The sequence below is a fragment of the Streptomyces wedmorensis genome, assembly GCF_000716445.1.
In the GTDB taxonomy this organism is placed as follows: Bacteria; Actinomycetota; Actinomycetes; order Streptomycetales; family Streptomycetaceae; genus Streptomyces; species Streptomyces wedmorensis.
Window position 1 is genome coordinate 113,079 of record NZ_JNWK01000003.1, and the last position, 54,740, is coordinate 167,818.

At 72.4% G+C, this 54,740-nt stretch carries 56 protein-coding genes (2 of these 56 cut by a window edge); 20 read left to right on the forward strand and 36 right to left on the reverse strand.

What is annotated here, in order from left to right:
- Positions 1 to 839, reverse strand: the 5' portion of a protein-coding gene (locus OO54_RS02890) for a DUF3152 domain-containing protein (protein WP_033201281.1). Its footprint begins 613 nt before the window's first position; 839 of the gene's 1,452 nt are visible here — the first part of the coding sequence; it begins with the start codon at positions 837 to 839; the stop codon falls past the left edge of the window.
- A 9-nt stretch (positions 840 to 848) separates the two neighbouring features.
- Complete coding sequence (locus OO54_RS02895) at positions 849 to 1,814, reverse strand: alpha/beta fold hydrolase (protein ID WP_033201282.1); 966 nt, start codon at positions 1,812 to 1,814, stop codon at positions 849 to 851.
- A 140-nt stretch (positions 1,815 to 1,954) separates the two neighbouring features.
- Here OO54_RS02895 and OO54_RS02900 point away from each other — a divergent pair, with 140 nt between their 5' ends.
- The 4 genes from OO54_RS02900 to OO54_RS02915 all read left to right on the forward strand — a co-directional run bounded on the left by OO54_RS02900 (position 1,955) and on the right by OO54_RS02915 (position 3,856).
- Positions 1,955 to 2,170: a hypothetical protein gene (locus tag OO54_RS02900; protein ID WP_033201283.1), complete on the forward strand. Its 216-nt coding sequence runs from the start codon at positions 1,955 to 1,957 to the stop codon at positions 2,168 to 2,170.
- A 146-nt stretch (positions 2,171 to 2,316) separates the two neighbouring features.
- On the forward strand, positions 2,317 to 2,976 hold the full coding sequence (locus OO54_RS02905) for a TetR/AcrR family transcriptional regulator (protein ID WP_017239958.1): 660 nt from the start codon (positions 2,317 to 2,319) through the stop codon (positions 2,974 to 2,976).
- A 128-nt stretch (positions 2,977 to 3,104) separates the two neighbouring features.
- The gene (locus OO54_RS02910; protein WP_033201284.1) at positions 3,105 to 3,332 is read left to right on the forward strand and encodes a DUF3107 domain-containing protein; all 228 of its coding nucleotides are present in this window, start codon (positions 3,105 to 3,107) and stop codon (positions 3,330 to 3,332) included.
- Between the two features lie 254 nt (positions 3,333 to 3,586).
- Positions 3,587 to 3,856, forward strand: a complete 270-nt coding sequence (locus OO54_RS02915) for a hypothetical protein (protein ID WP_017239956.1) — start codon at positions 3,587 to 3,589, stop codon at positions 3,854 to 3,856.
- 127 nt (positions 3,857 to 3,983) lie between these two features.
- Here the strand turns inward: OO54_RS02915 and OO54_RS02920 are convergent, their stop codons facing one another.
- Complete coding sequence (locus OO54_RS02920) at positions 3,984 to 4,706, reverse strand: ferritin-like fold-containing protein (RefSeq protein WP_033201285.1); 723 nt, start codon at positions 4,704 to 4,706, stop codon at positions 3,984 to 3,986.
- Between the two features lie 486 nt (positions 4,707 to 5,192).
- Between OO54_RS02920 and OO54_RS02925 the strand changes: the two genes are divergently transcribed.
- Together OO54_RS02925 and OO54_RS02930 are read left to right on the forward strand one after the other, a co-directional pair.
- Positions 5,193 to 8,045, forward strand: coding sequence for a DEAD/DEAH box helicase (locus OO54_RS02925; protein WP_033201286.1), 2,853 nt, complete (start codon positions 5,193 to 5,195; stop codon positions 8,043 to 8,045).
- 254 nt (positions 8,046 to 8,299) lie between these two features.
- Positions 8,300 to 9,205 (forward strand): alpha/beta fold hydrolase, encoded by a 906-nt coding sequence (locus tag OO54_RS02930; protein WP_051034158.1) that lies wholly within the window; start codon positions 8,300 to 8,302, stop codon positions 9,203 to 9,205.
- Here OO54_RS02930 and OO54_RS02935 read toward each other — a convergent pair.
- Entirely contained in the window at positions 9,189 to 10,118 is a 930-nt protein-coding gene (locus OO54_RS02935) for an NYN domain-containing protein (RefSeq protein ID WP_078905019.1), read from the reverse strand. The genes OO54_RS02930 and OO54_RS02935 overlap by 17 nt on opposite strands.
- A gap of 174 nt (positions 10,119 to 10,292) precedes the next feature.
- Here OO54_RS02935 and OO54_RS44855 point away from each other — a divergent pair, with 174 nt between their 5' ends.
- Complete coding sequence (locus OO54_RS44855) at positions 10,293 to 10,445, forward strand: hypothetical protein (RefSeq protein ID WP_017239951.1); 153 nt, start codon at positions 10,293 to 10,295, stop codon at positions 10,443 to 10,445.
- Between the two features lie 101 nt (positions 10,446 to 10,546).
- On the opposite strand, the gene OO54_RS02940 is transcribed toward OO54_RS44855, so the two are convergent.
- From OO54_RS02940 to OO54_RS02955, 4 genes are all read right to left on the reverse strand, one after another.
- Positions 10,547 to 11,152: a MarC family protein gene (locus OO54_RS02940; protein ID WP_033201287.1), complete on the reverse strand. Its 606-nt coding sequence runs from the start codon at positions 11,150 to 11,152 to the stop codon at positions 10,547 to 10,549.
- A gap of 238 nt (positions 11,153 to 11,390) precedes the next feature.
- Positions 11,391 to 12,251 carry a PHP domain-containing protein gene (locus tag OO54_RS02945; protein WP_017239949.1) on the reverse strand — a complete coding sequence of 287 codons (861 nt, stop codon included), beginning with the start codon at positions 12,249 to 12,251 and terminating at the stop codon, positions 11,391 to 11,393.
- A 115-nt stretch (positions 12,252 to 12,366) separates the two neighbouring features.
- Positions 12,367 to 13,005, reverse strand: coding sequence for a DUF6758 family protein (locus tag OO54_RS02950; protein WP_033201288.1), 639 nt, complete (start codon positions 13,003 to 13,005; stop codon positions 12,367 to 12,369).
- A 141-nt stretch (positions 13,006 to 13,146) separates the two neighbouring features.
- A complete protein-coding gene (locus tag OO54_RS02955; RefSeq protein ID WP_033201289.1) occupies positions 13,147 to 13,731 on the reverse strand; it encodes a suppressor of fused domain protein in 585 nt (194 codons plus the stop codon).
- A 418-nt stretch (positions 13,732 to 14,149) separates the two neighbouring features.
- Here OO54_RS02955 and OO54_RS02960 point away from each other — a divergent pair, with 418 nt between their 5' ends.
- On the forward strand, positions 14,150 to 15,277 hold the full coding sequence (locus OO54_RS02960) for a magnesium and cobalt transport protein CorA (protein WP_033201290.1): 1,128 nt from the start codon (positions 14,150 to 14,152) through the stop codon (positions 15,275 to 15,277).
- Between the two features lie 14 nt (positions 15,278 to 15,291).
- Positions 15,292 to 15,801, forward strand: a complete 510-nt coding sequence (locus tag OO54_RS02965) for a hypothetical protein (RefSeq protein WP_033201291.1) — start codon at positions 15,292 to 15,294, stop codon at positions 15,799 to 15,801.
- Positions 15,802 to 15,804: 3 nt separating this feature from the next.
- On the opposite strand, the gene OO54_RS02970 is transcribed toward OO54_RS02965, so the two are convergent.
- Complete coding sequence (locus OO54_RS02970; protein ID WP_033201292.1) at positions 15,805 to 16,563, reverse strand: hypothetical protein; 759 nt, start codon at positions 16,561 to 16,563, stop codon at positions 15,805 to 15,807.
- A 290-nt stretch (positions 16,564 to 16,853) separates the two neighbouring features.
- Here OO54_RS02970 and OO54_RS02975 point away from each other — a divergent pair, with 290 nt between their 5' ends.
- Genes OO54_RS02975 through OO54_RS02985 form a run of 3 tightly spaced genes read left to right on the forward strand, consistent with a single transcriptional unit; the run spans position 16,854 to position 19,880 of the window.
- A complete protein-coding gene (locus OO54_RS02975; RefSeq protein ID WP_033201293.1) occupies positions 16,854 to 18,137 on the forward strand; it encodes a magnesium transporter MgtE N-terminal domain-containing protein in 1,284 nt (427 codons plus the stop codon).
- Positions 18,127 to 18,702, forward strand: a complete 576-nt coding sequence (locus tag OO54_RS02980; RefSeq protein WP_033201294.1) for a DUF1003 domain-containing protein — start codon at positions 18,127 to 18,129, stop codon at positions 18,700 to 18,702. The genes OO54_RS02975 and OO54_RS02980 overlap by 11 nt, the downstream gene beginning before the upstream one ends.
- A gap of 44 nt (positions 18,703 to 18,746) precedes the next feature.
- Entirely contained in the window at positions 18,747 to 19,880 is a 1,134-nt protein-coding gene (locus OO54_RS02985; RefSeq protein ID WP_033201295.1) for an Mrp/NBP35 family ATP-binding protein, read from the forward strand.
- 55 nt (positions 19,881 to 19,935) lie between these two features.
- Here OO54_RS02985 and OO54_RS02990 read toward each other — a convergent pair whose 3' ends face one another.
- From OO54_RS02990 to sigE, 5 genes are all read right to left on the reverse strand, one after another.
- Positions 19,936 to 20,562: a hypothetical protein gene (locus tag OO54_RS02990; RefSeq protein ID WP_017239940.1), complete on the reverse strand. Its 627-nt coding sequence runs from the start codon at positions 20,560 to 20,562 to the stop codon at positions 19,936 to 19,938.
- 74 nt (positions 20,563 to 20,636) lie between these two features.
- Positions 20,637 to 21,080 carry a sec-independent translocase gene (locus tag OO54_RS02995; protein WP_017239939.1) on the reverse strand — a complete coding sequence of 148 codons (444 nt, stop codon included), beginning with the start codon at positions 21,078 to 21,080 and terminating at the stop codon, positions 20,637 to 20,639.
- Between the two features lie 91 nt (positions 21,081 to 21,171).
- Positions 21,172 to 22,932, reverse strand: a complete 1,761-nt coding sequence (locus tag OO54_RS03000; protein WP_051786670.1) for a S1C family serine protease — start codon at positions 22,930 to 22,932, stop codon at positions 21,172 to 21,174.
- A 78-nt stretch (positions 22,933 to 23,010) separates the two neighbouring features.
- Positions 23,011 to 23,928: an anti-sigma factor family protein gene (locus OO54_RS03005; protein ID WP_033201296.1), complete on the reverse strand. Its 918-nt coding sequence runs from the start codon at positions 23,926 to 23,928 to the stop codon at positions 23,011 to 23,013.
- Positions 23,925 to 24,683: an RNA polymerase sigma factor SigE gene (sigE, locus tag OO54_RS03010; RefSeq protein WP_078905021.1), complete on the reverse strand. Its 759-nt coding sequence runs from the start codon at positions 24,681 to 24,683 to the stop codon at positions 23,925 to 23,927. Before sigE ends, OO54_RS03005 begins: the two co-directional genes overlap by 4 nt.
- Positions 24,684 to 24,825: 142 nt before the next feature.
- On the opposite strand from sigE, the gene OO54_RS03015 reads away from it, so the two are divergent.
- Positions 24,826 to 25,491 carry an O-methyltransferase gene (locus OO54_RS03015; protein WP_017239935.1) on the forward strand — a complete coding sequence of 222 codons (666 nt, stop codon included), beginning with the start codon at positions 24,826 to 24,828 and terminating at the stop codon, positions 25,489 to 25,491.
- 243 nt (positions 25,492 to 25,734) lie between these two features.
- On the opposite strand, the gene OO54_RS43190 is transcribed toward OO54_RS03015, so the two are convergent.
- Positions 25,735 to 25,902: a DUF3117 domain-containing protein gene (locus OO54_RS43190; RefSeq protein ID WP_017239934.1), complete on the reverse strand. Its 168-nt coding sequence runs from the start codon at positions 25,900 to 25,902 to the stop codon at positions 25,735 to 25,737.
- A gap of 312 nt (positions 25,903 to 26,214) precedes the next feature.
- On the opposite strand from OO54_RS43190, the gene chcB reads away from it, so the two are divergent.
- Positions 26,215 to 27,018: a 2-cyclohexenylcarbonyl CoA isomerase gene (gene chcB, locus OO54_RS03020; RefSeq protein WP_033201298.1), complete on the forward strand. Its 804-nt coding sequence runs from the start codon at positions 26,215 to 26,217 to the stop codon at positions 27,016 to 27,018.
- A gap of 26 nt (positions 27,019 to 27,044) precedes the next feature.
- Here chcB and OO54_RS03025 read toward each other — a convergent pair whose 3' ends face one another.
- Positions 27,045 to 27,629 (reverse strand): DNA-3-methyladenine glycosylase I, encoded by a 585-nt coding sequence (locus tag OO54_RS03025; protein ID WP_017239932.1) that lies wholly within the window; start codon positions 27,627 to 27,629, stop codon positions 27,045 to 27,047.
- Entirely contained in the window at positions 27,626 to 27,952 is a 327-nt protein-coding gene (locus OO54_RS03030; protein ID WP_033201299.1) for a hypothetical protein, read from the reverse strand. The genes OO54_RS03025 and OO54_RS03030 overlap by 4 nt, the downstream gene beginning before the upstream one ends.
- 103 nt (positions 27,953 to 28,055) lie before the next feature.
- Here OO54_RS03030 and folP point away from each other — a divergent pair, with 103 nt between their 5' ends.
- Positions 28,056 to 28,916 (forward strand): dihydropteroate synthase, encoded by an 861-nt coding sequence (gene folP / locus OO54_RS03035; protein WP_033201300.1) that lies wholly within the window; start codon positions 28,056 to 28,058, stop codon positions 28,914 to 28,916.
- 79 nt (positions 28,917 to 28,995) lie between these two features.
- Here the strand turns inward: folP and OO54_RS03040 are convergent, their stop codons facing one another.
- The gene (locus OO54_RS03040; RefSeq protein WP_017239929.1) at positions 28,996 to 29,745 is read right to left on the reverse strand and encodes an LOG family protein; all 750 of its coding nucleotides are present in this window, start codon (positions 29,743 to 29,745) and stop codon (positions 28,996 to 28,998) included.
- A 109-nt stretch (positions 29,746 to 29,854) separates the two neighbouring features.
- Complete coding sequence (gene dapE / locus OO54_RS03045; protein WP_033201301.1) at positions 29,855 to 30,949, reverse strand: succinyl-diaminopimelate desuccinylase; 1,095 nt, start codon at positions 30,947 to 30,949, stop codon at positions 29,855 to 29,857.
- 37 nt (positions 30,950 to 30,986) lie between these two features.
- On the opposite strand from dapE, the gene OO54_RS03050 reads away from it, so the two are divergent.
- Together OO54_RS03050 and OO54_RS03055 are read left to right on the forward strand one after the other, a co-directional pair.
- Positions 30,987 to 31,946: a VldE C-terminal domain-containing protein gene (locus tag OO54_RS03050; RefSeq protein WP_033201302.1), complete on the forward strand. Its 960-nt coding sequence runs from the start codon at positions 30,987 to 30,989 to the stop codon at positions 31,944 to 31,946.
- Positions 31,947 to 32,248: 302 nt separating this feature from the next.
- The gene (locus tag OO54_RS03055; RefSeq protein ID WP_033201303.1) at positions 32,249 to 32,722 is read left to right on the forward strand and encodes a hypothetical protein; all 474 of its coding nucleotides are present in this window, start codon (positions 32,249 to 32,251) and stop codon (positions 32,720 to 32,722) included.
- 67 nt (positions 32,723 to 32,789) lie between these two features.
- Here OO54_RS03055 and OO54_RS03060 read toward each other — a convergent pair whose 3' ends face one another.
- Entirely contained in the window at positions 32,790 to 33,884 is a 1,095-nt protein-coding gene (locus OO54_RS03060; protein WP_033201304.1) for a bifunctional succinyldiaminopimelate transaminase/glutamate-prephenate aminotransferase, read from the reverse strand.
- Positions 33,885 to 33,969: 85 nt separating this feature from the next.
- Positions 33,970 to 34,290 (reverse strand): ferredoxin, encoded by a 321-nt coding sequence (fdxA, locus tag OO54_RS03065; RefSeq protein WP_015035968.1) that lies wholly within the window; start codon positions 34,288 to 34,290, stop codon positions 33,970 to 33,972.
- Between the two features lie 112 nt (positions 34,291 to 34,402).
- Between fdxA and OO54_RS03070 the strand changes: the two genes are divergently transcribed.
- Both OO54_RS03070 and OO54_RS03075 read left to right on the forward strand, forming a co-directional pair.
- Entirely contained in the window at positions 34,403 to 35,404 is a 1,002-nt protein-coding gene (locus tag OO54_RS03070) for a GNAT family N-acetyltransferase (RefSeq protein ID WP_033201305.1), read from the forward strand.
- Entirely contained in the window at positions 35,389 to 36,246 is an 858-nt protein-coding gene (locus tag OO54_RS03075; RefSeq protein ID WP_033201306.1) for a transglutaminase family protein, read from the forward strand. The genes OO54_RS03070 and OO54_RS03075 overlap by 16 nt, the downstream gene beginning before the upstream one ends.
- 102 nt (positions 36,247 to 36,348) lie before the next feature.
- On the opposite strand, the gene OO54_RS44865 is transcribed toward OO54_RS03075, so the two are convergent.
- The 6 genes from OO54_RS44865 to OO54_RS03105 all read right to left on the reverse strand — a co-directional run bounded on the left by OO54_RS44865 (position 36,349) and on the right by OO54_RS03105 (position 42,230).
- The gene (locus tag OO54_RS44865; RefSeq protein ID WP_033201307.1) at positions 36,349 to 36,873 is read right to left on the reverse strand and encodes an RICIN domain-containing protein; all 525 of its coding nucleotides are present in this window, start codon (positions 36,871 to 36,873) and stop codon (positions 36,349 to 36,351) included.
- Positions 36,874 to 36,932: 59 nt separating this feature from the next.
- A complete protein-coding gene (locus tag OO54_RS44870; RefSeq protein WP_033201308.1) occupies positions 36,933 to 37,289 on the reverse strand; it encodes a hypothetical protein in 357 nt (118 codons plus the stop codon).
- Positions 37,290 to 38,299: 1,010 nt separating this feature from the next.
- A complete protein-coding gene (locus OO54_RS03090) occupies positions 38,300 to 40,534 on the reverse strand; it encodes a peptidoglycan binding domain-containing protein (RefSeq protein WP_033201309.1) in 2,235 nt (744 codons plus the stop codon).
- 175 nt (positions 40,535 to 40,709) lie between these two features.
- Complete coding sequence (locus OO54_RS03095; RefSeq protein WP_033201310.1) at positions 40,710 to 41,063, reverse strand: DUF6113 family protein; 354 nt, start codon at positions 41,061 to 41,063, stop codon at positions 40,710 to 40,712.
- A gap of 8 nt (positions 41,064 to 41,071) precedes the next feature.
- The gene (gene mshB, locus OO54_RS03100) at positions 41,072 to 41,962 is read right to left on the reverse strand and encodes an N-acetyl-1-D-myo-inositol-2-amino-2-deoxy-alpha-D-glucopyranoside deacetylase (protein WP_033201311.1); all 891 of its coding nucleotides are present in this window, start codon (positions 41,960 to 41,962) and stop codon (positions 41,072 to 41,074) included.
- A gap of 73 nt (positions 41,963 to 42,035) precedes the next feature.
- Positions 42,036 to 42,230 (reverse strand): hypothetical protein, encoded by a 195-nt coding sequence (locus tag OO54_RS03105; protein WP_033201312.1) that lies wholly within the window; start codon positions 42,228 to 42,230, stop codon positions 42,036 to 42,038.
- Positions 42,231 to 42,399: 169 nt separating this feature from the next.
- Here OO54_RS03105 and OO54_RS03110 point away from each other — a divergent pair, with 169 nt between their 5' ends.
- Positions 42,400 to 44,562: a S9 family peptidase gene (locus OO54_RS03110; RefSeq protein WP_033201313.1), complete on the forward strand. Its 2,163-nt coding sequence runs from the start codon at positions 42,400 to 42,402 to the stop codon at positions 44,560 to 44,562.
- Positions 44,563 to 44,593: 31 nt separating this feature from the next.
- Here the strand turns inward: OO54_RS03110 and OO54_RS03115 are convergent, their stop codons facing one another.
- The 9 genes from OO54_RS03115 to OO54_RS03155 form a co-directional block, all read right to left on the reverse strand.
- Positions 44,594 to 45,595, reverse strand: a complete 1,002-nt coding sequence (locus tag OO54_RS03115) for a hypothetical protein (RefSeq protein WP_033201314.1) — start codon at positions 45,593 to 45,595, stop codon at positions 44,594 to 44,596.
- 230 nt (positions 45,596 to 45,825) lie between these two features.
- Complete coding sequence (locus tag OO54_RS03120) at positions 45,826 to 46,881, reverse strand: ABC transporter ATP-binding protein (RefSeq protein ID WP_033201315.1); 1,056 nt, start codon at positions 46,879 to 46,881, stop codon at positions 45,826 to 45,828.
- Positions 46,874 to 47,857 carry an ABC transporter ATP-binding protein gene (locus OO54_RS03125; protein WP_033201316.1) on the reverse strand — a complete coding sequence of 328 codons (984 nt, stop codon included), beginning with the start codon at positions 47,855 to 47,857 and terminating at the stop codon, positions 46,874 to 46,876. Before OO54_RS03125 ends, OO54_RS03120 begins: the two co-directional genes overlap by 8 nt.
- A gap of 6 nt (positions 47,858 to 47,863) precedes the next feature.
- On the reverse strand, positions 47,864 to 48,868 hold the full coding sequence (locus tag OO54_RS03130; RefSeq protein WP_033201317.1) for an ABC transporter permease: 1,005 nt from the start codon (positions 48,866 to 48,868) through the stop codon (positions 47,864 to 47,866).
- Positions 48,861 to 49,784, reverse strand: coding sequence for an ABC transporter permease (locus tag OO54_RS03135; protein WP_033201318.1), 924 nt, complete (start codon positions 49,782 to 49,784; stop codon positions 48,861 to 48,863). The genes OO54_RS03130 and OO54_RS03135 overlap by 8 nt, the downstream gene beginning before the upstream one ends.
- A gap of 114 nt (positions 49,785 to 49,898) precedes the next feature.
- Positions 49,899 to 51,527 (reverse strand): peptide ABC transporter substrate-binding protein, encoded by a 1,629-nt coding sequence (locus tag OO54_RS03140; protein ID WP_033201319.1) that lies wholly within the window; start codon positions 51,525 to 51,527, stop codon positions 49,899 to 49,901.
- Between the two features lie 172 nt (positions 51,528 to 51,699).
- Complete coding sequence (locus OO54_RS03145; protein WP_033201320.1) at positions 51,700 to 52,782, reverse strand: ABC transporter ATP-binding protein; 1,083 nt, start codon at positions 52,780 to 52,782, stop codon at positions 51,700 to 51,702.
- Entirely contained in the window at positions 52,775 to 53,830 is a 1,056-nt protein-coding gene (locus OO54_RS03150; protein ID WP_033201321.1) for an ABC transporter ATP-binding protein, read from the reverse strand. The genes OO54_RS03145 and OO54_RS03150 overlap by 8 nt, the downstream gene beginning before the upstream one ends.
- 14 nt (positions 53,831 to 53,844) lie before the next feature.
- Positions 53,845 to 54,740, reverse strand: partial view of an ABC transporter permease gene (locus OO54_RS03155; RefSeq protein ID WP_017239907.1) — the 3' portion only. Its footprint extends 55 nt past the window's final position; 896 of the gene's 951 nt are visible here — the last part of the coding sequence; its start codon lies beyond the right edge, outside the window; it ends in the stop codon at positions 53,845 to 53,847.

Below are 54,740 nucleotides of genomic sequence, written 5' to 3' on the forward strand. Positions count from 1 at the left end.
GCGGGAGCCGGGACCGTCGGGACGACCCGGTCGTCGGAGCGGGAGGCGGAGGTGTCGTCCGTGGGCCGCTCGGCCGGGCCGTCGGCCGCGTGTGTGACGGGCGGGTTCGTCTCCCGCTCGGCGACCTGGCCCGCGACGACGACGGCGAGGACGGTCGCGACACCGGCCGCGGCGACGCCGGTGAGGGTTCGGCCGAGGCCGCCCCGGCCCGCCGGGCCCTCCGCGTCCGGGGCGTCGACGACGACCTCGCGGCGGGGCGTGGGGATGAACGGCGCCTGGGCGTCGGCCCGTTCGGCGGCCCGGCCCCGGTGTGCCCCGCGCCGGCCCGGGTGCGTGCCGGGCGGCGGGGCCGAGCTCTCGTCGTGCTCCGGGTGGCCGCCCCGCACCGGGGTCCGGTAGGCGGGGATGCCGTGCGCCGGCGTGCCGGGCGTCCCGTGCGCCGGGGTGTCGTAGGCCCCGCCGGTGTAGGTGCCGCTGCCGTAGGTGACGCCGCCGCCACCGCTCGTGCCGCCCGCACCCGGCCCGTACGCGCCACTGCCGTACGCGCCGCTCCCGCCTGCGCCGCCCCCGCCCGGGCCGCCTCCGCGGGGAGCGCCGGAGTACGAGCCGTAGCCGAACGTCGGGGTGCCGTGGGCCGGTGTGCCGTACGCGGGGGTGCCGTGGGCCGGCGTGCCGGCGGCTTCCTGGGTGCTGCCCGGGGCCTTGCGCCGGCGGCCCGTGCCCGGTGCCTGGGCCGGCGCCTGGGCCTGCGCCTGGGCCTGTGCCTGCACCTGCGCGGCCGCCGGAGGGGCGGGGGGTGCGGCGGGCGGCGGGCTGCCCTTGCGGCTGTGTCGTCCCACGGTCCCGGATCAGCTCCCGCCGTGGTCGGCGATCAGTTCCCGCGCGGCCTGGGCGACCGTCTCGGGATACTCCATCATCGCCACGTGCCCCGCTTCGGGAAGGGTCAGCAGGCGCGAGCCGCGGAAGGCGGCGGCCGCCCTGCGGGCCATCCGGTACGAGACGAGCCGGTCGCGGCCGCCGTAGACGAGGAGGGTCGGGGCGAGGACCCGTTCGGCCTGCCGCCACAGCCCGTGCTGCCCGCCGAGCGTGTACGCGTCGACGATGCCGCGCGAGGAGCGGGCCATGGCGTCCCAGAAGTACGGAAGCTCCAGGCGCCGCTCCATCTCCTCGACGGCGTGCAGGAAGCCCTCGTCGGTGACCCGGCCGGGGTCCCCGTAACAGAGCGCGAGGACGCCGCGGACACGCTGCTCGGGCGTCCAGTCCCGGGAGAGCTTCGCGAAGAGCGGGGCGACGCCCGGCACCGCGAGCAGCACGGTGGGCCAGGCGGTGCGCTGGGCCCGCAGCTCGGGCAGGGCCGGGGAGATCAGGCTCAGGGTCCGGACCAGGTCGGGCCGGGCCGCGGCGACGCGGGTGGCGACCGCGCCGCCCAGCGAGTTGCCGAAGAGGTGGACGGGCCCGCGGCCGCCGGCGTCCAGGAACCGGATGACCGCCCGGGCGTGTGCCGTGACCGAGTAGTTGCCGTCGTCGGGCGGCGGGGAGTCGCCGAAGCCCGGCAGGTCGACCGCCTCGCCGTCCACCTGGTCCGCGAGCAGCGGCATCAGGGCGGACCAGTTCTGCGAGGAGCCGCCGAGGCCGTGCACGTACAGCGCGGGCGGCAGGCCGGGCCGGTCGCCCGGCCGGGAGCGCACACTGAGGGTGAGGCCGGGCAGTTCGACGGAGCGGAGCTCCTCGCCGTCGGCGACCCGTACGGCGCGGGTCCGCGACGCGGGTGGTGCGGCGGCGGTCCGTTTTTCCGGCAGCTCGGTCGAGGACATGCGCGCAATATTACGAGACGATCACGCGGCTCCGTGTGTGGGCGCGGTCACAGGTGCGTGTGCGGCGGGGCGCGTGTGCTCCTACGCTCGAAGAGAGGGCCATCGGAGAGGACCGCGACCCGCATGCCGGAAGGAACCGCATGACTGTCGATCCGACCGAGCCGGACACATTCACCGAGGAAGAGGTCGTCTTGCTGGAGCAGGAAATCCCGGAGGCCGACGCCGCCGAGCAGCACACCGAAGTGCAGCAGCGCGAGGACGAACACCCCACCCATATCGAGCACGAGTCCGCGAACGAGGCCGACGCGTCCGAACAGGCGCGTGTGGTCGCCCTCGACGAAGACGACTACCGCTGATTTGTTCGGTTTAATCTTGAATCGACTGTCGACCCGGACGTCCGGTCCGTGAAATTCTGCGTTCGCACCGCGCACAGCCGGGTTACCCAAAAGTACGATGGCGGCGCGGCGCGACAGCGCGCATGGATCGATTCTTGGGAGGCCGCGTGAGCGCCATCGAGCAGACAGAGGCAGCACGCCCTCGGGGCACGCGCCTGCCGCGACGTGCCCGACGGAACCAGCTGCTCGGCGCGGCCCAGGAGGTCTTCGTCGCCCAGGGGTACCACTCCGCCGCCATGGACGACATCGCCGAGCGGGCCGGTGTCAGCAAGCCGGTGCTCTACCAGCACTTCCCCGGGAAGCTCGAGCTGTACCTGGCCCTGCTCGACCAGCACTGCGAGTCCCTGCTCCTCGCGGTGCGCACCGCCCTCGCCTCCACCACGGACAACAAGCTCCGCGTCGCGGCGACGATGGACGCGTACTTCGCCTACGTCGAGGACGAGGGCGGCGCCTTCCGTCTGGTCTTCGAGTCCGACCTGACCAACGAGCCCGCCGTGCGCGAGCGCGTGGACCGGGTGAGCCTGCAGTGCGCCGAGGCGATCTCCGACGTCATCGCCGAGGACACCGGCCTGTCCAAGGACGAGTCGATGCTGCTCGCCGTGGGTCTCGGCGGAGTCTCGCAGGTCGTCGCCCGCTACTGGCTGTCGAGCGAGTCCAAGATCCCCCGCGACAAGGCGGTCGCCCTGCTCACCTCGCTCGCCTGGCGCGGCATCGCCGGCTTCCCGCTGCACCCGGTGGACGGCCTGCTGAGCGCCGAGGGCCACTGACGCATTCCCGCGCGCTGTTCGCTCCTGGCGTGCTGCGGCTGCGCCGTGCGCGTCCCCTCACCGGGCTAATGTGTGCAGCGTACGGCGCAAACAATCGCGCAACGCTGACCGTTCGGAGGGACATAGCCGTGGAGGTCAAGATCGGCGTGCAGCACGCACCCCGGGAGATCGTTCTGGAGAGCGGGCAGTCCGCCGAGGAGGTGGAGCGCGCGGTGGCCGACGCACTGGCCGGCACGTCGCAGCTGCTCAGCCTCTCGGACGAAAAGGGTCGCAAGGTCCTCGTTCCCGCCGAGAAGATCGCGTACGTGGAGCTCGGCGAGCCCGCCGTCCGCCGCGTGGGTTTCGGCGCGCTCTGAGCCCAGGATCGAGCGAAAGGCCCGGTGGACCGTCTCGGTCCACCGGGCCTTTCGCATGTCCCGCCGTGCGTCCCGGCGCTCGTCCCGCCCTTCGGCTGGTGCCCCTCCGGGCCTCCCGCCGTACGTCGCGCCGGGCCGCTCGCGTGCCCGTATGGCCACGTCAGGGGGTACGGAAGGATTGCGTTCCGGCCCTCGGGGGTAGGAGGACCCCGACCGCACCACCCGCCCCGCAGCACCCCGCGAGGTGATCCGCCGTGTTCCTGGAAGCCCTCGGTTCCGCCCTGCTCGGTTTCGCCCTGGCCTGGGTCGCCGTGCAGCGGCTCACCGACCGCCTCCCCGCCCGGGGGAGGGTCCTCGCCACCGGCACGCTCGGCGGGGTGTTCGGCGCGCTCGTCACCCACGGGGCCCTGGGCCCCGGCCACTTCCTCGCCACGCTGATCGGCGCGGTGGCCGTGGCGGCGGTACTGCTCTCGCTGCTCGTCCGGCCGGCCACGCGCCGGCTGCGCCGATCAGCGGCTGCGTGAGGAGCGCGGCCGACCCGCCGACACCCGGCCTCGGGCGCCCGGCCCGCCCGCGGACGGACGTCCGGAGCGGGGGCCTCGGGCGCCCGGTTCCTCGGCGCCCGAGAGCGGCGCGTACCGCCCGGCGTGGTTACGCGGCGAGGCCGAGGGCGGCCATGCGCTTGGTGTGGGCCTCGGTGATGCGGGAGAACATGCGGCCGACCTCCGCGAGGTCGAAGCCGTCCGCCACGCCGCCGACCAGCATCGTCGAGAGCGCGTCGCGCTCCGCGACCACGCGCTGCGCCTGCGAGAGCGCCTCGCCCATGAGCCGGCGCGCCCAGAGCGCGAGGCGGCCGCCGACGCGGGGGTCGGCGTCGATGGCGGCGCGGACCTTCTCCACGGCGAAGTTGCCGTGGCCGGTGTCGTCGAGCACGGAGAGGACGAGCCCGCGCGTGTCGGAGTCGAGCCGGGCCGCGACCTCCCGGTAGAAGTCGCTGGCGATGGAGTCGCCCACGTAAGCCTTGACCAGGCCCTCCAGCCAGTCCGACGGCGCCGTCAGGCGGTGGAAGTCGTCGAGCGCCTTGGCGAAGGGCTCCATGGCGGTGGCCGGGTCGGCGTCGACGGCCGCGAGGCGGTCCCGGAGCTGCTCGAAGTGGTGGAACTCGGCCGAGGCCATCTTCGCCAGCTCCGCCTTGTCCGTGAGGGTGGGCGCCAGCTTGGCGTCCTCGGCGAGCCGCTCGAAGGCCGCCAGCTCTCCGTAGGCGAGGGCGCCGAGGAGGTCGATCACGGCGGCGCGGTACTGCGGCTCGGCGGAAGCGGTGGCCCAGTCCTCGGCGGCGATCCCGGTGGGTGTGGCGTTGTCAGGCGTCTCCATGGAGCGCACAATAGCCCGCTCGCGGTCCCCGGGAAGGCCCTGGTCAGTCAGTGTGACCGTGCCCTCATCACGTTTTCTCCCAACACACATGCGCGAATCCGGGGTACAGTGATAAAGCGCCTGCTGAGTATGCGGACCTGCTTTCGCACGTTCGGACGTACCCCGTGGGCCGACTCATGAATGAGGATGCCCGGTCGGTGGCCCGATCGGCTCCGGCCCGACAGCCCTTCCGGCGGACCCGCGGAAGGGTCACCCTCAGCGGTACGACGCTCGAGCGACGGCAGTGGTCCCGTGCCACCCGGCAGCGATCTCAACGATCCGGCCGGAAGGATTCCGGCACGGTACGACCCCCTTCGTTCGCCTCACGCCGCGTCTCACAGAAGAGGCAGCACCCTGACTACGACTTTCCGAGAGCTCGGAATCCTCCCTGAGACGGCCGAGGCCCTTGAGGCCGTCGGCATCGTCAACCCCTTCCCCATCCAGGAGATGACCCTTCCGGTCGCCCTCACCGGCACCGACGTCATCGGCCAGGCCAAGACCGGCACGGGCAAGACCCTCGGTTTCGGTCTGCCGATCCTGGAGCGCGTCACCGTCCCCATGGACGTCGAGGTCGGCCGGGCGAAGCCCGAGCAGCTGACCGACGCCCCGCAGGCGCTCGTCGTCGTCCCGACCCGCGAGCTGTGCCAGCAGGTCACCAACGACCTCCTCACCGCCGGCAAGGTGCGCAACGTCCGCGTGCTCGCCATCTACGGCGGCCGGGCGTACGAGCCCCAGGTCGAGGCGCTGAACAAGGGCGTCGACGTCGTCGTCGGCACCCCCGGCCGTCTGCTCGACCTGGCCGGCCAGCGCAAGCTCGACCTGTCGCACGTGAAGGTCCTCGTCCTCGACGAGGCCGACGAGATGCTCGACCTGGGCTTCCTGCCCGACGTCGAGAAGATCATGAACATGCTTCCGGCGAAGCGCCAGACGATGCTGTTCTCGGCCACCATGCCGGGCGCGGTCATCGGTCTGGCCCGCCGCTACATGTCGCAGCCGACGCACATCCGCGCCACCTCGCCCGACGGCGAGGGCGTCACCGTCGCCAACATCAAGCAGCACGTCTACCGCGCGCACTCGATGGACAAGCCGGAGATGGTCTCCCGCATCCTGCAGGCCAACGGCCGCGGACTCGCGATGATCTTCTGCCGCACCAAGCGCACGGCGGCCGACATCGCCGAGCAGCTGGAGCGGCGCGGCTTCGCCTCCGGCGCCGTCCACGGCGACCTCGGCCAGGGCGCCCGCGAGCAGGCGCTGCGCGCCTTCCGCAACGGCAAGGTCGACGTGCTCGTCTGCACCGACGTCGCCGCCCGCGGCATCGACGTCGAGGGCGTCACCCACGTCATCAACTACCAGTCGCCGGAGGACGAGAAGACGTTCCTCCACCGCGTCGGCCGCACCGGCCGCGCCGGTGCCAAGGGCACCGCCGTGACGCTGGTCGACTGGGACGACATCCCGCGCTGGCAGCTCATCAACAAGGCGCTCGGCCTGGACTTCCACGAGCCGGTCGAGACGTACTCCAGCTCCCCGCACCTCTTCGAGGAGCTGGACATCCCGGCGGGCACCAAGGGCATCCTGCCCCGCGCCGAGCGGACCCGCGCGGGTCTGGGCGCGGAGGAGCTCGAGGACCTGGGCGAGCCCGGCGGACGCCGTGGGCGCGGCCCCAAGGCCGCCGAGCGGACCGAGGAGCGCCCGGAGCGCACGCGGACCCCGCGTCAGCGCCGGCGCACCCGCGGCGGCGCCGAGGGCGAGGCCCCGGTGTCGGCGGCCCCGGCCGTCGAGACCGACGCTCCCGCGGCCCCCGCGGCGGAGGAGACCCGGACCGAGTCCGGCCCCCGCACCCCGCGCCGTCGCCGTCGCACCCGCGTCGGCGCCCCGGGCTCCGCGCCGGTGACCCACGCCGCTCCGGCGGCTCCGGCCGCCGAGGCCGCTCCGGTCAAGGCCGCGTCGACCCGGGTCGCCGAGGCCGCTCCGGTGAAGGCCGTGTCGGCGCCGGTCGCCCAGGCCGCTCCCGTCGAGGCCCCGTCGGCCCCCGCCGCCGCTCCGGCGGAGGAGCCGAAGGCCCCCCGTCGCCGTAGCCGTACTCCCCGCCAGGAGCCCGTGACGGCCGCGCCGGCCGCCCAGGCCCCGGTGGCCCAGGAGCCGGCTCCGGCCCCGCGCCGCCGCCGTCCGCGGGTGATCCGCCCGGTCGAGGACACCGGTTCCTTCCAGACCGTCGAGACCGCCGCGGCCGCCCTGCGCGCCGCCGCTCCCGCCGTCGTCGAGGCGCCCGTCGTCGAGAAGCCTGCCGTGGAGGAGCCGCGGAAGGCTCCGCGCCGCCGCGCGACGCGGAAAGCCACCGGGTCCCCGGTGACCGAGCAGGTCGTCCAGCAGGCCGCCGCCCCGGCCGTCGAGGCCCCGGCGGCCGCGACCTCCGAGGTCACGGCCGAGGTCCCGGCTCCGCGCCGCCGCCGCGCGGTCCGCGCCGCGACCAACGCGCCGGTGGCCGAGGCCCCCGTGGCCGAGGCCCCCGTCGCGGAGCCCGTCGCCGCGCCGGTCGTCGAGGAGGCCCCCAAGGCTCCCCGCGCCCGCCGCACCGCCCGCCGGCCCGCCGGCCCCCCGGTGACCACCGAGGCGCCCGCCGCCGAGGTCCCCGCCGCCGAGCCGGTCGCCGAGCCCGTCGTCGAGGAGGCCCCCAAGGCTCCGCGCGGTCGTCGCACCGCCCGCCGGCCCGCCGGCTCCCCGGTGACCACCGAGGCGCCCGCGGTCGAGGCTCCGGTCGCCGTCGAGGTGCCCGCTGTCGAGGCGCCGGTCGTCGAGGAAGCCCCCAAGGCCCCTCGCGCCCGCCGCACCGCCCGCAAGGCCACCGGCTCCCCGGCCACCACCGAGGCACCGGCCGCCGAGCCCGTCGCCGCGACGGTCGTCGAAGAGGCCCCCAAGGCCCCTCGCGCCCGCCGCACCGCCCGCAAGGCCACCGGCTCCCCGGCCACCACCGAGGCGCCCGCCGCCAAGGAACCGGCCGCCGAGCCCGTCGCGGAGGAGGCCCCCAAGGCCGCCCCGCGTCGCCGTACGGCCAAGAAGGCGGCCGTCGCGGAGGCCGTCGCCGAGGCGCCGGTGACCGAGGAAGCCCCGAAGGCTCCCCGTCGCCGCGTGACGAAGAAGGCGGTCGTCGCCGAGGCTCCCGACGCCTCCGAGCCGAAGACGCCGACCCGTCGTCGTACGACGAAGAAGGCCGCGGCGGCCGAGGCACTCGCGGCCGAGGAGGCCCCCAAGGCTCCTCGCCGTCGCACCACCAAGAAGGCGGCGGCCCAGCCCGAGGGCTGATCCCGCCCCACCCCGCTCCACCCGTGCGGCCCGGCCCCCCGAAGGGGCCGGGCCGCACGGCCTTTCCGGGCTCCGTCACCGCACACGGGCCTCACCGGCGTACGACGCGGCCGGACCGGCACCCGCACGATCGCCCCGGAAACCGTGCGGTCGCCCCGAGGGACCGGCCCCATGGACCCGGCCGACCGGGCGGGCGGTCCAGGCCCGCGCCGGCCCGGTCGGCCCCCCGACGCCCGCGCCGTTACAGTCCAGATATGAGCAAGCCGCTTTCACTCGTCCTGCCGCCCCGTACCCGCGCACGGCGGTTGGTGACCGCGCGGGGCGAGTTCGCCGTGCTGGACGCGGCGCCCGTGGGCGAGCGCCGGGGGACGGTGCTGCTGCTGCCGGGGTACACGGGCAGCAAGGAGGACTTCCTGGCGCTGCTCGAGCCGCTGGGCGAGGCCGGGTACCGGGCCGTGGCCGTGGACGGGCGGGGGCAGCACGAGACGCCGGGGCCGCGGGGCCGGAGGGCGTACCGGCGCAGGGCGCTCGCGCTGGACGCGGTGGCACAGGCGGCGGCGCTCGGCGACGGGCCCGTCCATCTGGTCGGCCACTCCTTCGGAGGGCTCGTGGCACGGGCCGCGGCGGCGCTGGCCCCTGACGCGTTCCGCTCCCTGACGCTGCTGTCCTCGGGTCCGGGCCCGGTCGCCAGGCCGCAGCGGATCCGGGTGCGGGTGCTGCGCGGCGCGCTGGCGCTGCTCCCGAAGGAGCGCGTGTGGCAGGCGATGTGCCGGTTGGACAGCCGTGGCGAGGAGCCGGGCGTGGCGGACGCGCCGGAGGTCACGGAGTTCCTGCGGCGCCGCTGGACGGGCACCCGGATCGCCCAACTCGCGGGAGCGGGGCGGCTTCTGGTGAACCGTCAGGACGGCACGGAGGAACTGGCCGGACTCCGGATGCCGCTGCACATCGCGTACGGGGCGGACGAGGGCGTCTGGTCCCCGGCGGACCTGTCGGCGACGGCGGCCCGCACCGGCGCGCACCACACGGTGGTGGCGGGCGCCGGCCACTCCCCCAACGTGTCGCACCCGCGGGAGCTGACCGACCGCCTCGCCGCCTTCTGGGAGCGGGCGGACGCTCCCGCCGGCGACGGCGCCGCCGCCGAGGTCAGTACTGCGCCTTGAGGTGCTGCCAGAAGCCGTCCCGCAGGGCGCGCCGGAGCGAGGCGTGTCCGCGCAGGGAGCGGCTGAGCAGGCGTTCCGCCTCGACGAGCAGGTCCTGGTCGACGGGTCCCGGCAGGTAGGGCGCGCTGGGCAGGAGTTCGGCGAGCCGGTCGCGGCCGCGCTCGGCGAGCCAGGTCGCGGCGATCTGGGCGCCGACGAACCGGACCTCCTCGCGGGAGGGCGGCGGCTCGCCCTCGTTCTCGTACGTGGTGACGGGGCGGCGGGTGACGTACGGGCGGCAGAAGTCCAGCTCGAAGGTGCGCTGGCTGTCGACCTCCCAGAGGAGGGCCTCGGCCTGGTTGCGCCCCTCGGCGGCCTCGATGCCCCAGAGGTGGACGCGGGCGCCGTAGCCCTGGGCGGCCTCGACGGCCGAGACGAGGTCCTCGTCGCCGCCGACCAGGGCGGCGTCGCTGATGGCGCGGTGGCGGGCGAGGGACTCCAGGTCCGTGCGGATGAGGGAGTCGACGCCCTTCTGCTGGTTGTTGGCGTTGAGGTTGCCGAGCCGGACCTTGACGTCGGGGAGTTCGGCGATGGCCTGCTGCTCGGGCGTGTGGATGCGGCGTCTGGCCCCGTCGTACCAGTAGACGCGGAGCAGCCGGCTGTCCGCGAAGATCGTGCGGGCCTTGTCGATGAAGGCCTCGATGAGGCCCTCCGCGTCGAGGTCGAAGGAGCGTCGGTCCTCGGTGCCCGCCACAAGCAACCCGGCCGCAGCATGGACGTAACCCGCGTCGACGAAGATGGCGTGTGTGGAGGGGGTCTTGGCCACCTCGGCCAGCATCCGCTGAAGCAGCTCGTTGGTGCGCTCCAGGCGTGCGTCGAGGTCGCGCATGCGGGCGTCGGTCTCGGTGACCTGAGTGGTCTGTGCGTCGTTCATACGGGGCTCATTGTCCGCCGGTCGGGGCGTCGCCGCCACACCCCCTACCCATCAGTAGTTAGCAATCCGAAAATTTTCCTTAGCGTAAGGAATGTTTGCAGAGCGCACCACGTTGGACCCCTGTGTAACGCAGTTCTCCATCAGGAGGATCAACTCAGACGAAGGGAGAAGCCCATGCGCTTCGAAATCCTGCGACTCGACGACATCGACGGCACGCCCGTCGACCGGACCGTCGTGGACGCCTCCTCCGTCAACCGGATCGTGCAGCAGGCCGCCGCGATCGGCCAGCGCATCTGGATCCGCCCCGCCGAGACCTCGGCCTCGTAACAGGTCGGGTCCACCCCACGCACCGCGCCCCCGCATGGACTCCGCGACAGCGGAATCCGTACGGGGGCGCAGTGGCGTCCGGGGGCAGTGCCCCGTGGGACTCAGGCGTTCTGGATCACCTGGGTGACGCCGTTGATGATCTGCTGCACCGCGATGGCGGACAGCATCATGCCCGCGAGCCGCGTCACCAGGACGACGCCGCCGTCCTTGATGACCCGGATGATCACCAGCGAGTAGCGCATGGTCAGCCACAGCACGACGTGCATGGCGGCGATCGCGGTCCAGACGGAGACCTGGGAGGCCACGCTGTCGGCGTGCTGCACGGCCAGGATGACCGAGACGATGGCACCGGGGCCGGCGAGCAGCGGCATGCCGAGCGGCACCAGGGCGACGTTCACGTCCTTGGTCTGCTTCGGCTCGTCGGTCTTGCCGGTGAGCAGGTCGAGCGCGATGAGCAGCAGCAGGAGACCGCCCGCGATCATCAGCGCGGGGACGGAGACGTGCAGGTAGTCCAGGATCTGCTGCCCCAGCAGGCCGAAGACGGTGATGACGCCGAACGCGACGGCGACGGCCTGCCAGGCCATCCGGCGCTGCACCTTGACCGGACGGCCGGAGGTGAGGGCGAGGAAGATCGGGGTGATCCCGGGGGGATCCATGATCACGAAGAGGGTCAGGAACAGCGAGCCGAAGACGGCGACGTCGAACACGGTGGGGTGCCTTGCGGGAGAGGTCGAACAGTGGGGTGTCCCCGCCTGGCGGAACGTGGGATTCCGGAAGCAGGGCAGGAGAAGCGCCACCGGAGCACGGCACAGAGCCGTACGGCGGCGCGAAACGGAGTCGGGGCGCGCGCACCCGCCCGGGAGGCGGCGGGCGCGACGGCCGGCCGCCGTCACGAGGGAGCGGCGGAAGGGGGGCCGGGAACGGCCCCGGGGGCGTACGGCCCTCTTAGCGGGATCCGCCCGCGCCGGGGACCGGGAAGGCTCCCGCGGCACGGCGGGTGATCTCGCCGTAGATCTCGGGGTCGGTGGTGTACTCGCCGAGGCGACAGGTCTTGCGACTGCCGTGGTAGTCGCTGGAGCCCGTGGTCAGCAGCCCGAGCTCCTTCGCGAGCCCGCGCAGCCGCGCGCGCGTCGCCTCGTCGTGGTCCATGTGGTCGACCTCGATGCCGTCGAGTCCGGCCTCGGCGAGCCGGGCTATCGAGGCCTCGGGCAGCACCTGGCCGCGCTTGACGGCGAGCGGGTGGGCGAAGACGGTGACACCGCCGGCCGCCTTCACCAGGCGGATCGCGTCGACCGGGTCGAGCTCGTGCTTCCCGACGTACGCCCGGCCGCCGTCGGCGAGCCACTCGGGCGTGAACGCCCCCGACACGTCCGGTACGACTCCGAGCTCGACCAGCGCCTCGGCGACGTGCGGGCGGCCCACGGAGCCGTCGCCGGCGATCCGGGCCACCTGCTCCCAGGTGACGGGGACGCCGAGCTCCTGGAGCTTCCCGACCATGGCGCGGGCGCGCGGCACCCGGTCGTCCCGGACCAGCTCGCGCTCGGCGAGGAGCGCCGGCTCCGTCGGGTCGAAGAGGTACGCCAGCATGTGCAGGCTGATGCCGTCGATCCGGCACGACAGTTCGGCGCCGGTGACCAGGGTCAGCCCCTCGGGCAGTGCCTCGATCGCCTCGGCGTGGCCCCGGGTGGTGTCGTGGTCCGTCAGCGCGACGACGTCGAGCCCGGCCGCGGCCGCGTTCCGTACGAGCTCCGCCGGCGAGTCCGTGCCGTCGGAAGCCGTGGAGTGGGTGTGCAGATCGATGCGCACGACGCGGTACTCCGGGGGCTCGGCACGGACGAGGGACGCTCCAGCATAACGGGCGAATCGAACACAGCCGTACGGATCGTCAGACGGTCCCCGCCGGACAGGGCCTGGGAACCGCTCAGCCCAGCAGCCTCGGCGTGAGCGCTCCGCAGGGGAGGAGTTCGACTTCGGCGCCGGCGTCGCGGAGGTCCGTCAGGACGAGCTCGTCGTACATGAGGAGCCCGGACTGCTCGGGCCAGACGATCGCCCACAGCCACATGCCGCACGCCTCGCCCGCGAAGACCGCGCGGTCCTGAGGGGGGCCGTTGACGTGCCAGAGCGGGGTGGGGCGGCCGGCCGCGAGCACCTTGGTCTGGGGCGGCTTGTCGATGGACATGCCGGGGCCGGGGTCCGGGCCGTCGATGCCGGCGTACCGCGCGCCGAGGCCGACGCCCAGCTCCTCGGCGACCAGGACCAGCTCGCCGATCCCGCCGAGCGGTCCGGGACCCGAGCACGCGACGGCCGTCGCCCGACCGCCGCTGCGGTCGTCTCCCGCGTACGCGACCCCGGTGAAGAGCCAGCCGACGGGCAGGGGCCACGGCATCCACACCGGCACCTGGGACCGGTTCACCACGACACCGAGCGCCTCGACGCTGGGGGGGATCACGGGCTGGAGCGGGTACACCGAGCCGTGTACGTCACACTGCCAGGAGTCGGCGAAGAGACCGGGCGCCCTGACCCGGCCACCGCACTTCGGACAACTGGGTTCGCCCCTCATAGGGCTCAACGGTCCTAGCTCTTCAGCCCCACGTCAAGGACGTCCACAGACGATCACCCGTCCGCCGGAGCCGTTCACCCTCGGTGGGCGCGCCCCCGGTTCGGACGGGTTCGGGCGGGCGGAGGACGCGCCCGGCGGGCCTCAGTCCAGGTTCACGGACCCGCGGAGCGGATCGCGCAGGTCCGTCCCCTTGGCCAGCCAGCGCTCCTCCAGCGCCTGCGCCCCGTGGACCCGCTTCCAGGCGGCCTCGTTGGGGGTCATCGGCAGCAACGGCAGGAAGCGGACCGGGTCCATCGGCTCGTCGAGCTCCAGGTCCTCGACGAGCCCGCCGGACTCGGCGACGAGGACGGAGCTGAAGGAGGCGCCCGGCCAGAGGGGGTCACCGACGTCGAGCGACGCGCCGGGGGCCACGATGACGCCCTCGACCTGGGGCGTGGCGGCGAGCACGGCGAGCGGGCGCAGCACCTTGTCGGTGTCGGCGAGCCCGGCCCGCACGGTGAGGACGAGTTCCGCGCGCGGGCCCTTCACCGGGTCGGCGAGCGCGGCGGTCGGGTCGGCCATCGGCTGCGCGGACATGCCGAGGGTCGCGTACCGCACGAGATCTCCGTCGATGAACCGGAGCACCTCGATCCGGTCCGTACCGAGGAACGTCACCGCGGCGCGCGCGTCCGGTTCTCCGAGTGCCGTCCGCAGCCGGGCCTCGACCAGTGCAAGAACTTCTCCCATGTGGGGAGCATAGATCGCGTATGGAACGGGCAAAGGAAGGGATTGACCCTCTGTCGGCTGATAGTGTTGGCCACTGGTCGGGATTCCCGACTGCTCGTCACACGTCATCCCCGACAGGGGACCGGCCGGAGGAGGTGGGACTGCGATGGACCGAAGTCGATCGGGCAGTACCAGCAGCTCTTCCGCCGCCTCGCACCCCAGCTCGGTGCGCTCCTTCCGGTGACGTCCGGGTCCGGCACGGACCCGCCTCTCCGGCATCTCGCACGACGGAAGAGCACTTCGCCTTTCCCTGTCTGTAGCGACCGCCGTTACCGCGACCCTTCGGTGCCGCCCGCTTTGTGGACGACGTACCTCTCCGTCCCCATTCCGGGCTGTGCCACGCTCCGCGCCGACGGCCGATCCGTGAAGGAGCACGCCCATGTCGATGATCCGTGACCTGACCGCCGCCGTCCGCCCGAGCCTGCGGCACACCCTGCGCAAGACCCCCACCACGTACACCGCGTACGACCCCACCCGCGACCACTCGGCCTCCAGCGCCGTCGTCGACTGCGCCGTCTACCGCGACGGCCGCCGGATCGACGACCGCGAGTGCCTCACGCCGCGCGGCGCGATGCGCCAGGTACGGGAGAGCGGCGGCTTCGCCTGGATCGGCCTCCACGAGCCGACCGAGGCCGAATTCGCCGGTATCGCCGCCGAGTTCGGGCTGCACCCGCTCGCCGTCGAGGACGCCGTCCACGCCCACCAGCGACCCAAGCTGGAGCGGTACGACGACACCCTGTTCACGGTCTTCAAGACCATCCACTACGTCGAGCACGCCGAACTCACCGCGACCAGCGAGGTCGTGGAGACCGGCGAGGTCATGTGCTTCACCGGCCCCGACTTCGTCATCACCGTCCGGCACGGCGGCCAGGGCTCCCTCCGCAACCTCCGCCACCGCCTCCAGGGCGAGCCGGAGCTGCTCGCCAAGGGCCCCTCGGCCGTGCTGCACGCCATCGCCGACCACGTCGTCGACGGCTACATCGCGGTCGCCGACGCCGTCGAGCTGGACATCGACCAGCTGGAGATCGACGTCTTCTCGCCGGCCGCGAAGGGCTCCACGCGCGGCAAGGACACCGGCCGGATCTACCAGCTCAAGCGCGAGGTACTGGAGTTCAAGCGGGCCGTCACCCCGCTCCTGCGCCCGATGCAGCTGCTCAGCGAGCGGCCGATGCGCCTGGTCGACCCCGACATCCAGAAGTACTTCCGGGACGTCGCCGACCACCTCGCCCGCGTCCAGGAGCAGGTCGTCGGCTTCGACGAGCTCCTCAACTCGATCCTCCAGGCCAACCTGGCGCAGGCGACCGTCGCGCAGAACGAGGACATGCGCAAGATCACCTCGTGGGCGGCGATCGTCGCCGTCCCCACGGCGGTCTGCGGCGTCTACGGCATGAACTTCGACCACATGCCGGAGCTGCACTGGAAGTACGGCTACCCGATGGTCCTCACCGGCATCATCGCGGTCTGCTTCACCATCCACCGCACCCTCAAGCGCAACGGCTGGCTGTAGATAGGCTTCGCGCCATGACTGAAGAGCTGCTCGGGTCCGCCCTCGTCGAGGAGGCCACCAAGAAGTCCGGCCTCGTCTGGGTGCGCGGCACCGGCCCCGCCCGCGCGCTCTGGCACGTCTGGCACGACGGCGCCGCGCACGTCGTCGGCGACGGCCCCGGCGAGCAGCCGCTGCCCGGCCTGGTCGACGGCGGTACGGCCGAGGTGACCGTCCGCAGCAAGGACAAGGGCGGCCGGCTCGTCGCCTGGACCGCCGCCGTGCGCGAACTCTCCCCCGGCACCGAGGAGTGGGACGCGGCCGTCGCCGAGCTGAAGGGCAAGCGGCTCAACGCCCCCGACGGCGAGGAGATGCCGGGCCGCTGGGCGCGCGAGTGCCGGGTGCTGCGGCTCGACCCGCGCACCTCCACCACGGACCTCCCGGACGGCTCCCTGGCCGCCGTCCCGCTGCCGACCGACGCCGTCACCCGCCGCCCGGTCCCGGCCGCCCTGCCGAAGCTGCTGTTCAAGCGGCGCCGCAAGGCCTAGGCCCTAGGTCCGGGGCAGCTGCTTGCCGTAGTCGAGGGTCTCCTCGGTGGAGGGTTCGGCGAGCGGGAAGTCGCGGTCCCACTCGGAGAGCACGACGACGCCGGCGCCGCCGCCCCGCGCGAACTGGAGGGGGAACGGGGAACCCTCCAGGGCCACGTCGAGGGTGCCGCCCTCGCCGTCCGCGCCGCCCTTGACCTTGACCGTACGGACCCCGCCGATCTGGTCGCGGTCGCCCTTGACGGCCTCGCCGTGCAGGCCGATCAGCCCGTCGAGCAGCAGGTCCATGTCGGTGAAGCCGCGCAGCTGCTTGTACGAGGGGTCGCCCTGCGGCACCTTCACGTACATGTCGTCGAGCTTGTCGGCGGCCTCGGTGTCCGCCTCCGTGGGCGCTTCGTCCGCCTTGTCGTCGTGGGACCAGAAGCCCGCGTCGGCCTTCAGGTAGAGCGCGTCGCCGACGCGCAGCAGCTCGAAGGTGCTGTTCTTCGTCGTCACGGAGCCGGTGGCGCCGTCCTGCTTGAGGCGCATGTTCAGCTTGAAGGTGCCGCCCTTGCTGACCAGGGTGCCGGCGAGGCGCACCGCCTTCGCCGCGTCCGCCGCCGTCTGCGCCTTCTGCTCGATCTCGGACGCGGAGAGCTTTCCGACGCCGTTCGTCCCCTCGTCCGGATCGGCGGCGCAGGCCGTGAGTCCCACCGTCAGTCCGGCGCAGAGCGCCAGGGGCGTGACAGCCCTGCGGATACGCGATGACGGGGTGCGGACGGTCATCTGCGCTGCCTCTCGTTTCATGGGGGACGACGGGCCCCGGCCCGTACGGGATGCCGGTGGACGGCCGCGTTCCCGGCGGGCGGAACGGCCGGGTCCGGTGCGGGGGCCGAGGGGGGAACGGCAGTCCGCAGCGTACCCGGGCCGGGTGGCGGACCCCGCAGGCAGCCGTACGGAGGCACTGCCGGAGCGGGGCGGAACAGCACGGGCTAGCCTGAACCCGGCAAAGCTCTGCGATCACCGGCAAAGCTCTGCGACGACTCGAATCGTGCGGCACCGAGGAGGCGCGTGGCATGGCGGCAGGCGCCCCCCGGATCTTCGTCTCCCATCTCGCGGGGGTCCCCGTCTTCGACCCCGTCGGCGACCAGGTCGGCCGGGTCAGCGACCTGGTGGCCATGCTCCGGGTGGGCCGCCGGCCGCCCAGGCTGCTCGGCATGGTCGTGGAGGTGCTCAGCCGCCGCCGGGTCTTCGTGCCGATGACCCGGATCACGGGCGTCCAGTCCGGCCAGGTCATCACCACCGGCGTGGTCAACATGCGCCGCTTCGAGCAGCGCCCCACCGAGCGGCTCGTCCTCGGCGAGCTCCTCGACCGGCGCGTCCGGCTCGTCGGGAGCGACGGGCGGGAGGGCGAGGAGGTCACCGTCCTCGACGTCGCCATCCAGCAGCTGCCCGCCCGCCGCGACTGGGAGATCGACAAGGTCTTCGTCCGCAAGGGCAAGGGCGGGGTGCTGAGCCGCAAGGGCGAGACGCTGACCGTCGAGTGGTCGGCCGTCACCGGCTTCTCCCTGGAGGAGCACGGGCAGGGCGCCGAGAGCCTGGTCGCCACCTTCGAGAAGCTGCGCCCCGCCGACCTGGCGAACGCGCTGCACCACCTCTCCCCCAAGCGGCGTGCCGAGGTGGCGGCGGCCCTCGACGACGACCGGCTCGCCGACGTCCTCGAAGAGCTCCCGGAGGACGACCAGGTCGAGATCATCGGCAAGCTGAAAGAGGAGCGCGCGGCCGACGTGCTGGAGGCGATGGACCCGGACGACGCGGCCGACCTGCTGTCCGAGCTGCCGGAGGAGGACCAGGAGCGGCTGCTGACCCTGATGCAGCCGGACGACGCCGCCGACGTGCGCCGGCTCCTGGCGTACGAGGAGCGCACGGCGGGCGGTCTGATGACGACCGAGCCGATCGTGCTGCGCCCGGACGCCACCGTGGCGGACGCGCTGGCCCGGGTGCGGCAGCAGGACCTGTCGCCGGCGCTCGCCGCGCAGGTGTACGTCTGCCGGCCGCCGGACGAGACGCCGACCGGCAAGTACCTGGGCACGGTGCACTTCCAGCGGCTGCTGCGCGATCCGCCGTTCACGCTGGTGAGCTCGCTCGTGGACAGCGATCTGCCGCCGCTGGGGCCGGACACCCCGCTGCCCGCCGTGACCAGCTATCTCGCGGCGTACAACATGGTGGCGGCGCCGGTGGTGGACGAGAGCGGCTCGCTGCTGGGCGCGGTCACCGTCGACGACGTGCTCGACCACCTGCTGCCGGAGGACTGGCGGGAGACCGAGTTCCACGAGGAGGAGGCCCCGCATGGCCGCTGAGCGGACGCAGGACCGGGACCGCGAGCGGGAGCGGGAGCGCGAGAGGCCGGTGCCCCGCATCCGGCTCGACCTGCCGCGCGAGCGGCGGGCCAGGCTGCTTCCGGAGTACGACCCGGAGGCGTTCGGGCGGCTCTCGGAGCGGATCGCCCGGTTCCTGGGGACGGGACGGTTCCTGGTCTGGATGACGCTGACGATCATCGTCTGGGTCGCCTGGAACATCTTCGCGCCGGCGTCGCTGAAGTTCGACGAGTACCCGTTCATCTTCCTGACGCTCGCGCTGTCCCTGCAGGCCTCGTACGCGGCGCCGCTGATCCTGCTCGCCCAGAACCGGCAGGACGACCGGGACCGGGTCAATCTGGAGCAGGACCGGAAGCAGAACGAGCGGTCGATCGCGGACACCGAGTACCTGACCCGGGAGATCGCGGCGCTGCGGATGGGCCTGGGCGAGGTCGCCACGCGCGACTGGATCCGGTCGGAGCTCCAGGACCTCATCAAGGAGCTGGAGGAGCGCCGGGATCTATTCCCGTCGGGCGGCACCCGGGGAAGTGACGTACCCGACCGTTGACAGACCTTTCATGGGCCGGTGGTCGGCGCCGTACCATCGTCGGTATGGCTATGGAAGACGCGGTGCTCGAAGCACTGGCGACGGTGAACGACCCCGAGATCAACAAACCGATCACTGAGCTCGGCATGGTCAAGTCGGTGGAGATCGAACCGGACGGCAGGGTCGCCGTCACGGTGTACCTGACGGTCTCCGGCTGCCCGATGCGCGACACCATCACGCAGCGCGTGACCGAGGCCGTCTCCCGGGTCGAGGGCGTCACCGGCGTCGACGTCTCGCTGGACGTGATGAGCGACGAGCAGCGCAAGGAGCTGGCGGCGGCGCTGCGCGGCACGGGCGCCGAGCGCGAGGTGCCGTTCGCGAAGCCCGGCTCGCTGACCCGGGTGTACGCGGTGGCCTCCGGCAAGGGTGGCGTCGGCAAGTCGTCCGTCACCGTGAACCTGGCCGCGGCGATGGCCGCCGACGGTCTGAAGGTCGGTGTCGTCGACGCCGACATCTACGGCCACAGCGTGCCGCGGATGCTGGGCGCGGACGGCCGTCCGACCCAGGTCGAGAACATGATCATGCCGCCGTCGGCGAACGGCGTGAAGGTCATCTCCATCGGCATGTTCACTCCGGGCAACGCGCCGGTGGTGTGGCGCGGCCCGATGCTGCACCGCGCGCTCCAGCAGTTCCTCGCGGACGTGTACTGGGGCGACCTGGACGTCCTGCTGCTCGACCTGCCCCCGGGCACCGGCGACATCGCGATCTCCGTGGCGCAGCTGGTGCCGAACGCGGAGATCCTCGTCGTCACCACCCCGCAGCAGGCGGCCGCCGAGGTCGCGGAGCGGGCCGGCTCGATCGCCGTCCAGACCCACCAGAAGATCGTCGGCGTCGTCGAGAACATGGCGGGCCTGCCGTGTCCGCACTGCGACGAGATGGTCGACGTGTTCGGCACGGGCGGCGGCCAGAAGGTCGCGGACGGCCTGACGCAGACCACGGGCGCGACCGTCCCGGTCCTCGGCTCGATCCCGATCGACGTACGGCTCCGTGAGGGCGGCGACGACGGCAAGCCCGTCGTCCTCTCCGACCCCGACTCCCCGGCGGGCGCCGCCCTGCGCGCCATCGCCGGCAAGCTGGGCGGCCGTCAGCGCGGCCTGTCGGGCATGAGCCTGGGCATCACGCCCCGCAACAAGTTCTAGAAGCGGTACGACGGAGGGGCGCCCCGGACATCCGGGGCGCCCCTCCGTCACGTGCTCACGCGTACGCGTCGAGGTCCTTGATCTGCGAGAACCCGAGACCGTACGCGCTCATCCCCCGCCCGTACGCCCCGATGTGGACGCCCGGGGCGGATCCGGCGAGGACCCAGCCGAACTCGGACTCCCGGTAGTGGAACGGCACCGGCACGCCGTCCACCGGCAGCGACAGCGTCGACCAGGCGGGCCCGGTGAGGTCGTCGGCGAGTTCGAAGGCGGTCTCGGTCTGCTGGTCGAGCCAGTTGTCGCGCGTCGCGTGGTCGAGCGACGCCGGCCAGGTGTGGACGAGCAGCCCCGAGCCGGCCAGCCAGGCGGCGGAGGAGACCGTGGTGGCGTCGAGGACGCCCGTACCGTCGCCGGTGCGCCGCACCGGGTTCGCCGCGACCGTGACGACGACGGCGAAGCGCTCCTTCTCCACGCCGCTCGCGTCCGACTTTATGGACGGCGTGTCGCCGTGCCCGGTCGAACCGTGCTGCACGCTGCCGTCCGCCGCCGTGCCGACCTGCATCAGCCAGCGGGGCCCGGTGAACGCCTCGTCGAGGCCGTACCAGGCGAAGGGTGCCCGCAGGTAGCCCTCGGGGGTCCGCCGGGCCGTGGGCACGCTCTCCGCCCGACTCGTGGTCTCCATCTCGGCCGCCTCCTCGTTCCGTCAACAGAGGGAGGATAGCCACCGGGACGCGTCCGGTCGGTGACAGCCCGTCGTCAGGTCGCGTCGGAGTCGTACGGGGGACGCTCGCCGGTGTCCGGCTTGTCCTGCTTCTTCAGCAGGTCCGGAGTGCCGTTGACCGCGGAGCCGTTGACCGCGGCGGGCGCGCTCGCGCGGCCGTGGACGGCGTCGGCGACCTCGTTCATCTCCTTCTTGAGGTCGAAGCTGCCGCGCAGCTCCTTGAGCTCCCGGAGGTCCTCGTTCTGCTCCATCTGCTTGCGGAGGAACGTCTTGGGGTTGAGGTCCTCGAACTCGAAGTCCTTGAACTCCGGGCCCAGCTCGCTGCGGATGTCCTCCTTCGCGCTGTCGGAGAAGTCACGGACCTTCCGGATGAAGCGCGAGACGTCCTGGATCACTTTCGGGAGCTTGTCCGGCCCGAAGACGAGCACGGCGAGCACCACGAGGGCCACCAGCTCGAGTGCGCCTATGTCGCTGAACACCTAGTAGCTCCTTCACGCCGGTCCAGGGCCCGGTCCACGGTACCCGCCCGGACTGCCGGACGGGTACCTCGCGGCGTCCATCACATGGCGCTCAGGTGCCTTGCGAGGAGCCGAGGGTCAACGTCTTTGTCAGCTCTTTGCCGTCCCGGGTCAGGGTGAGCTCGAGCTTGTCGCCGGGGCGGTGGGCGCGGATCTTCACGATGAGCTCCTCGCCGTTGTGCACCCGCTGGCCGTCGACCTTGGTGATGACGTCCCCGGGCCGGAGCCCCGCCTTGGCGGCCGGGCCGCCGGCGGTGACGGAGGCGGAGCCGTCCTTGCCCTTCTCGCCGACGCGGGCGCCGTCGCCGTTGAACTGCATGTCGAGGCTCACACCGATGACGGGGTGGGTCGCCTTGCCGGTGTTGATGAGCTCCTCGGCGACGCGCTTGCCCTGGTTGATCGGTATGGCGAAGCCGAGGCCGATGGAGCCGGGCTGGCTCGCGGCGCCCTCGCCCTCGCCGGATCCGCCCCCGGCGGCGCGGATCGCGCTGTTGATGCCGATGACCCGGGCCTTGGAGTCGAGGAGCGGGCCGCCGGAGTTGCCGGGGTTGATGGGGGCGTCGGTCTGGAGCGCGTCGACGTAGCTGATGTCGCTGCCGTCGCCCTTCTCGCCGCCGGCGGTGATCGGGCGCTCCTTGGCGCTGATGATGCCGGAGGTCACCGTGTTGGAGAGGTCGAAGGGGGCGCCGATGGCGACGACGGGGTCGCCGACCCGGACGTTGTCGGAGTTCCCGAGCGGCAGCGGCTTGAGACCGGAGACGCCGGTGACCTGGACGACGGCCAGGTCGTAGCCGGTGTCCTTGCCGACGAGCTTGGCGCGGGCGGTCTCGCCGCTGGAGAAGGTGACCGAGATGTCCTCGGAGGACGAGGCCCCGTCGACGACGTGGTTGTTGGTGAGGATGTGGCCCTTGGTGTCCAGGACGAAGCCGGTGCCGGTGCCGGAGGAGCCGCTGCCCCTGACGTGCAGGGTGACGACGCCCGGCAGGGCGCTGGCGGCGATCCCGGCGACGCTCTCCGGGGCGCGGTCGGTGTCCCCGGCCTCGGCCTGCGGCAGCTCGACGGTGGTGAGGCCGCCGTTGCGCTCCACGTACGCGCCGATCCCGCCGCCGATGACGCCGGTGACGAGGGCGAAGACGAGGGCGCCCGCGACCGCGAGGCCCTTGCGGGACTTCTTCGCGGGCGCCGGTTCGAACGCGAACCCGGGGTCGCCCGCCCCCCAGGGGTCGTACTGCGTCCACGGTGACCCGCCCTGCGGCGGCACGGGCCCCTGCGGGTGCTGCTGCGGGTGCGCGTGCGGCTGGGGGTGCGGGTGCGCCGGCGCCGGAGGCACCGCGCCCTGCTGCTGCGGCGGTACGGGGGCGGGCGGGCGCTGCACGGGCGGCGCGGGCGCCCACGGCCCGGGCTCGCCGTAGGGCGGCGTGCGGTACTCGTCGGGGGCGTGCAGCGGCACGGGGGCCGCGGCAGGGGTCTCCGGCGCCGGGGCGACGGGTGCCGCCTCGGCCGCCGGTACGGGCTTCGTCAGCTCGACGGCCGGCGCGGTCTGCGGCACGGACGCCGGGGGTTCAGCCGTCAGCGGTTCGGCCGTCAGGGGGCGCGGCTCCGACACCTCGAACGCGGGTGCCGGTGCCGTCTCCGTCAGGTCGCCCGCCGGCCGGGACTCGGCCGGGGCGGCCGGGTCCGGCGCCGCGGGCGGGCGGGGCGCGGGCAGGGGGAAGTCACCGTCGCCGTCCTCGGCCGGCGGCGGCGTGGATATCCGCGCCGCCTCCGGTGTGTTCGACGGCCGGCTCCACCAGTTCGGCTTCCCGTTGTTCATGCTCTCCCCGCAACCGCTGACCCGTCCGCGCGCCCCTGGGTCGGGCGCCCCTTTCCCTGGATTCAACCAGGTCTCGGGTCAGCGTCGGGCGACGAGCGGCACGGCCGTCGAGGTCGGCGCCGTGTCGGGGCGGGGCGCGAGGGCCAGTTGGAGCGCCGGAGCCGACGGCCGTATGAACGGCGAGAGGGCCAGGAGCGACTGCGTGGTGGGGTTCCGGAGCCCGACGGCGACCATCGGGGCGGCCTCGGACCGCGTCACGTCCTGCGCCGTCGCGCCCCGGGGCGCGCCGGTGACGGGCCCGTGCGGCGTGGCCGCCGGGGCCGACGGGGTCAGCGCCCCGGCGTCCACGGACTGGGCGCCGTAGCGCTCGCCGTTGCGCGTGCCGCGCGAGGTGTTCGGACCGGTCGTGCCGCCGCCCGTGGTGCCGCCGGTGGCGCGCAGCGGGGTGACCGCGCTGCCCGTGCCCTGGCCGCCGCGCGCGCTCGCGCTCACGGAGGAGTCCATCGGCAGGGTGCCGCCGAGGGCGATGGCCGCGAACGAGACCGCGCTGGCCGCGGCGAAGGCGAAGCGACGGCCGCGCCCGGACGTGCCCCAGCGTTCGCCGACGTCGTGGATCCGGAAGCCGGTGCCCGTGCCGGAGCGCGGGGTGACCACCGCGGCGGTGGCGAAGCCGTCGGACTTCACTCCGCCGGCGAGCAGTTCCTCGAGCGGACCCCGGGGGGCGCCGGGACCGCCGGAGCCGCCCGGCGGCTCGCCGGGGAGGCCCTGGAGGCGGGCGAGGAAACCCTCCGAGGGAGGCGGGGGCGCCGCGGAGGCGAAGACGCTCTTGAGGGTGCGCTGCGCGTCGGCCTCCGCCTTGCAGCGGGGGCAGGTCGCGAGGTGCGCGAGGACCCGCTCGCGGGCGTCGTGGCCGAGTTCGCCGTCGACGAGCGCGGCCAGCCGGTCCCCGAGGTGGTGTTCCGCGGGGGTCTGTGCCGAGGGACGTGTGCCGCTCACGCTGTCCCTGCCTCCCATCCGACGGAGGCGAGCGCACGCTCCGCCCGGGCCTCGGGCGAGCGGTGCTTGAGCGCCTTGCGGAGGTGGGAGCGCCCGCGGTGGATCCGGCTGCGGACGGTGCCGAGCTTCACACCGAGGGTCGCGGCGATCTCCTCGTACGACAGTCCTTCGATGTCGCAGAGGACGACCGCGGCGCGGAACTCGGGCGCGAGGGTGTCGAGGGCCTGCTGCACGTCGGCGTCGAAGTGCGTGTCGTTGAAGACCTGCTGCGGCGAGGGCTCGCGGCTGGGCAGCCGCTCGGCGGCGTCGTCGGCGAGCGCGTCGAAGCGGATGCGCTGCTTGCGGCGGACCATGTCGAGGAAGAGGTTGGTGGTGATGCGGTGCAGCCAGCCCTCGAAGGTGCCCGGCGTGTACGTCGACAGCGAGCGGAAGACGCGGACGAAGACCTCCTGCGTCAGGTCCTCGGCGTCGTGCTGGTTGCCCGTGAGGCGGTAGGCGAGGCGGTAGACCCGGCCACTGTGCGTGCTGACGATCTCCTCCCAGGTGGGAGGGGTCCACGCCTGCGATTCCGCATCCGATGCGAAGGCCGCGGTGGTGGGAGCGGAGTCGGTGGTGCGGAAACGGTCAGCGGTGTCGGTCACGGATTTCGGCTCACCCGCCGACCTGAGAAGACGCCGAAGCACTCCTCCCCGATCCACAGGCGCAGCCGCACCTCCCCTGTCGGCTCTGGTGGTGTCCAGTGGAGCCCCTACCATAGCCACCTCGCCCGTTAGCTCCGGATAAGAATCTTTACGCGAATTTGGAACCGGGTCTCCCGGCCTCCTCCTGCCGCGTCCTTCCCCTGGTGAACGCCCGGTCCCATCAGCGGGTTCCCGTTGGCAGCGGATACAGTCACCGTTGCGTCAACTACGGGGACAGGAGAGGGCCATTACCGCCAACCGGCAGACGAGCTGGTCGTTCGCCGACGCCTTCGTCGCCGAGGACGAGGCTCTGCGCTGGGCCCGGGAGCGGGCCCGGGAGGCAGGGCTGCCTTCGGTGTCCCCCGGCACCGGTGGCGCGCTGCGGCTGCTCGCGGCGACGGCGGACGCCAAGGCGGTGGCGGAGATCGGCACCGGTACGGGCGTGTCGGGCATCTACCTGCTGCACGGGATGCGGCCGGACGGGGTGCTGACGACGGTGGACCTCCAGCCGGAGCGGCAGCAGCTCGCGAAGACGGCGTTCCGGGCCGCGGGTTTCGCCGGCAACCGGGCCCGCTTCATCCCCGGCCGCGCCCTGGACGTCCTGCCGCGGCTCGCGGACGGCGGGTACGACCTCGTGTTCTGCGACGGCGACCGGCTGGAGTACCTGGACTATCTCGCTGAATCGTTGCGCCTGCTGCGACCAGGGGGTCTCGTCTGCTTCGAGGGCGTCTTCGCGGACGGCCGCACGGTCGACTCCGGGGCCCAGCCGCCGGAGGTCCAGCGGTTGCGCGAGCTGCTCCGGGCCGTCCGCGAGAGCCAGGAGCTGGTGGCCTCGATGCTGCCGGTCGGCGACGGCCTGCTCTGCGCGGTCCGACGCGGCTGACCCCCGCACGCCCGGCGGCTCCCCGGAGCCGGGGACGCCATGAGCGGAGGCCGGGACGCTTCGACGGGGGCCCGGGGACGCCATGACCGGAGCCCGGACGCCTCGACCGGAGCCCGGGACGCCATGACCGGAGCCCGGACGTCTTGACCGGGGCCGAGGGGACGCCTGAACGGCGCCGGACGCACCGCTGCCCCGGCACGGCGGACCGTACCGGGGCAGCGGAAGGACTCGTGGAGGGTCGGGTCAGCCGACGACCTTCTTCAGGGCGTCGCCCAGCGCCTCTGCTTCGCCCGGGGTCAGCTCGACGACAAGCCGACCGCCGCCTTCGAGCGGTACGCGCATGACGATGCCCCGCCCCTCCTTGGTCACCTCGAGCGGGCCGTCACCCGTCCGCGGCTTCATGGCCGCCATGCTTGTTCCCCTTCCTGAAACCAGCTCATCGTCAGCCGGGCAGCTCCTTGGTGTGGAGCACGCGTCACCGGCTTCGAACACATTGCTTCCAGGTCATTATCCCGCATCACAGGACCCGATGACCAACATCGATCTGCATCGCTTGCGCAACGCGCTTCCGCAAAACCACATAATTCGGCGACCGGCCTGCGATACTTCGCCGCTCGGCCTCCGCCCCGGATCCCCCGTTCTTTGACGCAGCTCACATGTGCGGGGCGGGTGATCTCCGCCATGCTGGGCTGGTCAACCACGCAATGAGGCGAAGGGATCCCGATGGCCGACACGGTGCTGTACGAGGTGAGCGAGGGTCTCGCCACCATCACGCTCAACAGGCCCGAGGCCATGAACGCGATGAACGTGGCGGCGAAAGTCGCCCTCCGGGACGCGGCGGAGACGGCCGCGGCCGATCCCGCCGTTCGGGCGGTGCTGCTCACCGCGGCGGGCGACCGGGCGTTCTGCGTGGGCCAGGACCTGAAGGAGCACGTGGGCCTGCTCCTCTCGGACCAGGAGTCCGGCACCAGCCAGACGATGAACACGGTCCGCGACCACTACAACCCGATCGTCAAGGCGCTCACCGGCATGCGGAAGCCCGTCGTGGCCGCCGTGAACGGTGTCGCGGCGGGAGCCGGCTTCGGCTTCGCGCTCGCGGCGGACTACCGGATCGTCTCCGAGACCGCCGCCTTCAACACTTCCTTCGCGGGCGTCGCGCTCACCGCCGACTCGGGCATGTCCTGGACGCTGCCCCGGCTGATCGGCCAGAGCCGCGCCTCCGACCTGCTGCTCTTCCCGCGGTCGATCAGCGCCCAGGAGGCGTACGAGCTCGGCATCGTGAACCGCCTGGTCCCGGCCGCCGACCTGGCCGCCGAGGCCGTGAAGGTGGCCAGGACCCTCGCGGAGGGCCCGACCGTGGCGTACGCGGCGCTGAAGGAGTCCCTGGCGTACGGCGCCGACCACTCGCTCGCCGAGGCCCTGGAGAAGGAGGACGAGCTCCAGACGCTGGCCGGCGCCTCCGAGGACCACACCATCGCGGTCCGCGCCTTCATCGCCAAGGAGAAGCCCCGCTACCTGGGCCGCTAGGTCCTGTCCGGGGCGGTCGGCTACAGCTATCGGCCGCCCCGGGCCACGCAGTCGGCCACGTGGTCGTCGACGAGGCCGCAGGCCTGCATCAGGGCGTAGGCGGTGGTGGGGCCGATGAAGCGGAGGCCGCGCTTCTTGAGGGCCTTGGAGAGGGCCGTGGACTCGTCCGTGACGGCCGGGACGTCCGAGACCGTACGCGGGGCGGGCCGGGTCGCCGGGTCGGGGGCGTACGACCAGATCAGGGTGTCGAGTTCGCCCGGGTCCCAGCCGGCGAGCAGCTTCGCGTTGGCGAGGGTGGCGTCGATCTTGGCGCGGTTGCGGATGATGCCCTCGTCGGCGAGGAGCCGCTCGCGGTCCGCCTCGCCGAATCCGGCCACCGAGGCGATGTCGAAGTCCGCGAAGGCACGCCTGAAGCCCTCGCGGCGGCGCAGGATCGTGATCCAGGACAGGCCCGACTGGAAGGCCTCGAGGCAGAGCCGCTCGAACAGCGCGTCGTCGCCGTGGACCGGGCGGCCCCACTCCTCGTCGTGGTACGTCACGTAGTCCTCGGTCGACAGGCCCCAGGGGCAGCGGAGCCGCCCGTCCGGGCCGGGTACCGCCCCGCCGGTCACTGCTGGTCGCCTTCGCGGTCCGGGCCCCCGGCGGCGCCCGCGAGGGCCTCCTCCAGCTCGGCGATCCGCGCGTCCCGCTCGGCGATCTCGGCTCCGAGCCGGACCAGGACGTCGTCCACGTCCGCCATCCGGTAGCCGCGGGCCGTGACGGGGAGGCGGAGCGCCTCGACGTCGGCGCGGTCCACCGGCCGGGCCGCCGGAAGGGGGTCGACGAGCTGCTCGGGCGCCACCTCGGGCAGCACCTCGCTGTCGCCGCCGCCGACCACGGCCAGGGTCACCGCGGCCACGACCACGACCATCGTGATGAGCAGAAACCAGAACACCTGCGTGCCTCTCCCCGGAGTGGAAATCGTCCCGTGCCGATCGTGCCATGCGTCACCGGCGGTTAGGGTCACAGGCGAACGGACGCGAGGGAGGACAAAAGGGATGCTGCGCTTGGGACGGCGTGAATTCGGGCCGCACGAGCCGGTGATCATGGCGATCGTGAACCGGACCCCGGACTCCTTCTACGACCAGGGCGCGACCTTCCGGGACGAGCCGGCGCTCGCCCGGGTCGAGCAGGCGGTCGCCGAGGGCGCGGCGATCATCGACATCGGCGGGGTCAAGGCGGGCCCCGGCGAGGAGGTGACGGCCGAGGAGGAGGCGCGCCGCACGGTCGGCTTCGTGGCCGAGGTCCGCAGGCGCCACCCCGACGTGGTGATCAGCGTGGACACCTGGCGGGCCGATGTCGGCGCGGCCGTCTGCGAGGCGGGCGCGGACGTCCTCAACGACGCGTGGGGCGGGGTCGACCCGGGTCTCGCGGAGGTGGCCGCCAAGTACGGCGCGGGCCTCGTCTGCACGCACGCCGGCGGCGCGGAGCCGCGGACGCGGCCGCACCGGGTGGAGTACGACGACGTGATGGCCGACATCCTGCGGGTCACGGTCGGGCTCGCGGAGCAGGCGGCGGCGCTGGGCGTCCGCCGGGACGCGATCATGATCGACCCGGGTCACGACTTCGGGAAGAACACCCGGCACAGCCTGGAGGCGACCCGTCGGCTCGGCGAGATGACGGACACGGGGTGGCCGGTGCTGGTGTCCCTGTCGAACAAGGACTTCGTGGGCGAGACGCTGGACCGGCCGGTGAAGGAGCGGGTCCTCGGGACGCTGGCGACGACGGCGGTGTCGGCCTGGCTCGGGGCCCAGGTGTACCGGGTGCACGAGGTCGCCGAGACCCGGCAGGTCCTGGACATGGTGGCGTCGATCGCCGGGCACCGGGCGCCCGCCGTGGCCCGGCGCGGGCTGGCGTAGTCGGGCCCGGTGGGCCGGTGGCCGGTTGTGCCACCCGCTCCGCCCCGCGGAACGGGTGCCCACAACCGACCTGACGGCCCTACTTGCCGGTCTCCTTCGTCACCAGGGCGACCGCCTCTTCCACGTCGTCCGTGACGTGGAAGAGGAGGAGGTCGCGTTCGGAGGCCTTGCCGCCGGCGACGACGGAGTCGCGGAGCCAGTCGACGAGGCCCTTCCAGTACTCGGTGCCGAAGAGGACGATCGGGAACCGGGTGACCTTGCGGGTCTGGACGAGGGTGAGCGCCTCGAAGAGCTCGTCGAGGGTGCCGAGGCCACCGGGGAGCACGACGAAGCCCTGCGCGTACTTCACGAACATCGTCTTGCGGACGAAGAAGTAGCGGAAGTTCACGCCGATGTCGACGTGCTGGTTGAGCCCCTGCTCGAAGGGGAGCTCGATGCCGAGGCCGACGGACACGCCCTTGGCCTCCCGCGCGCCCTTGTTGGCGGCCTCCATGGCGCCGGGGCCGCCGCCCGTGATGACCGCGAACCCGGCCTCGACGAGCGCGCGGCCGATCCGTACGCCCGCCTCGTACTCGGGCGAGTCCGGCTTCGTGCGGGCGGAGCCGAAGACGCTGATGGCGCTCGGCAGTTCGGCGAGGGCGCCGAAGCCCTCGACGAACTCGGACTGGATGCGCATGACGCGCCAGGGGTCGGTGTGCACCCACTCCGAGTCGCCCTCGGTGTCGAGCAGTCGCTGGTCCGTCGTCCCCGGCTGGACCTGGTCCCTGCGCCGCAGCACCGGACCGAGACGCTGCTCCTCGGGCTTCGCCATTCCCTCGGGAATGCCCATGGCCTGCTCCCTCCGCCGATCGGCGATCAGCTGTCGATCGATCGCCAACTGATCTTCTGGTCCGGTCAGAGTAGGACGACAGAGGTGACGAAACACGAAATTACGGAAGTCAGGCAGTGAGCCAGTCGCGGAGCCGTGCCTCGCAGTGGTGGATCCGCTCGACGGGGACGTGCTCGTCCCGCTTGTGCGCGTAGATCGGATCGCCCGGCCCGTAGTTGACGGCGGGGACGCCGAGGGCGCTGAAACGGGCGACGTCGGTCCAGCCGAACTTGGGCTGCGCGCTGCCGCCGACGGCCTTCATGAAGGCCTCGGCGGCCGGGTGGGAGAGGCCGGGCAGGGCGCCGGGGCTCTCGTCGTCGATGACGAACTCGGCGATGTCGCAGCCGTCGAAGAACTCCCGGACGTAGGCGAGGGCCTCGGCCGGGGAGCGGTCGGGCGCGTACCGGTAGTTGACGGTGACGGCGCAGGCGTCGGGGATGACGTTGGTGGCGACGCCGGCGGTGATCGCCACGGCGTTGAGGCCCTCGTGGTACTCCAGGCCGTCGATGACCGGCTTGCGCGGCTCGTACGCGGCGAGGCGGGCGAGGATCGGGGCGGCGGTGTGGATGGCGTTGGAGCCCATCCAGGAGCGCGCGGAGTGGGCCCGCTCGCCCGCCGTGTGCAGGATGACGCGCAGCGTGCCCTGGCAGCCGCCCTCGACCTGGGTGTCGGAGGGCTCCAGGAGGACGGCGAAGTCGCCCTCGAGCCAGTCGGGGTGCGCGGCGGCGATCTTGCCGAGGCCGTTGAGGTCGGCGGCGACCTCCTCGTTGTCGTAGAAGACGAACGTGAGGTCGCGGTTGGGCTCGGTGACGGTCGCGGCGATCCGGAGCTGGACGGCGACGCCGGACTTCATGTCGGAGGTGCCGCAGCCCCACAGGACGCCGTCCTCGTCGAGCCGCGAGGGCACGTTGTCGGCGATCGGCACGGTGTCGATGTGGCCGGCGAGGACGACCCGCTCGCCGCGGCCGAGGTGGGTCCGGGCGACGACGTTGTTGCCGTAGCGGTCGACGGTGAGGTGCGGCAGGAGGCGCAGGGCCTGCTCGATCGCGTCCGCGAGCGGCTGCTCGGTCCCGCTGACGGAGGGGAAGTCGACGAGGGCGGCGGTGAGCGCGGCCCCGTCCTGGAAAAGGTCGAGGGGGCCGTCGAGCGGGGTGATGTCTGCCATGTGCCGACCCTAACGCGCCCTCCAGTACGGTGGGCCCGTGTCCGAGCCCTCCCGTCCCCGCCGTCGCGGCCGCCGCGCCCGTTCCGCGGCCGCCTTCGCCGTGCTCCTCGGCCTGGCCTCCTACGTGGCCGTACACCAGGTGACGGGCAGCAAGGGCGCGCCACGCTGCACGGTCGGCAGCGGCGAGAACCGGTACGAGTTCACTCCGGAGCAGGCGTCCAACGCGGCGACGATCTCGGCCGTGGGCACGAGCCGGGGGCTGCCGGAGCGGGCGGTGACGATCGCGCTGGCGACGGCGCTGCAGGAGTCGGCGCTGCGGAACATCGAGCACGGTGACCGGGACTCGCTCGGCCTCTTCCAGCAGCGGCCCTCGCAGGGCTGGGGGACGCCGGCGCAGATCATGGATCCGGTCTACTCGGCGGGGAAGTTCTACGAGGGCCTGGAGAAGGTCCCGGGGTACTCGCGGCTGCCGCTGACGGTGGCGGCGCAGAAGGTGCAGCGGAGCGGCTACCCGCAGGCGTACGCGAAGCACGAGCCGGACGCCACGCTCCTCTCGGCCGCGCTGACGGGCCGGTCGGCGGCCGCGCTGATCTGCACGACGAGCAAGGTGGAGGGGCCGCCGGGCGATCCCGAGCGGTTCCGCGCGGAACTGGTGCGCGCCTTCGGCGAGAAGGCGGCACCGAAGGCGGTGACGGGCGGTCCGAGCGCGGGCCGGTCGGCGGCGGAGCCCGTGGTGCTCACGCTGCCGGTCCGGGCGGCCGGGGCGGGCTCGGCGTCGGGGGCCGGTGCGGAGGAGCGGCGCGGCTGGGAGCTGGCGCAGTGGGCGGTGGCGCGGGCGGACGAGCTGGGCGTCGCCGAGGTCGGCTACCGGGACCGGGTGTGGCGCGCGGGCGAGGCCGACGGCGGCTGGTCGAAGTCCTCGGGCGCGCCGGCCGCGGACGGGAAGGCCGGCGGGGAATCCGGCGGTGCGTCGGTCCGCGTCCGCCTCGCGCAGTAGGCGGTCACGCGTACGGTCGTTCACTCGGCCGTGGCATGACGCCGGTTCGGTACGCGAGAAATTCGACATGCCTTCGAGCCCGAATTCCCTTACGCCATTCCGACCTCACAAGTCCCTTGCCACACAAGGGAAGTGACGGTTCGGCAGGCGTCTACACAATGACACGTTCGTCCGTTTTCCTCCCCACCCGACAATACGACGCATTGCCAACTCTTTACCTTCGACCTCCGCAACCTCTCCCGCCCCAGGGCCGGTTGTCACTGCGACCGAACGAACACGTCGCACCTCGTCGAAGGAGCACCATGTCCCTCCCCCTGACCCGTCGGATCGCCCGCGCCGCCCTCCTCATCGCGGCCGGGGCAGCCCCCGTGGTCGGTGCGGCCGGCACGGCGAGCGCCCTGGACCACGGCATCGTCCCGACCGGCTCCCTCGGCGGCGTCACCGCCCTGGACGCCGCCGGCGCGGGCAGCGCCGTCGACAGCGCCTCCCAGACCACCACCGGCGTCGTCGGCGCCACCGGCGGCCAGGCCGTCGGCACGGCCGTCCCCGCCGCCGGCAAGGCCGTCGGCGCGGCGGGCAAGACCGCCACCCCGGCCGCCCAGAAGGTGGCCGGCGACACGGCCGGCAGCGCGGGCGAGGTCGTCGGCAAGACCGCCGGCGCCGCCGCCGAGAGCGCCGAGGCGCCGACCGGGGGCGCCCTCGGCGGCGGCCTCGGCGACCTGCCGACCGGCCAGGCGCTCGGCGCCGCGCCGCTGGGCGCCCTGCCCATCGGCTGACCCGCACCGGAACGCGCGGAGGGCCCGGGGAGCGAAAGCTCCCCGGGCCCTCCGGCGTTCCGCGCGCTCAGCCCAGGCGCTTGACGGCCGCCTCGACCCGCTCGTCCGTCGCCGTGAACGCCACCCGCACGAAGCGCTCCCCGGCCTCGCCGTAGAAGTCGCCGGGCGCCACCAGGACGCCCTTCTCCGCCAGGTAGGCCACGGTGTCCCAGCACGGCTCGTCCCGGGTCGCCCACAGGTACAGGCTGGCCTCGCTGTGCTCGATCCGGAAGCCGTGCGCCTCCAGGGCCGCCCGCAGCGCCGCCCGCCGGGCCGCGTACCGCTCGCGCTGCTCGGCCACGTGCGCGTCGTCGCCGAGCGCCGCGACCGTCGCCGCCTGCACCGGGGCCGCGGTCATCATGCCGCCGTGCTTGCGGATCAGGAGCAGCTCGCCGAGGACGGCCGCGTCGCCCGCGATGAACGCGGCCCGGTAGCCGGCCAGGTTGGAGCGCTTGGACAGCGAGTGGACGGCGACGATGCCCTCGTAGGAGCCGCCGCAGACGTCCGGGTGCAGGACCGAGACCGGGTCCGCCTCCCAGCCCAGCTCCAGGTAGCACTCGTCGGAGAAGACGAGCACGCCGTGCTCGCGTGCCCAGGCCACGATCCGGGTCAGCTCGTCCTTGCCCAGGACCTTGCCGGTCGGGTTGGACGGGGAGTTGAGCCAGAGCAGCTTCAGCCCGGCCGGGTCGAGCTCGGTCGGGTCGTCGTAGACCACCGGCTCCGCGCCGCAGAGCCGCGCGCCGACCTCGTACGTCGGGTAGGCGAGCCGCGGGTACGCCACCTTGTCCCCGGCGCCGAGCCCCAGCTGCGTCGGCAGCCAGGCCACCAGCTCCTTGGAGCCCACCACCGGCAGGACGTTCTCGTAGGCGAAGCCCACCGCGCCCAGCCGCCGCTCGCACCATCCGGTGAGCGCGTCCCGCAGTTCCTTCGTCCCCCACACCGTGGGATAGCCCGGCGAGTCCGCCGCCGCGACCAGGGCCTCCTGGATCAGCGCGGGGACCGGGTCGACGGGGGTGCCGACGGAGAGGTCCACGATTCCGTCCGGGTGCGCCAGGGCCGTCTTCTTGTACGGCTCCAGCTTGTCCCAGGGGAAGACGGGCAGGCGCGAAGAGACTGCGCTCACGGGTTGGCTCTCACTTCCTCTTGCGTACGGAAAACGCCTCGGTCCCGTACGGCGGCCGTGGCCGTACGGGACCGGATGCGGTCGATCAGCCGTTCTGCGGCGGCAGCGCGGCGATGAACGGGTGGTCCCGCTCGATCTCGCCGAGCTTGGAGGCACCACCGGGCGAACCGAGCTCGTCGAAGAACTCGACGTTCGCCTTGTAGTAGTCCTTCCACTCCTCCGGGGTGTCGTCCTCGTAGAAGATCGCCTCGACCGGGCAGACCGGCTCACAGGCCCCACAGTCGACGCATTCGTCCGGGTGGATGTACAAGGACCGCTTGCCCTCGTAGATGCAGTCGACGGGGCACTCCTCGATGCACGCCTTGTCCTTCACGTCGACACAAGGCTGCGCGATGACGTAGGTCACGCTGTCGTTCCTCCTCGATAGGGCTGGTCTGCGCGGGAGCGCGGCGTCGTCGATGCCCGCCCCTAGTATCTCCGTTCTTGGGGGCGATCCGAACAGGAGGGGCGGAGAAGCTGTGGAATTCACCGGCGGAGGGCGCCTTGAAGTCCGAATTACCAGCGCTGACGTGGGAAAACGTGTCTCCGTTCGGTGCGTGACGGGGGTGCCGGCCGCGGGCGGAAAATACACCGATGCGGTCGGAGTTCTCACATCATGGGACGGCGGTGTGCTCCTGATCACACGCAAGGACGGCGAGAGTGTCAGGATCGCGGAGTCCTCGCTGGTCGCGGGGAAGGTCGTACCCGCCGCCCCGGCCCGCCGCCGCGGCCCCTCCGCGACCTTCCCCGAGCTCGCCAGGGCCACCGCGCGCGCCTGGCAGCCGCTGGAGAGCGAGGCGCTCGGCGACTGGACGCTCAGGGCCTCCGACGGGTTCACCCGCCGGGCCAACTCGGCGCTTCCGCTCGGGGATCCCGGGATGCCGACGGCCGAGGCGCTGATCCGCGTACGGGACTGGTACGCGGCCCGGAGCCTGCCCGCGTACGTCCAGGCCGCGACCGGCGCCGAGGGCGCGCAGGAACTCCTGTGCGCCGAACTCGACCGCCGCGGCTGGCGGCGCGAGGTCTCCGCCGAGGTACGCGTCGCCGCCCTGGCGCCGATCGGCGACCTCGACGCCGACGTCTCCGCCGTACTCCTCTCCCGAACGGCCGACGACGCCTGGCTTCGCCGGTACCAGCGCTTCGAGGAGGCGAGCCCGGCGGTCCGGTCCGTCCTCGCCTCCGGGCCGAGTGTGTGGTTCGCGTCCGTGGCGGGCACGGGAGGGGTACCGGCGGCCATCGGCCGCTGCGTCGTGGACGGGCGCTGGGCCGGCTTCATGGCCGTCGAGGTCGACCCGGACCAGCGGCGCCGCGGCCTGGCGACGTCCGTCATGACGGCACTCGCCCGCCGGGCGCTGGACGAGGGCGCGTCGGCGGCCTGGCTCCAGGTGGAGACGGAGAACGACGGCGCGCGGGCGCTGTACGACGGGATGGGCTTCGCGGCCCACCACCACTACCACCACTACCGATGGGCGGAGGCGTGACGGCGGAAGGACCACCGGACGGCGACGACGACTGGCGGCGGGAGTTCGCCGAGGAGGCGCGGGCGGAGCGGCCCGACCTCGCGCGGCTGTGCCTGCTGGTCGGGGCGGTGGCCGACCCCACCGTGACCCGGCACGTCCTCGACCAGGCCGAGATCGAACTCGACCGCCTCGCCGGGCTCGTCCCGTACGCCACGCGGATCACCGGCGGCTGGGCGGCCGAGCTCGCGGCGCTGCTCGGCGTCCACGAGGGCTTCGAGGGCGTGCCGGCGGACTACCAGCGCCTGGAGTCCTCGCTCCTGCACGAGGTGCTCCGGCGGCGGCGGGGCCTGCCGATCCTGCTCTCCGTGGTCTGGATGGAGGTCGCCCGCCGGGCCGGTGCCCCCGTGTACGGCCTCGGTCTGCCCGGTCACTTCGTCGTGGGCTTCGGCGACCCGGCCGATCTGAACCTCGCCGACCCGTTCGCGGGCGGGCGCGCCATGACCGGCGCGGACGCCGAGCTCCTGGTGGCGAGCGCGACCGGCGAGGCGCTCGACCGGTCGATGCTCCGGCCGGCCGAGCCCGGTGCGATCGTGCTGCGCATCCTGAACAACATCCGCGCCTGGGCCGCGTCCCGCCCCGAGCGCTCCGACGTGGCCCTGTGGGCGGTGGAGCTCTCCCTGCTGCTCCCCTCCCATCCGGCCAGGCTCCGCTACGAGCGCGCCGAACTCCTCGTCCAGCGCGGCGAGTTCCTGACGGGGGCGCGGGAGATGGAGGCGTACGCGGAGGTGATGGACGCGGTGGACCCGGAGTCGGCGACCACGATCCGGCGCCGCGCACTGGCCGCCCGAGCCCTCTTGAACTGACCGCGTCCCTTGCCCACGGCTCCCACGCCGTTCCGCCCGAGGGCGGTACGGCGACCGGCGTCCGGGCGATCGGCTTCGACATCACCCGCGCCGGGGATCACCTCATCCGTAGACGATGGCCGTGTTCCATTTCTGGTTCAGCCCGTCGTTGGAACTCCACATACTGGCCGCCGCACCGCGGGTCTGACTCCAGGCCCCGATCTCGATCACCTGATTGTTGGGCGGCGCCCAGAAGCTGATCTCCGCCTGAGGGTCTTCACTCGAATACATGACGAGCCACTGCTGATTGTATCGAAGATGACAGTCCCACTGAATCAGCTGCGTACCGTTGTCGTAGTTCCCGCCGGGAGCATCGATGCATTTATTGGAATTCCTGTTCTGGATGGCCGTGTGCCCATTGGCCATCTCGATGAACCGCCATTGCTGGTTCCTCCCCCCGTGGCACGGCCACTGCCGAACCGGCGCGCCGTCGTCCATGCGCCAGTCCGCAACCTCCAGACACTGGTCGCTCCACGCGTTGCGGACCACGCTGTATTCCTCCATGGCCGAGGCCGGTGTGACCGCCGCGGACATCAGCAGGATGCCGGAAGCCGCGCCGACGGCGCCCAGCTTCTTGAGAGCACGCATAGCACCTTCTCCTTGATTTCCTTGAGAGCAGGACGGTGAAGCCGCAGCCGCGGGAGGCGTCAGAGCGTGCCCCAGAGGTAGCACTCGGTCCAGTCGGAGGCCTGCTCGGGCGGTACGTCGCAGTAGCCGTAGTAGGACTCGCCGGTGTCCTGCCGCCAGCCCTCGATGAACACCTCGCCCTTCCACCACCAGCCGGACACCGGGGTCCAGAGGTCGGGGGAGGCGATCCAGCCGGTGCAGGCCTCCTGGTCGTACTGATTGCGACCGCACATCCTGATCTGGTCGGACCAGCGGGTCGACACGGTCACCTGCTGGCCGTTGGTTCCGGCGGCCGCGGACCCCGCGTAGCCGACCAGACCCGCGGTGGCGAGTGCCGTGGCGGCCAGGACTCGGGCGAGCTTCCCGTACATCGTCATGCTGACGTCCTTCTGTCGCGTCGGAGATGTCGTGCGGACGATCACTCTTCCGAGTCCCGCGGAGCAGGGCATCGGCGTGCAGTGCACAGTTCCTTGACGCACAGTCGACCCGGTCGCTCGCCCGGCAAAGGCGGACCACCGATGGGTGAATATTGAAATACAGCCGGGGAGAATATCCAGTTCGGTCGCCCTTTGCCGGGAATCGCCAGAGTCGAAAAACTCTCGGCTCGGAGGCCCACGCCCCCATGGGCTTGCAGAGTGAGCACGCCGCTGATTCCTGGGTGAATCAGCGCAATATTTCACTGGGCGAGATGACGGCATACCCCCTGGAATGCGATCCCCTCACCTTCCGACGCACGCCGAAGTTGATCCCGAAATAAGATCCCGAGGCGTTTCACCTTTCGCCGGTCGAACGCGGGAGCGGAGTGGTCACCTTGGGGAGGGAAACCATCACGCATCAAGCCTTCGAGTACCACTCCAGCGATACCTCACGCCCATTCGAGATCAATTCCATCCGCGGATCGTTCGAGGTCATCGGGATCGAGGTCCCCAAGAACCTTCTTCCCATGCCCCCGCATACCGCCGGACAGGTCATCGGCAGGCGCATCTCGGCCCGGGACGGAATGGGAGGCTTAGCGACTCTCACGAGCGCGTCGAGACTTGGCCGACCCGCTGTTCCGGGGGTGCCCGTGCGCGTGATCGCCGCCCAGCGCGGCTTCAGCCACGCGTCCGCGTTCAGCAGGGCGTTCCGTGATTCCTACAGCATCTCCCCCGGAGCGTTCCGCCGGCTGACGCCGGAAGTGGCGGTGGTCGACGTAGGGGGCGACGGACGCCCACCGGCCTCAGGCGCGGAAGGTCGTCACGCGCGTCCCCGTCGAGGCTGACGAGAGGCGCGGCACCGTGTGACCGGAAACAGCGGCGGGTGCAGTGTCCGCCGTGTGCGCGCCCGGGATGCGCGGGAGCCCCCGTCCCGGGAGGGGACGGGGGCTCGGACGCCGGGGCGGGTGCGGTCAGCCTTCGCCGCTGAGGTCGATGGTCTTGGTCCGCTCGGCGAGGGTCTTGCCGCGGAGGGCGTCGCGCATCACGAAGGCGACGTCGTCGGCGGAGACCTGGTGCTTGGTGCCGTCGCCCTTGGTGATCATGATGCCGTCGAAGGCGCCGTCGAGGAGCCGGTCGATCGCCTTCTTGTCGTAGACCTCGACCAGGTGGCCGTCGACGGCCTTCATGGAGAGGATCTGCGGCAGGGAGCGCGCCGGGCCGAAGTCGATCTTCTTGCCGCCCGCCTGGATCCGGATCAGGCCGGACATGGCGGGCGTGGCGAACTCCTTCATCGCCCGGTCCAGCTCGGCCTGGGTGATCGTCGGCTGCCGGGTGGTGACAGGGAGTTCGACGAGCTTGCGCTGACCGGTCTCGACCTGGGCGCGGAAGGCGTCCTGGACGGAGATCATCGAGCGCTGGACGTCCAGGCCCTTGCCGGGCTTGCCCGGGACGGCGGTCACCTTGTTCGGCGCGAAGAGGATCGTGCCCTCGGTCGCCGAGGCGGAGCTGCCCGCGAGGTCGCTGAGGGCGACGGCGAGCTTCTCCTTGTCGACCGGGAAGACCGGCCGGGCGATCCGCTCGCCGCCGAAGAGGGAGCCGATGACGGAGACCGGGTTGTAGTCGCTTCCGGCCGCCGCGCGGACGGTCTCCTGGCTGTCCAGGGCCAGGCCCGCCTTGTCGGGGGCCAGCTGGACCTTGTCGCCGCCGAGGCTGAGCTGGAGCGGCGTGCGGGCGCGCGTGCCGAGGGCCGCCTCCAGCTTGTTGACGGCCTCCTCCTTCGTGCCGCCGCCGATGTCCACGCCGAGGACGGTGGTGCCCTTCGGGACGTCGGAGTGGTTGAGGAGCAGCCCGGCGCCGTAGGCGACGCCAACCAGGCCGAAGACGCCGACGGCGGCGAGGACCAGCTTGGAGCGGCCCTTCTTCGCCGGGGCGGGGGCGGGCGCCGGACGCGGTGCCGGGGCGGGCGCGGGCCTCGCCTGCTCGTCGAGGCGCGGGGTGAGGTTCGGCCGGGCCGCGCCCGGCGGGACCACGGGGATGCCGCTGGTGAGCGTGTCCCCGGAGACGTGCCCGGCCTCGCCGTCGGCCTGCGCGGCCCGTCCGGGCCCGGACGTCCGTCCGGGTGCCGGGGCGGGCGCCTGCGGGGTGAGGATCGCGGTGTCGTCCGACATCCGGGGTGCCGCGCCGCCGGGGAACGGGGAGCCCGTCCCCTGCGCCGGGGACTGCCCCTGGGGCCGGCCGGGGGCCTGGCCCTGGAAGGGGCCGGGGCCGCCGAGGTGGGCGGTGCCGGTGACGGGTCCGGTGGTCGGGCCGGCCGGAGCCGCCGGGCCCCGGTACGCGGGCGTGCCGCCGGCGGGGGTGCCGGTGTACATCGGGGTGCCGCCGGCCGGGGTCCCGTCGTACATCGGGGTGCCGCCGGCGGGGGTCCCGTCGTACATCGGCGTGCCGCCGGCCGGGGTCCCGTCGTACATCGGCGTGCCGCCGGCCGGGGTCCCGTCGTACATCGGCGTGCCGCCCGCCGGGGTCCCGTCGTACATCGGCGTGCCGCCCGCGGGGGTGCCGGTGTACATCGGCGTGCCGGCGGCGGGGGTGCCGGTGTCGTAGAGGGGGTTGCCGGGGGCCTGGGGCGGGGTGACCGGGCGGCTCGACGGGGTGCTGCCGACCGTCGGGACGCCGGAGGTCGCCGACCCGGCGAAGCCGGTGCCCTGGGTGTCCGGGCCGGTGGCCTGCGGGGCGGGCTTGAGGGTGGGCGCCGGGGCGGCGGGCAGGGCCGGGGCGGAGGGGGCGGGGGCCGCCGCCTTGCGCGGGGCGAACCAGTCGCTGGTCTCCTTCGCCTTCGGGGCCTCCTCGGCGCGCGGCGGCTCCGGGGCGGCCGCGGGCGCGGGCTCCGGTTCGACGGCGGCGGGGGCCGGCTCCGGCTCGGGCTCCGCGGCGGGCGCCTCGTTGACCGTCTGGCGGACCACGACCGGCGGGATCGGACGCGAACCCGGGATGTTGATCCGGATCCGGGTCGTCAGGGTCGTCTCGGTCTTGGGCTCCTCCGGCGGCGCGGGCGCGGCGGAGGTCTCCTCCGGCGCGTCCTGCGTGGGGTGGAGCGACGGATACTGGCGGGACCCGTACGGCGGGGTACCCGAGGGGTACGCGGCTCCACCGCGCCCCTGGGCGCCGGAGGACGAACTGTCAGTCTCTCGACCAGATTCACGACTCAAAGCAGGATCTCCCGGTTGGCTCCACCGCCCGCTCTTGCAGATGCTCGTGATTACCCGGGCGGTTCGGCGGCGCGCACCACCATACTGGCCGCCGCCGACTCGTACCCGATCCCCCGGTGACGTACGACGGTCATTCCGGACGAAGTCGGGACGTCCCCGCCTCAAGTCGTCCTGTTCACGGGGTCGGTCGCGGCAGCCGGAAGAGCGTGGTGCACATCACAGCGACGGCCATTCCCCCGAAGAGGTAGACCAGCTCGCCGACGCCTCCGCCGAACACCCCGTCGCCCTCGGGACGTCCGAGACTGAGCAGGACGATCGCGACGAGCCAGCCGGCGCCGGCCGCGGCGACGGCGACCTGGGTGCCGGTGGCCCGCAGTCCTCCGTAGAAGAGGGCGGCGGTGGCGAGGAGCGCGAGGAACAAGCCGCCGGGGAACCAGGCCGCTTGGACGAGCGCGCCGGCGGTGCCGACGAGGGCGCCGAGGACGACCAGGAGGGCGTACCAGGCATATCGGACGGCCGGGGAGGGCATCGCGGCGCTCACGCGGTCACCCCCGCGAAGAGGTCGGTCTCACGGACGCCGGCCGGGGCGCCGGAGGCTCCCTGGACCAACTCGTAGTACTCGGTGGTGAGGATCGGCTGGCCGAGGTCGTTGGAGAGGGCGAAGAAGGGACCGTCGACGGCGACTTGGGTGACGTGCGCGGCCATCGCGGCGCTCTTGCGGGCCACGTGCTCGGGAGCGGCCTCGATCTCGGTGGTGATCCGGTCCTCGTCGACGACGCCGGGGACGTCGTCGACGGCCGCGACGGCGGGGAAGGCGGAGCCCTCGGCACGGAGCCGGGCGAATCCGGCCTCGACGACCGGGCGGGGGGCGCGGTTCCAGTAGATCTTGGCGATCGTGTGGGCGGGGCCGAGGTCGGTCCGGTAGCCGGGGTCGGCGGCGAGTTCCGCGGCGCGGGTCGCGACCCGGTGGGCCTGGATGTGGTCGGGGTGCCCGTAGCCGCCGTCGGGGTCGTAGGTGACCAGGACCTGCGGACGGGTCTCGCGGATGACCTCGACGAGGTACGGGGCGGCGGTGTCGACGTCGGTGTTCCAGAACGCGTTGTCGCGCTTGTTCTGCTCTACGCCCATCATTCCGGAGTCGCGGAAGCGCCCGGGGCCACCGAGGAAGCGGTGGTCGGTGACGCCCAGCTCGCGCATCGCGGCGGCGAGTTCGCCGACGCGGTGCGGGCCGAGCCGGTCCTCCCGGTCGGGGGCCAGGTGGGCGAGGTCGGGCGGGATGACCTCGCCCTCCTCGCCGAGCGTGCAGGTGACCAGGGTGACAAGGGCGCCCTCGGCCGCGTACCTGGCCATGGTGGCGCCGTTGTTGATCGACTCGTCGTCCGGGTGCGCGTGCACGAGGAGCAGACGACGGGCGGGGAGATCGGTCATGTCCCCACCCTACGAGACCCCTCCCGCGCGAACTCCGAACCCCGGGGCCCGACCGGGGCGGAACCCCGCCGGGTCAGAACTTGAGGCCGCCGATCATGCCCGCCACGTTCGTGGTGAGGGTGCTGATCGACGAGGCCATGGACGAGCTCGCCAGGTAGAAGCCCAGGAGCGCGCAGACCGCCGCATGTCCAGCCTTCAGCCCGGATTTCCGGATCAGCAGGAAGACGACGATCGCCAGCAGCACCACCGCCGAAATCGAGAGTGCCACGGCGGTTCACCTCCACACTTCTTCGGTCGGATATTCGAGCGGACAGGGCAGCGCGCATGTGCCAGTCGGGTACATACCCACCTAGCGCTACGGATCATAACTATCCGTGCCATCGCATCGATCGGCGGACGGAGGCACGCGGGGGGCGCACAGCGCTACTTTCGGCCTCATGACCTCGACTCGACAGCAGCCGGCCACACCCCAGGCCCCGCTCTCCTTCCCGCGCCAGCTCGCCCGGACCCAGCGGTTCACCCTGGGGGCTCCGCGAGGGTTCTCGGTGTCCCCGGACGGGGAGCGGGTGGTGTTCGTCCGATCCGGTTCGGGCTCCGACCGCTCGCACCGGCTGTGGGTGCTCGACCTGCCGCCGGGCGGCACTCCGGTGGAGCGGCTCGCCGCCGACCCGGCGGCGCTGCTCGCGGGGGCGGAGGAGGAGCTGCCGCCGCAGGAGCGGGCGCGCCGGGAGCGGAGCCGGGAGGGCTCCGGAGGCATCGTGACGTACGCGGTGGACGGGGCGGTGGAGCTGGCGGCGTTCGCCCTGTCGGGGCGGCTGTTCGCGGCGGAACTGCGGGCTGGGACGGCGCGCGAGCTGGAGGTGCCGGGACCGGTCCTCGATCCCCGCCCCTCGCCGGACGGGCGGCTCGTCGCGTACGTGGCGGAGGGCGCGCTGCGGGTGGTGGGCGCGGACGGTTCGGGCGACCGGGAACTCGCCGTTCCGGAAGACGGGCACGTCTCCTACGGATTGGCCGAATTCATCGCCTCCGAGGAGATGGGACGCGACCGCGGCTACTGGTGGTCCCCGAGCGCGGATCGACTGCTCGTGGCGCGGGTGGACGACCGGCCGGTGCGGCGCTGGTGGATCGCCGACCCCGCGCATCCGGAACGGGAGCCGCAGCGGGTCGGGTACCCGGCGGCGGGGACGGCCAACGCGGAGGTGCGGCTCTTCCTCGTGGACCTCGACGGGGCGCGCACGGAGGTGCTGTGGGACCGGGAGCGGTATCCGTACCTCGCGCGGGTGCACTGGTCGGCCGCCGGGGCGCCGCTGCTGCTCGTGCAGACCCGGGAGCAGCGGGAGCAGGCGTTCCTGGCGGTGGACGTGGAGTCGGGGACGACCTCCACCGTACGGGCGGAGGCGGACCCGGCGTGGCTCGAGCTGCACCGGGGGGCGCCCGCGTGGGGGCCCGGCGGCGGGCTCGTGCGGATCACGGACGAGAGCGGGGCGCGCGTCCTGGCCGTCGGGGACGACGCGTGGACGGGCGAGGACCTGCACGTGCGGGCGGTGCTCGACGTCGGCGCGGACGACGTCCTCGTGTCGGCGTCGGCGGGCGAGGCGGCGGCGGGGCCGGAGACCGGCGAGATCCATGTGTACCGGGTGTCGGCGGCGAAGGGGGCCCGGCGGCTCTCCGAGGGAGTCGGGGTGCACGCGGCCGTGCGCTGCGGGGCGGTCGCGGTCCTGGTGTCGGCGCGGCCCGGGGAGCCGGGGAGCGTGGCGCGGGTGCTGCGGGACGGCGAGCAGGTCGCGGTGGTGGCCTCGTCCGCGCAGCGGCCGGTGGTCTCCGCCCGGGTGCGGCTCACCGAGGCCGGTGCCCGGCGGATCCCGTGCGCGGTGCTGCTGCCCACGGGGTACGAGGAGGGCGACGGGCCGCTGCCGGTCCTGATGGATCCGTACGGCGGTCCGCACGGGCAGCGGGTGGTCGCCGCGCACAACCCGCATCTGACGTCCCAGTGGTTCGCCGACCAGGGCTTCGCGGTGATCGTGGCCGACGGGCGGGGCATGCCGGGCCGCTCCCCCGCCTGGGAGAAGGCGATCCTGCGGGACCTGACGCCGACGCTCGACGACCAGGTGGAGGCGCTGCTCGCGCTGGCCGGGCGCTTCCCGCTCGACCTGGACCGGGTGGCGGTGCGCGGCTGGTCGTACGGCGGCTATCTGGCGGCCAGGGCGGTGCTCCAGCGGCCCGACGTCTTCCACGCGGCGGTCGTGGGCGCGCCGGTGGCGGACTGGCGGCTGTACGACACCCACTACACGGAGCGGTACCTCGGCACCCCGCAGGACGACCCGGAGGTGTACGCGGCGCAGTCGCTGCTCACCGACGACGGGCTCACGGCTCCCGAGGGCCCGGCCCGGCCGATGATGATCGTGCACGGGCTCGCCGACGACAACGTGGTGGTGGCGCACGCGCTGCGGCTCTCCTCCGCCCTCCTCGCGGCGGGCCGGCCGCACGAGGTGCTGCCGCTGTCCGGGGTCACGCACATGACGCCGCAGGAGCAGGTGGCGGAGAACCTGCTCCTGTTGCAGGTGGACTTCCTGAAGCGGGCGCTCGCCGTGGCGGGGTGACGGGGACGGGTGCCCCGCCGGCCCGGCCGGGTCACCAGCCCGGCGGCGGCGGGGAGGGCGGGGCCGGGGGCATCGACCCGGCCGGCCCGTAGGACCCGTAGGACCCGTACGGACCGGGCCGGCCGTACGGCGCGTGCGGGCCGGCCGGCCCGTAGGCGCCGGGTGCGGGGTCCTCCTCGCCGCGCGCGGCGAGGAGGACGAGCACCGCGATGCCGGCGAGCAGGCCGAAGACGGCACTGAGGATAACCAGCTGCTGCACGGTGGGGAGTTCGTCGAAGTGGGCGGCCAGTTCGTACCGGACGGCCCGCGCGACCTCGGCGAGACCGACGGCCGCCAGGAACCCTCCGGCGAGCAGGCCGAACGCCCTGCTGTGACGGGCCCGGGCGAAGGCGGAGCCGGCGGCCGCGGCGTACAGGCCGACCAGCATCGCCGCCAGCCAGCCGGGGGGCGGCGCGAGGGCCGGTTTGACGACGGACCGGCCGCCGGTGAGCCGGTCGACGGTGACCTCCACCGGCAGTTCGGTCGCCCAGTACACCTCCCACAGGGTCAGGACGGCGGCGGCGACCGCGAGGAGGACGCCGGCGGCGACGGCGCGGCCCGTGGGGGGCCGGGTGGGGAGGCGTTCGTACGCGGCGGTCGCCGGGCGCCGGCCCGCCGCGGCGGTGACGACAAGACCGGCGGCGAGGGCCAGTTCGGCGAGCGCGGTGACCAGCGCCCCGCTGTCCGCCGCCCACAGCCCGGGCAGCCGCAGGGCGAGCGTGACCGTGCCGGTGGCGGCGAGCGCGGAGGCCGCGTGCCGGGACCGCAGGGCGGCGACGGCGCCGGCCGCGGAGACGGCGAGCAGCACCGGGTCGGTCAGCGAGGTGGCGGACCGCCCCCGGATCAGGAAGAAGTGGTCCCCGGCCCAGTACCACGCGAGGTCGACGGGCGACCCGAGCGCGGCGAGGTCCTTGAGGATCCACACGGCGGCGATGAGGGCGAGCGCGGCGCAGAGCGCGGCGCCCGTGAGACGTGCCGGTCGTGTCACAGTCACGGACCCGATACTCACGGTCGCGACCGACCGAAACAAGCGGTTCCGCATGTCCGGGGGAAGACGGCTGTGCCACGGAGGGGAGGCGGGCCGGGAAGAGGCGCGGCCGGCCGGGACGCGCGAGGCGCCCCGGCCGGCCTACGGCACCCGCACGGCCGTACGTCACCGAGCCTGCCGCGTCCGTATATCGGAGGGGATTCCGTCGGGTTGCCCGCTCGTTAAAGGGCCGCGCCTCAAGGGGACGGGGGCTCCTCCCCGTCGTCCTCCGGCGGGACCACCTGCTTCTCCTCGGCGAAGTGGCAGGCGGAGTCGTGCTTGGCCGGGCTTTCGGTGAGGCGGAAGACGGCCGGGACGGCGAGTTCGGGGACTTCCAGGGTGCAGCGTTCCTGGGCCTTCCAGCAACGGGTGCGGAAGCGGCAGCCGGAGGGGATGTCGGCCGGCGAGGGGACGTCGCCGGTGAGGATGATCCGCTCGCGGTGCGCGCGGGCCTCCGGGTCCGGCACCGGCACCGCGGAGAGCAGCGCCTGCGTGTACGGGTGCGTGGGGTGTTCGTAGATCTCGGCGTCGGTGCCGATCTCGACGATCCGGCCGAGGTACATGACGCCGACCCGGTCGGAGATGTGCCGCACGATCGAGAGGTCGTGGGCGATGAACACGTACGACAGGGAGAACTCGGTCTGGAGGTTGCCCAGGAGGTTGACGACCTGCGCCTGGACGGAGACGTCGAGCGCCGAGACCGGTTCGTCGGCCACGATGATCTCGGGCTGGAGCGCGAGACCGCGGGCGATGCCGATGCGCTGGCGCTGACCGCCGGAGAACTGGTGCGGGTACCGGTTGATGTACTCCGGGTTGAGGCCGACGACGTCCAGCAGGTCCTGCACCTTGCGGCGCCGGTCGCCCTTGGGGGCGACCTCGGGGTGGATCTCGTACGGTTCGCCGATGATGTCGCCGACCGTCATGCGCGGGTTGAGCGAGGTGTACGGGTCCTGGAACACCATCTGGATGTTGCGGCGGACGGCCTTCAGCGCGCGCGGGGAGAGCTTGCTGATGTCCTCGCCCTTGTAGCGGATCTCGCCCGACGTCGGCCGCTCCAGGTTGACCAGCATCTTCGCGACGGTCGACTTGCCGCAGCCGGACTCGCCGACGATGCCGAGGGTCTCCCCGGCGGCCAGGTCGAAGTCGACCCCGTCGACCGCCCGGACGGCGCCGACCTGCTTCTTGAACAGGATGCCCCGGGTGAGCGGGTAGTGCTTGTGCAGGCCCCGGACTTCGAGAATCGCCTCAGCCATGGAGGCACTCCTTCCAGAAGTGGCAGGCGCTGGCGCGCTTCACCGGGGACTCGGTCACGTCGTAGAGCGGGGGCACGTCGGTGCGGCAGCGGTCCCGGGCCAGGGGGCAGCGGGGGTTGAAGGCGCAGCCGGGCGGGATGGCCAGCAGGTTGGGCGGCAGGCCCTTGATCGCGTAGAGCTCCTGGCCCTTCTGGTCCAGGCGCGGGATCGATTCGAGGAGCCCCTTGGTGTAGGGGTGGGCGGGGGCCTTGTAGATCTCGTGGACGGGGGCGCGTTCGACGATCCGGCCCGCGTACATCACGGCGATCTTGTCGGCGACGTCGGCGACGACGCCGAGGTCGTGGGTGATCAGGATGAGGCCCATGTTCAGCTCGCGCTGGAGCTCGGCGAGGAGGTCCATGACCTGGGCCTGGACGGTGACGTCGAGGGCGGTGGTCGGCTCGTCGGCGATGATCAGTTCGGGTTCGAGGGCGAGCGCCATCGCGATCATGATGCGCTGGCGCATGCCGCCGGAGAACTGGTGGGGGTACTGGCCGACGCGCTCCTTGGCGGCGGGGATGCGGACCCGGTCCATCAGCTCGACGGCCTTGGCGCGGGAGTCCTTGCGGGACATGCCCTTGTGGACCTGGAACATCTCGCCGAGCTGGTCGCCGACGCTGACGACGGGGTTGAGGGAGGACAGCGCGTCCTGGAAGACCATCGCCATCTTGGCGCCGCGGATCTTGCGCCGCTCCTCCTCCTTGAGCTTCAGCAGGTCCTGGCCCTGGAAGAGGATCTCGCCCTGGGTGATCTTCCCCGGCGGGATGTCGAGGATGCCCATGACGGCCTGGGCCGTGACGGACTTGCCGGAGCCGGACTCGCCGAGCACGGCGAGGGTCTCCCCGGCGTTCACCGAGTAGTCGACGCCGTTGACGGCCTTGGCGACCCCGTCCCGGGTGTGGAACTCCACGTGCAGGTCGCGCACTTCGAGCAGCATGGATCCCTACCTCAGCTTGGGGTCGAGGGCGTCGCGGACGGCGTCGCCGAGCATGATGAAGGCGAGCACGGTGATGGCGAGCGCGCCGGCCGGCCAGAGCAGCATGTGGGGCGCGTTGCGGATGTACTGCGACGCCGAGGAGATGTCGATGCCCCAGGAGACGGTCGGCGGCTTCAGGCCGACGCCGAGGTACGACAGGGTCGCTTCGAGCGAGATGTACGTGCCGAGGGCGATGGTGGCGACGACGATCACCGGCGCGATGGCGTTGGGCGTGATGTGGCGCAGCAGCATCCGGGAGTTGGACGCGCCCAGGGCCCGGGCCGCCTGGACGTAGTCGTTCTGTTTGGCGGTGATGACGGAGCCGCGGGCGATGCGGGAGAGCTGGGGCCAGCCGAGGAGCACCATGAAGCCGATGACGGGCCAGACGGTGGAGCTGGTGACCACGGAGAGCAGCACCAGGCCGCCGAGGACGACGGGGATGGCGAAGAAGACGTCGGTGATCCGGGAGAGGAAACCGTCCCAGGCTCCGCCGAAGAAGCCGGCGAGCCCGCCCAGGATGCCTCCCAGGATCGCGACGCCGACGGTGGCGAGGACGCCGACGGTCACGGACGTCCGGGCGCCGTAGACGGTGCGGGTGTAGACGTCGCAGCCCTGGCCGTTGAATCCGAAGGGGTGGCCGGGCTGGGAGCCTTCCTGCGCCTTGGACAGGTCGCAGTCGAGGGGGTCTCCGGAGGCGATCAGCTGGGGCCAGATGGAGATGATCACCAGGAAGAGGATGACGAGCCCGGAGATGATGAACACCGGGTTGCGGCGCAGGTCGTGCCAGGCGTCGGACCAGAGGGAGCGGGCCTTCTTGTCGGGGCCGGCGCCCTCGGGGCCGCCGAGGTTCTTCTCCAGGGTCTCCGCCTCCGCTGTGGCGAGGTCGGACGCTCCTCCGGCACCGGTCGAGGCGATCGCGCGTCCTTCCTCGCCGTACGACTCAAGCGGCTCAAACGGCTCGGGCTCAGGCATAGCGGATCCTCGGGTCAAGGACGGCGTACAGGAGGTCGACCAGGAGGTTGGCCAGCAGGAAGATCAGGACGAGGATGGTCACGAAGCCGACCACGGTCTGCGTGTTCTGACGGACGATGCCCTGGTAGAGCTGGTAGCCGACGCCGTGGATGTTGAAGATCCGTTCGGTGACGATCGCGCCGCCCATGAGCGCGCCGATGTCGGCGCCGATGAACGTCACCACGGGGATGAGGCTGTTGCGCAGCAGGTGGCGGCTGATGACCCGGCGGCGGGGCAGGCCCTTGGCGACGGCGGTGCGGACGTAGTCGGCGCGCTTGTTCTCGGCGATCGAGGTCCGGGTGAGCCGGGTGACGTAGGCGAGCGAGACCGAGGCGAGCACCAGGCCGGGCACGATGAGTTCGCTGAAGGGCGCCTCGGGCGAGACGGCCGGCTTGATCCAGCCCCATTTGACGCCGAGGAGCAGCTGGATGAGCAGGCCGGTGACGAAGGTCGGGACGGAGAGGACGACCAGGGTCAGCAGCAGCACGGTGGTGTCGACGGGGCGGCCGCGCTTGAGGCCGGTGACGACGCCCAGGCTGATGCCGATGAGGATCTCGAAGAAGATCGCGACGATGGTGAGCCGGATGGTGACCGGGAAGGCGCTGGCCATCAGCTCGGTGACGGGCTGGCCGTTGAAGGCGGTGCCGAAGTCTCCGGTGAAGACGTTGCCCATGTAGGTCAGGTATTGCTGCCAGAGGGGCTTGTCGAGTCCGAACTCCTTCTCCAGCTGGGCGGCGGTCGCCGGGTCGCACTGGCGGTCACCGCACAGGCCGGCGATGGGGTCGCCCATCACGTTCACCATCAGGAAGATCAACAGCGTGGCGCCGAAGAAGACCGGGATCATCTGCAGCAGCCGCCGGATCACATATCGACCCATGAGGGGCTCCGGGGGTTGGCTCCGGGGAAAGGACTGGGGAAGGCGTACGGCCCGGCGGCGCGGGGGTCCGCGGGCCGGGCCGTACGCCGCCGACCTGTACGGCCTGCTACGGCGTCAGTTGACCTTGATCTGGTCGTAGACCGGGACGCTGAACGGGTTCAGGGACACGTTCGAGACGTTCTCCGAGTAGCCGGCGCTGCCGTTCTGGTACCAGAGCGGGATGGCGCCCATGTCGTCGCGGAGGACGCCTTCGGCCTGCTGGAAGAGCGCGATCGCCTTCGCGGTGTCGGCCTCGGCGTTGGCCTGGTTCACCAGCTTGTCGAACTCGGGGTCGGAGTACTTGCCGTCGTTGGACGAGGCGTTGGTGTAGTACAGCGGCTGGAGGAAGTTCTGGATGAGCGGGTAGTCCATCTGCCAGCCGGCCCGGAAGGGGCCGTCCATCTTCGACTGGGTGATCTGGTTGCGGAAGTCGGCGAAGGTGCCGACCGGATTGCCGACGCAGGCCTTGTTGTCGCCGAGGGCCCGGTTGATGGAGTTGCAGACCGCGTCGACCCATTCCTTGTGGGAGCCGGTGTCGGCGTTGTACGAGATCTTCATGGTGCCGCCGGGGATGCCGCCGCCCTCGGCGACGAGCTTCTTCGCCTCGGCGGCGTCGTACTTGCAGAAGTCGCCGCATACGTCCTTGAATCCGCCGTCCTCGCCGAGGACCGGGGAGGTCCAGTCGACCGCGGGGGTGCGGGTCTTCTGGAAGATCGTGTCGGTGATCTGGCTGCGGTCGATCGCCATGGAGAGGCCCTGGCGGAGCTTCTCCTGTCCGGGCTTGTTCCAGGCCGGGTCGTAGAACGGGAAGGACAGGGTCTGGATGATGCCGGCGGGCACGTTGATGTAGCGGTCGCCGAGGTCGGCCTCGACGTTCTTGAGCTGGGAGGCGGGCACGTCGTCGACGAGGTCGAGGTTGCCGGCCGTCAGGTCCGTGTAGGCGGTGTTGTTGTCGGTGTAGACCTTGAGGGTGATGCCGCCGTTCTGGGCCTTGTCGGCGCCGGGGTAGGAGTCCCAGCGCTTGAGGGCCATCTGGGAGCCCTTGGAGTACGAGTCGACGGTGTACGGGCCGTTGCCGATGGGCTTCGACAGCCAGGCGGCGTGGTCCGTGAAGAAGGCCTGCGGGAGCGGGGAGAAGGCCGCGTAGCCCAGGGTGATGGGCCAGGTGGAGAACTTCTGGGTCAGCTTGACCGTGAAGGTCTGGGGGCCCGTGACCTTGAGGCCGGACATCGTCTCGGCGGTCGGTTCGCCCTTCTCGGGGTGGACCTGGTCGTAGCCCTCGATCTGGCCGAAGAAGTAGGCGTTCTTCTGGTTGTTCTTCAGGTGGGCGCCGTAGTTCCAGGCGTCGACGAAGGACTTGGCGGTGACCTTCTCGCCGTTGGAGAAGGTCCAGCCGTCCTTGACCGTGATCGTGAAGTTGGTCGAGTCGGTCGTGTCGATCTTCTCGGCGAGCATGTCCTTGGCCTCGCCGGTCTTCGGGTCGTACTGCTTGAGCCCGCGGAAGATCATGGAGAGGACCTTGCCGCCCTGGACCTCGTTGGTGTTGGCGGGCTCCAGCGGGTTCTGCGGGTCGCCCCACGAGGAACTCACGATGCCGTCGGCACCTCCGCCGCCGCCGCTGTCGTCGCCGCCACCGCAGGCGGTCGCCGTGAGGGCGACGGCGGTGGCCAGTGCGGCCCACTTGGCGTGCGTGGCTCCGCGCATGGAGTGCCTCCCAAATGTCCTGAGTCTCACTTAGGCCCCAATATCACCTCATATGGAAGGACCTGCATTTCCAGGGCACCCGTACGGATGCCCCGCCGCGGGCACCCATGACGAAGGGGCGCCCCCGGTCCGTGTGGACCGGGGGCGCCCCTCTGCTCATGCGCCGTGTGCGTCAGTGCGCCGGAACGACGTTCTTCTCCTCGGCGAAGTGGCACGCGGAGAAGTGCGCGGCCGGGGTGTCCTGCCCCTTGAAGCGCTCCGGGATCGCGAGGACCGGAGCCTCCTGGGAGCACTTCTCCTGCGCCTTCCAGCAACGGGTGCGGAAGCTGCAGCCCGACGGCGGGTTCGCCGGCGAGGGGACGTCACCGGTCAGGATGATCCGCTCGCGGTGCGCGCGGGCCTCCGGGTCCGGCACCGGCACCGCGGAGAGCAGCGCCTGCGTGTACGGGTGCGTCGGGTGCTCGTAGATCTGCTCGTCCGTACCGATCTCGGCCATCTTGCCGAGGTACATGACGCCGACGCGGTCCGAGATGTGCCGGACGATCGACAGGTCGTGCGCGATGAAGACGTAGGAGAGGTTGAACTCGTCCTGGAGCTTCCCCATCAGGTTGATGACCTGCGCCTGGACGGAGACGTCCAGGGCCGACACCGGCTCGTCGCAGATGATGATCTCGGGGTTGAGCGCGAGACCGCGGGCGATGCCGATGCGCTGGCGCTGACCGCCGGAGAACTGGTGCGGGTACCGGTTGATGTACTCCGGGTTCAGACCGACGACGTCCAGCAGCTCCTGCACCTTGCGGCGCCGGTCGCCCTTCGGGGCCACCTCGGAGTGGATGTCGAAGGGCTCGCCGATGATGTCGCCGACCGTCATGCGCGGGTTCAGCGAGGTGTACGGGTCCTGGAACACCATCTGGATGTTGCGGCGGACGGCCTTCAGCGCGCGCCCGGACAGCTTGGTGATGTCCTGGCCCTTGTAGAAGACCTCGCCGGCGGTGGCCCGCTCCAGGTTCATCAGGAGCTTGGCGACCGTGGACTTGCCACAGCCGGACTCGCCCACGATGCCGAGGGTCTCGCCCTGGTAGAGGTCGAAGGAGACCCCGTCCACGGCCTTGACCGCGCCGACCTGCTTCTTGAAGAGGATGCCCTGCGTCAGCGGGAAGTGCTTCTTCAGGTTGCGCACCTGGAGGATCGGCTCGCCGCGGCCCACAGGGGCGTCGAGGGCGGCGGCCACGGCCTCGTCGTTCAGGTCAGCCATGGATCGTCTCCTTCCAGAAGTGGCAGGCGCTCTTGCGGCCCGGGAGGTCCGCGCCGTTCTGCTCGGTGACCGGCACCAGGGCCGGGATCTCCGTGCGGCAGAGGTCGTCGGCCTTGGGACAGCGCGGGTTGAAGGCGCAGCCGGTGGGAACCTTGAGCAGGTTGGGCGGCAGGCCCTTGATCGCGTAGAGCTCCTGGCCCTTCTGGTCCAGGCGCGGGATCGAGTCCAGCAGACCGCGGGTGTACGGGTGCGCGGGGCGCTTGTACAGCTCGTGCACCGGAGCCTGCTCGACGATCCGGCCGGCGTACATCACGGCGATCTTGTCCGCGACGTCGGCGACGACGCCGAGGTCGTGGGTGATCAGGATCAGACCCATGTTGTATTCCTGCTGGAGCTCCGCGAGGAGGTCCATGACCTGGGCCTGGACGGTCACGTCGAGAGCCGTGGTGGGCTCGTCGGCGATGATCAGGTCCGGCTCCAGGGCGAGCGCCATGGCGATCATGATGCGCTGGCGCATACCGCCGGAGAACTGGTGGGGGTAGTCGGAGACCCGCGCCTTGGCGGCGGGGATCTTGACCTTGTCCATCAGCTCGATGGCCTTGACCTTGGCGTCCTTCTTGGACATGCCGTGGTGCACCCGGAACATCTCGCCGAGCTGGTAGCCGACGGTGAGGACCGGGTTGAGGGAGGACAGCGCGTCCTGGAAGATCATCGCGATCTTCCGGCCGCGGATCTTCCGGCGCTCCTCCTCGGACATCTTGAGCATGTCCTCGCCGCGGAACAGGATCTCGCCCTGCGGGATCTTGCCCGGCGGCATGTCGAGGATGCCCATGATGGCCTGCGCGGTGACGGACTTGCCGGAGCCGGACTCGCCGAGGACGGCGAGGGTCTCGCCGGCGTTCACCGAGTAGTTGACGCCGTTGACCGCCTTGGCCACACCGTCACGGGTGTGGAACTCGACGTGCAGGTCGCGGACTTCGAGCAGCGGACCGGTGTGGTCGCCGCCGCGCGGCGCGGGGACGGCCGCGGTCTTGTCGATGATGCTCATCTTTTACGCCCTCCTCAGCGCAGCTTGGGGTCGAGGGCGTTGCGGACGGCTTCGCCGAGCATGATGAACGCCAGAACGGTGAGGCTCAGCATGATCGAGGGCCAGAGCAGGACGTGCGGGGCCACTCGGATCTGGGCGACACCGGCGGAGATGTCGACACCCCACGAGACGGTGGGGGCGGCGAGGCCGAGACCCAGGTAGGACAGGGTCGCCTCGGCCGAGATGTAACCGCCGAGCGCGATGGTCGCGACGACGATGACGGGGGCCATGGCGTTCGGCAGGATGTGCCGGAAGAGGATCCGGGTCGTGCCGGCGCCGAGGGCCTTCGCCGCGTGGACGTAGTCGGCCTGCTTGATGGTGATCACGGCACCGCGCATGACGCGGGTGATCTGGGTCCAGCCGAGGAACGCGAGGGCGAAGACGACGACCCAGACGGTCCGCTCGACGAACGCCTGCAGGACGACCATGGCGCCGAGCAGGAACGGGATGCCGAAGAAGACGTCGGTGAGCCGGGACAGGACGGCGTCGATCATGCCGCCGAAGTAGCCCGAGATCATGCCCATGATGCCGCCGACGACGGTGACGATCGCGGTGACCGCGATGCCGACCGTGACCGAGGCGCTGGTGCCGTGGATCAGTCGGGCGTAGACGGAACGGCCCTGCTGGTCGTAGCCGAGCCACTCCGCCGAACCGACCTTGCTCAGCTCGGGCTTGCTCAGGAAGTGGTGGACCAGGTCACCGGCGGTCGGGGACGCGCTGGTGAAGAGGGTCGGCCACGCCGAGATCAGCAGCAGCAGCGCGATCAGCACCGACGAGACGATGAAGTACGGGTTGCGGCGGAGGTCGGCCCAGGCGTCGCCCCAGAGGCTGCGGGCCTTCTCCGGCTTCTCCGCCGGCGCGGACGCGTCCA

What these genes read in the sequence shown, in the direction of transcription:
- OO54_RS03130 (WP_033201317.1), bottom strand. Translation starts at nt 48,868, where the DNA reads ATGCCTGAGCCCGAGCCGTTTGAGCCGCTTGAGTCGTACGGCGAGGAA.
- OO54_RS02935 (WP_078905019.1), bottom strand. Translation starts at nt 10,118, where the DNA reads ATGAACGACGCACAGACCACTCAGGTCACCGAGACCGACGCCCGCATG.
- chcB (WP_033201298.1), top strand. Translation starts at nt 26,215, where the DNA reads ATGGCCGACACGGTGCTGTACGAGGTGAGCGAGGGTCTCGCCACCATC.
- OO54_RS43190 (WP_017239934.1), bottom strand. Translation starts at nt 25,902, where the DNA reads ATGGCGGCCATGAAGCCGCGGACGGGTGACGGCCCGCTCGAGGTGACC.
- OO54_RS02930 (WP_051034158.1), top strand. Translation starts at nt 8,300, where the DNA reads ATGAGCAAGCCGCTTTCACTCGTCCTGCCGCCCCGTACCCGCGCACGG.
- OO54_RS44870 (WP_033201308.1), bottom strand. Translation starts at nt 37,289, where the DNA reads ATGACGATGTACGGGAAGCTCGCCCGAGTCCTGGCCGCCACGGCACTC.
- OO54_RS03145 (WP_033201320.1), bottom strand. Translation starts at nt 52,782, where the DNA reads ATGGCTGACCTGAACGACGAGGCCGTGGCCGCCGCCCTCGACGCCCCT.
- OO54_RS02970 (WP_033201292.1), bottom strand. Translation starts at nt 16,563, where the DNA reads ATGACCGTCCGCACCCCGTCATCGCGTATCCGCAGGGCTGTCACGCCC.
- OO54_RS03055 (WP_033201303.1), top strand. Translation starts at nt 32,249, where the DNA reads ATGTCCCTCCCCCTGACCCGTCGGATCGCCCGCGCCGCCCTCCTCATC.
- OO54_RS03120 (WP_033201315.1), bottom strand. Translation starts at nt 46,881, where the DNA reads ATGGCTGAGGCGATTCTCGAAGTCCGGGGCCTGCACAAGCACTACCCG.
- OO54_RS03150 (WP_033201321.1), bottom strand. Translation starts at nt 53,830, where the DNA reads ATGAGCATCATCGACAAGACCGCGGCCGTCCCCGCGCCGCGCGGCGGC.
- OO54_RS02955 (WP_033201289.1), bottom strand. Translation starts at nt 13,731, where the DNA reads ATGGGAGAAGTTCTTGCACTGGTCGAGGCCCGGCTGCGGACGGCACTC.
- dapE (WP_033201301.1), bottom strand. Translation starts at nt 30,949, where the DNA reads ATGGCAGACATCACCCCGCTCGACGGCCCCCTCGACCTTTTCCAGGAC.
- OO54_RS02895 (WP_033201282.1), bottom strand. Translation starts at nt 1,814, where the DNA reads ATGTCCTCGACCGAGCTGCCGGAAAAACGGACCGCCGCCGCACCACCC.
- OO54_RS02900 (WP_033201283.1), top strand. Translation starts at nt 1,955, where the DNA reads ATGACTGTCGATCCGACCGAGCCGGACACATTCACCGAGGAAGAGGTC.
- OO54_RS02925 (WP_033201286.1), top strand. Translation starts at nt 5,193, where the DNA reads ATGACCCTTCCGGTCGCCCTCACCGGCACCGACGTCATCGGCCAGGCC.
- OO54_RS03040 (WP_017239929.1), bottom strand. Translation starts at nt 29,745, where the DNA reads ATGGGCATTCCCGAGGGAATGGCGAAGCCCGAGGAGCAGCGTCTCGGT.
- OO54_RS02985 (WP_033201295.1), top strand. Translation starts at nt 18,747, where the DNA reads ATGGCTATGGAAGACGCGGTGCTCGAAGCACTGGCGACGGTGAACGAC.
- OO54_RS02975 (WP_033201293.1), top strand. Translation starts at nt 16,854, where the DNA reads ATGGCGGCAGGCGCCCCCCGGATCTTCGTCTCCCATCTCGCGGGGGTC.
- OO54_RS02965 (WP_033201291.1), top strand. Translation starts at nt 15,292, where the DNA reads ATGACTGAAGAGCTGCTCGGGTCCGCCCTCGTCGAGGAGGCCACCAAG.
- OO54_RS02990 (WP_017239940.1), bottom strand. Translation starts at nt 20,562, where the DNA reads ATGGAGACCACGAGTCGGGCGGAGAGCGTGCCCACGGCCCGGCGGACC.
- OO54_RS03110 (WP_033201313.1), top strand. Translation starts at nt 42,400, where the DNA reads ATGACCTCGACTCGACAGCAGCCGGCCACACCCCAGGCCCCGCTCTCC.
- OO54_RS03095 (WP_033201310.1), bottom strand. Translation starts at nt 41,063, where the DNA reads ATGCCCTCCCCGGCCGTCCGATATGCCTGGTACGCCCTCCTGGTCGTC.
- OO54_RS44855 (WP_017239951.1), top strand. Translation starts at nt 10,293, where the DNA reads ATGCGCTTCGAAATCCTGCGACTCGACGACATCGACGGCACGCCCGTC.
- OO54_RS03000 (WP_051786670.1), bottom strand. Translation starts at nt 22,932, where the DNA reads ATGAACAACGGGAAGCCGAACTGGTGGAGCCGGCCGTCGAACACACCG.
- OO54_RS03135 (WP_033201318.1), bottom strand. Translation starts at nt 49,784, where the DNA reads ATGGGTCGATATGTGATCCGGCGGCTGCTGCAGATGATCCCGGTCTTC.
- folP (WP_033201300.1), top strand. Translation starts at nt 28,056, where the DNA reads ATGCTGCGCTTGGGACGGCGTGAATTCGGGCCGCACGAGCCGGTGATC.
- OO54_RS02960 (WP_033201290.1), top strand. Translation starts at nt 14,150, where the DNA reads ATGTCGATGATCCGTGACCTGACCGCCGCCGTCCGCCCGAGCCTGCGG.
- OO54_RS02950 (WP_033201288.1), bottom strand. Translation starts at nt 13,005, where the DNA reads ATGAGGGGCGAACCCAGTTGTCCGAAGTGCGGTGGCCGGGTCAGGGCG.
- OO54_RS02980 (WP_033201294.1), top strand. Translation starts at nt 18,127, where the DNA reads ATGGCCGCTGAGCGGACGCAGGACCGGGACCGCGAGCGGGAGCGGGAG.
- mshB (WP_033201311.1), bottom strand. Translation starts at nt 41,962, where the DNA reads ATGACCGATCTCCCCGCCCGTCGTCTGCTCCTCGTGCACGCGCACCCG.
- sigE (WP_078905021.1), bottom strand. Translation starts at nt 24,683, where the DNA reads ATGGTAGGGGCTCCACTGGACACCACCAGAGCCGACAGGGGAGGTGCG.
- OO54_RS02920 (WP_033201285.1), bottom strand. Translation starts at nt 4,706, where the DNA reads ATGGAGACGCCTGACAACGCCACACCCACCGGGATCGCCGCCGAGGAC.
- OO54_RS03075 (WP_033201306.1), top strand. Translation starts at nt 35,389, where the DNA reads ATGGGCGGAGGCGTGACGGCGGAAGGACCACCGGACGGCGACGACGAC.
- OO54_RS03125 (WP_033201316.1), bottom strand. Translation starts at nt 47,857, where the DNA reads ATGCTGCTCGAAGTGCGCGACCTGCACGTGGAGTTCCACACCCGGGAC.
- OO54_RS03140 (WP_033201319.1), bottom strand. Translation starts at nt 51,527, where the DNA reads ATGCGCGGAGCCACGCACGCCAAGTGGGCCGCACTGGCCACCGCCGTC.
- OO54_RS44865 (WP_033201307.1), bottom strand. Translation starts at nt 36,873, where the DNA reads ATGCGTGCTCTCAAGAAGCTGGGCGCCGTCGGCGCGGCTTCCGGCATC.